Origin of the sequence: Oceaniglobus ichthyenteri (genome assembly GCF_003057885.1) — a bacterium.
Lineage (GTDB): Bacteria > Pseudomonadota > Alphaproteobacteria > Rhodobacterales > Rhodobacteraceae > Oceaniglobus > Oceaniglobus ichthyenteri.
This window is the reverse complement of the sequence record NZ_QAGK01000007.1, coordinates 115,344-171,769: the sequence shown is the minus strand read 5'-3', so window position 1 is coordinate 171,769 and position 56,426 is coordinate 115,344. Positions and strand designations below refer to the sequence as shown.

Below are 56,426 nucleotides of genomic sequence, written 5' to 3'. Positions count from 1 at the left end.
TCTCGATCAACTGCAAACCCGCCAATGGGGCGTGCGCGAAATCGCCTTTACCGGGGGCGAACCGTACATGAACCCCGAAATGAACGCGATGACCCGCGCCGCCCTTGAACGCGGATACGATGTGCTGGTGCTGACCAATGCGATGCGCCCGATGATGCGCAAATCCGTGCGTGACGGTCTGGCCGCGTTGCACGCCGATTTCCCCGGAAAATTGACGTTGCGGATTTCCGTCGATCACCATTCGCAGGAAATGCACGATGTCGAACGCGGCAAGGGCGCCTTTGCCAAAACCATCACCGGCATGGAATGGCTGCGCGATGCGGGCGTTGCGATGGCTGTGGCCGGACGTACCATCTGGGGCGAAACCGAAGAACAGTCGCGCGCCGGATACGCGGCCCTGTTTGCCAGACACGGGTTTGCGATTGATGCAATGAACCCGGCCCAGACGGTGCTGTTTCCCGAAATGGATGACAGCGTGGATGTGCCCGAAATCACCACCGCCTGTTGGAATATCCTGAACATTTCGCCAGATGCGATGATGTGTGCCTCATCGCGCATGGTGGTCAAACGCAAAGGTGCCGACAGACCCGCCGTTCTGGCCTGTACCCTGCTGCCCTATGCGCCCGAATTCGAACTGGGCGAAACCCTGGAACAGGCCGAACGCGATGTGTCGCTGAACCACCCCCATTGCGCGAAATTCTGCGTTCTGGGCGGGGCCAGTTGTTCGGGCTGACCTGCGGGACGGCGGGTGGGGCGATGGCGCAAGCCGAGCGTCACCCACCGTCCAGACATCACGCCGTGGCCACCACCCAATTTGCGATATCGGGCAGCAGCCCATCCAGAACCGTCTGAAACGCCGGGATCAGGACACTGGGAATATCGTCTGTCGCCGTGGCGCGTTGCCGGAACACGCGGGTTGCGATCACCTGTTGATCACGGTCGCGCATCAGGGTCAGACTGATGTCGATCACAACGGAAAAGCCCGGGTTCGTCGCCTCAACCTGAAACGCGTCGACGCGCGACAAAAGCGCGACATCGGGCACCGGCCCGCCCTCGTTCGGGCCGACATATCCAACCCGGCCCGTTCCCGCGATCGACCGCACGATCAGCGATTGCAAGACCGCCGGCAGGTCATCGGCCCACCGGCTTTCGGGCAGGTATGTGACCGCCAGGGCGTTGGGCTTTACCACGATGCGGTCTGTCGCAATCGCCGCTGGTGTGGTGGGGCGCGCCACCAGGATCGTGCGCGCGGTGCGCCGCCCCGTGGTTGCCCCCGGAACCGGCCGCAGATCAAAGGTGTCCAGCGGCGTCGCGGCCGAATTCAGCGATGAAACCGCGCTGCACCCCCCCAAGGATGCAGCCGCCCCGATCAAAGCGGCGCGGCGGGTCAGGATCAGTGTCTGGGTCATGTCATCTCCGGTATTCGGGTACGCGATCATCAAGAAGGAACCTGGCAGGGTCCTGTTCTATCCGTCGCACAAGTTGGGTCAGCGATTGCACCAAACCGCGCGCCTCACTGCTCAGGCCGGTCAGTTCTGCCAATCCCGAACCGGTAAAGGTGCGGATGCCGGGCGCGGCGGCGGCCAGGGTCGACTGTACCTGTTTCACCACATCGTCGGCGCGTACAATCAGCGCGTCAAGATCCGATGTGATCGCGGGCAGATCATCGGCCACCTGATCGGTTGCACTGCGGATGCGGGCCGATGTGGCGCGGATATCCTCCAGTACGGGTCCAAGATCGGTCGACAGAACATCTGTTGCGGCCTCAAACGTTGTATCTGCCGTGGCCAATGTGCTGTTTGCCGACACCAGCGCCCCGTCCAGATACACCAATGTGGTCTGTGCGCGGTCAAACAACTGTGTCGCCGCCGACAGGGCGGCACGCGCATCGGTTGCCATCGGGTCAAGCTGCGCCGTGGCGCCGGTTATGTCCTGCGCCACCTGTTCAACCGCGCGCGCGGCACTGTCCACGGCTGTGCGGATGTCGGCCACCACGGCCGGCACGTCGGTGTCGATCACGCTTTCAATGGTGGCAATGGCCCGGCCCGCATCGCCCAGAACCACCCGCGCTTCGGCCACCAACAGCGCGCCGTCGCCATCCACCAACGCATCGAAACTGTCCGATGCTTCGGTCACGGCGGCAAAGGCGGTTTCCGCCTCGGTCAATGTGGTTTCCAATTCGGTCAGCCGTGCATTCAACAGACCGGCGGTTTCGGTGAATCCGTCCAATGTGGCCCCCGACCGGGTGGACAGATCGCCAATCGCCGTGTTCAGCGTGGTCATTGTTTCAGAGATTTGCGCGACGATCACCGGCACATCCTTTTGCATCAGGGTTTCGGCCTGTGCAAACGCCGCCGCGGCGCTGTCGATGGCACCGGTAGACGATGAAATCGCGCCCTCGGCCGCATCAAACGCCCCCGCCGCCGACCCCAGCGCGGTATCGACATTGGCCAATGTGGTTTCTGCCGCTGTGCTCAGAGCGCCCAAACGATCGGTGAAATCTGCGATTTGCGACGTTGCATCCGCCACGGTTGCGGTGATTTCGGAAAAATCCACCAGTGCCTGTTCCAACCCGCCAGAGGCGGTGTTCAGATTGCTGAGGATGCCGCTTACATTCTCCTGATTTTCCGGCCCGACGATCTTGGTAAATTGCTCCAACAGACGTGTCGCCTCGGCCACCAGGTTGGGCGCGCCGTCGACCAATTGTTGCAGGGTCGAAGGTTTCGAGGTGATGATCGGTACCTCACCCGCGGGCGCGGTCAGGGGCGCGGATACGGCACCCTGATTGGACAGGGCAATATAAGACACCCCCGTCACCGCAGATGAATTCAGCTGTGCAACCGTGTCTTCGCGCACCGGCGTTGTGGCGTCGACTTCGATTTTCACATAAATTTGCGACGGATCGGGCGCGTGAATGCGCAATTCAATCACCTTGCCCACGCTGATCCCGTTGAACAGAACATCACCCGATCCATCCAGCCCCGACACATCCTCAAACAGAATGGCATATTGGGCATATTGCCGGTCAAGCTGAACATTGGCCAGCCAGATCATGAACCCCAGCGCCCCCAGAATGCCCGCCAGGGTAAAGGCGCCGATCAGGATGAAATTCGCCCGGGTTTCCATTATCGCACCTCATCATTGTCGGTGGTTTTCAGGGCGGCGCGCGCACGCGGTCCGTGGAAGTATTCGCGCACCCATGGGTGATCGATTTCCAGCATTTCGGCCATTGTGCCGACCGCCAGCACCTTTTTTTCGGCCAACACCGCAATCCGGTCGCAGATTGCGTGCAAAGAGTCCAGATCGTGGGTGACCATGAACACGGTCAGGCCCAGCGCGGCCTGCAACCGCCCGATCAGCGTGTCGAACGCGGCGGCGCCAATCGGGTCAAGCCCGGCGGTGGGTTCATCCAGAAACACGATTTCCGGGTCCAATGAGATGGCGCGCGCAAATCCGGCCCGTTTGCGCATTCCGCCCGACAGATCCGATGGATATTTGCCTTGGGCATTGTCGGGCAGGCCGACCATGCGCACCTTGATTCCGGCCAGGGTTTCGCGCAGGTCGTCGGGCATATCCAACTGCTCGCGCATTGGCACTTCGACGTTCTGGCGCACGGTCAGCGATGAAAACAGCGCCCCATCCTGAAACATCACGCCCCAGCGGCGGCGAATGGCGCGGTATTCTTCCTCGGATGTGTCCCGCACGCTTTTGCCGAACACCTCGATCTGGCCTGCGTTGGGTTTCAACAGGCCGACAATCTGATGCAACAGCACCGATTTGCCGGTCCCCGATCCGCCGACAATGCCAATGATTTCACCGCGCCGCACGTCAAGATCGACGCCATCATGCACCACATGATCGCCGAATTTCTTGACCAGCCCGCGCACCCGGATAATCGGATCGCTGTCGTCCGCCGCGCTGTTTTGCGAATTGCGCATCACACCCCCACCAGGGCAAAAAAGATCGAAAACATCGCATCGGCCACAATGACCAGAAAAATCGAAACCACGACCGAGGTCGAGGTAAGCCGCCCAAGGGATTCGGCATTGCCGCCCACCTTCAGCCCTTCGTAACACCCGATAACGCCAATGATCAGCGCAAAGAACGGCGCCTTGATGATCCCCACCGAAAACTGCCAGAGGTTGATATTGGCCACGAGGCGCGATTGAAACACGCTGGGCGATACGCCCAGTTCGATCCATGACATCATGGCACCGCCCACCAACCCCGAAACATCGGCAATCAGCCCCAGTATCGGCAAGGTGATGATCAACGCCAACACGCGCGGCACGACCAGTATTTGCACCGGGTCCAACCCCAGGGTGCGCATGGCGTCCACTTCCTCGCGCATTTTCATCGATCCGATCGCGGCGGTAAATGCCGACCCGGATCGCCCTGCAATGATGATCGCGGTCAGCAAAATGCCCAATTCGCGCAGAACCGCAATGGCGATCAGATCAACCACAAACACTTCGGCCCCGAACTGGCGCAACTGCACCGACCCCTGAAACGCCAAAACCACACCGATCAGAAACGCCATCAGCGTCACGATGGGAACGGCCTTTAACCCCACTTCCTGCATGTGATGCACCAGCGACGTCAGGCGCAGCCGCCGGGGGTGAATGACCAGGGTCGCCAGCGCCGCCATCACCTGACCCAGAAAACCGGTGACTTCGATAACCAACCGCCAGGAGCCGTGCACACTTTGCCCGACACCCTCAATCACATCCGCGATGCTTTGGCGTTTTGCCTGCGGCACATCGCCGCCGGGCATATTGGCACTGACCGTATCAAGCAAAAGCTGTTGCACATCGCTGGCACCGGTGATCGGCACGGTGCCCCCCTGCCCGCCAATCCGCCCCGCCAGATCAAGAACAAACCAGGCGCCGGCCGTGTCCATCCGGCCCACCTGTTTGATATCAACGCCTTGCGCGGTATCAACATCACAGCTAAGCGCCGCGACCCCATCGATCAGCAGATCACCCGACAGCACAACACGCCCCTCGTCCACCGCAATGCGCGGTGGGTCGGTTTGGGTATCGTTGCCGCCTTGGGTCACCTGTTTCCTCCGGTGTTCATGCCGTGCCTTTGCCTGTTTATCGCGCCTTTGACACGGTTTTGGTCGGCCTGTGCGGGGCCAGCCATATTCGGGTGCCTTTTGACGTTGAATGCGTATAGTGTCGCCTCATACCGCCATTCCCGTATGAAGGGGAACCACTGATGAGCAAATCGGCACTCCTGGCCCGCCTTCCGGGCGACAGAACCGGGGATTTGGCCCAAACGTTGCAGGTGCAGTGCCGCATTCCGTCGGTTCATGCCAAACAAGGCACGCTGATCGCTGACGAGGGCGATTTTGCCGATCACTCGATTCTTCTGCTGAAGGGCTGGATCGGCCTGTCCAAAACGCTGATTTCGGGCGACAGGCAAATCATTGATGTGATGCTGCCGGGCGATTTCGCCCTGATCGGCACCGAAATCGTGCCCGTCGCGGCCTGTAGCGTCGAAGCGCTGAGCGATGTGGAATATATCGTGGTTCACCCCATGGCCGCCAATGGCCCCGATGCCGCCTTTATCCGTTTGCGCAAACTGATGGCGGCGTCGATCCTGACGGCGCAATCGCGCACGTCGGAATTGTTGCTGCGATTGGGGCGGGGCAACGCCGCCAACCGCATCGCCTATGCGCTGTTGGAGTTTTACGTCCGGCTGGAATATGTGGGCCGCACCCAAGGCACCCGGTTCGAATTTCCGATCACCCAGCAAAAGCTGGGCGAATTTACCGGCCTGACCAATGTTCACGTCTGCCGCACCCTGCGCAGATTCGAACGCGAGGGGCTGATTTCGCACCCCGACAGCGGCACGATCTGTCTGGAAGACGTGGCCACCCTGTGCGCACTGGCCGATATCGACATCGGCCTGTTGAAAGAAGAAATCCTGATGCGCGCCTTGCCCGTGTAGCGGCCAATCATCGGCATTCGACAATCTCACCCAAGGTCTGACCGGCGAGTTCTTCGCTTGCGTCGCGGGCAATATCGCCCAGCGATACAATACCCAACAACCGACCGTCGGGATCGTTTACCAACAGGCGGCGAATGCGCCGATCCCCCATCATTCGCGCCGCATCAACTACGCTGTGATCGGCGTGGCAGATGCTGACATAACGGGTCATGATGGTGCTGACCGGCTGATCCCGGCCCCACCGGGCATTGGGCATCAACCCCAGCACAAGATCGCGGTCCGTCAAAACACCAATGGCAACGCCGCCCTCGACCACCGGTAAAAACCCGATATCGCGGTCCTTCATCAACGCGGCTGCGGCGCGAATCGATGTTCCCGGCCCCACGCAGGACGGTTGCCTTTGCATAATTCTGGACACACGCATATTCACCTCCATCCCGATCAGTCGGGTATCGCGCTGGATTGGGATTCTGACCTGTTCTTGCGTTTCTCACGCGCTTTCAGCGCCTCAAACCCCACGATCACATCCAACAGTTCGGTCGTGATTTCGCTTTGCCGTACGGATCGTGTTTCCGATTTCAGATCTTCCAACCGCTCGTCCACCGATTGTTCGGCCTGCTGCATCCGCGCCAGCCGGGCTGCGTTTTCTGTCACCAATGCCTCGGCGGCGGCGCGGTGGACGGTGGCAAACAACAGGTTGCGCACCAGCGCCGCCAACATATCAGACGCCGACAGTGTAAAGCGCGGCAAACTGCGCGACACCCAGGGGCGCGCCGCCAAGTCCACCATCATATCGCGGTCAAGCGGCAGCAAACGTTGCGAAATGGGGGCATGACGGCCATGATCAATCCGGTGGGTGTAAATCAACGTCACCGGGCCGTGGCCGCGCAATCCCTCAAGCCGCGTCACCAGATCCCCGGCCAGGCGGTTCAACCCATCCACATTGGCCGGGGGCAACAGCGTGACTTCGGGCACCATGCCGACACCGTGCAACGCATCCTCCATCTGTGCGCCCACACACAGAATGCGCAGGGTGCATCCGGGGGCGCGATGACGCGCGGCCTCGGCTGCGATCACCTCGTTGTAATTACCGCACAGGCCGTGATCCGACCCCAGAACAACCAGCACCGCGCGGTCATCGGCCGGTTCATCCTGCACCAAGGGGCCGTTGATATGCAGGAACGCCTGCAGCCCATCCAGCACCGTATCACGCCATTCATCAATGGCGCGGGCGGCCTGTTCATAGGGGGCGGCATTGATCGCCGCCATGGTTTTCATCGTGCGCACGATGCCTCGGATGCTTTGCATCGTGTCGGTGCGCCGGGTGAGGCGTTCAAGGGTTTGTGCCATCGCCGCCCCCTTGCACCGCCGCGCGCGCCAGCGCCACGATCTGGGCGCGCCCGTCTTTGCCCAACCGTTGGCCCGATTGAATAAGGGCGCGGGTTTCGCCCTGTCCGGCACGAATGGCGGCGCGAATGGCAGCGCTGGCCGTGGCCATGTCCGGCTCGCTCAGATCATCCAACAGCCCCTCCATCGCGGCGATCAATACCGCCAGTTGTTCATCGGCAGGCATCGGATCACGCTCGGGCTGGCGCAGGGCGGCGCGCACCGCCGCACCGCGTGACAGCCGGGCGCGGGTTTCATCATCAAGCCGGGTGCCAAAACGGGCGAATTCCTCAAGCTCTTCGAATTGCGACAGAGTCACGCGCAGGTTGCCCGCCACATCGCGCAGCGCGGGCGCTTGCGCCTTGCCGCCCACCCGCGATACCGACACGCCCAGATCAACGGCGGGAAACTGATTGCGCCGCACCAGACGGGGCGACAGATATATCTGCCCATCGGTGATCGAAATCAGGTTGGTGGGAATATAGGCCGACAGGTTTTCCGCCTGGGTTTCAACCACCGGCAGCGCGGTGATCGAGCCACCGCCAACACCGGGGCCAAATTGCCCGGCCCGTTCCAACAGACGCGCATGGACGAAAAAGATATCGCCTGGAAACGCCTCGCGCCCCGGTGGGCGGCGCAACAACAGCGACAATTCGCGGTAGGAATGGGCGTGGTGGGTCAGATCATCGAACACGATCAACACATCGCGTCCCTCGGCGGCCAAGGATTCAGCCATCGACATGGCCCCGTAGGGCGCGACATAGGACTGACCCGGCGTTTCCTCATCACCCGCCGACATGACGATGGTGTTGTCCATCACCCCGCCATCGCGCAAAGCGCCAATCACCTTTGCCACCGCATCGCCGCGTTGACCGATGGCGCAATAAATACAGGCCACGCCGGTATTTTTCTGGTTCAAGATCGCATCGACCGCGATGGATGTTTTACCGGTCTGGCGATCCCCAATAATCAACTCACGTTGACCCAGCCCGACCGGCACAGCGGCATCCACCGCCTTCAGGCCCGTCGCCAGGGGCCGCGCCACGGGGCGGCGATCAAGGATGCCGGGGGGCTGCATTTCAATCGGGCGCATCCGGTCGGTGGCGATTGGCCCGCCACCATCACGGGGCTGTCCCAACCCGTTGACGACCCGCCCCAACAATGCCGCCCCCACCGGCACGCTGATCACCTGACCGGTGCGCCGCACATCAGCCCCCGGCACAACCGACCCGGCCGGCCCCAACATCACCACGCCAAGCCGGTCAAGTTCCAGGTCAAACACGATTCCGGTCAGCCCGCCGCCAAAATCCAACACCTCATCCACCAACGCCCGCGCCAGACCGGTGACAATGGCGATCCCGTCGCCAATTTCGGCAACTGTGCCAATTTCGCTCAGGTGCGGTTTTGGCGGTGGCGCATCCAGAACCGCCTGAAGCAGATCATCGGTGGCATCGCGGGGGGCATCATGCAGCATCAGAGCGCCTCTTTTGTTCCGCATCGCTTAAGATTTCTTGCAATCCGTCGACATAGCCATCGACAGTCCAGCCCAGTTGCGCGCCGCCCAACCGCAAGGACAGGCCCGGCGATTGATCCGGGTCGGTGGCATAACGCACGTTTGTGCCGGGCAATGCATCCGCAATCGCAGTGTCGATCTGCGTGCGCAGATTATCGGGCAACGGCGTGCGCGTGGTCACCACGGCGGCGCGGCTGTCGCCGACTGCGGCCTTCAAATCGTCGGTCATGGCGCCCAGACGCGATATGGCGCGCGCCACGATGCGATCTTCCAAGGTTTCGCCAGACAGATCGTTCAGCGCCTTGCGAGTCAGCGAAACCAAGGCTGCCGCCCCCTTTTGATGCAGCTTTTCGGTGTATTGGCGCGCCTCTTGCGCCCGTTCGGTGGCGCGGGATTCCTGTTCGCGGTTCAGTCGCGCGCGCGCCTGTGACAGCATTTCATCCCGCTCGGCGGCGGCCTCGGCGCGGGCCTGTTCCAGGGCGCCATCGCGCGCCGCTTTCAGGCGCTGGGTTTCGGCATGGTGTTCTGCGGCGGCGGTTTCGGCCGCCTCGCGGATCTGCGCCGCTTCGGCCATACGGTCGGAGATTTCGCGTTCGCGCGCATCGATCCCATCCAGGATCGGGCGGTACAAGAACCGTTTCAACAACCATACCAGCACCAGAAAGTTAACCAGTTGGGCCGCGACGGTGATCCAGTCAATCGACATCGTTAGCCACCCGCGCCCTGACTTGCCGCTTCAACGGCTGCGTTCCAGAACGGGTTGGCAAACAACAGGATCATCGCCACCACGAAACAATAGATCGCGGTGGATTCGATCATCGCAAGGCTGACAAACAGGGTGCGCGACAAGGTCGAGGCGGAATCGGGCTGTTGGGCAATGGCCGACAGCGCACTGGCCGCTGCGCGCCCTTCACCCAAGGCGGGGCCAAGCGCGCCAAACGACACGGTCAGCCCGGCGGTGAAAATCGAAATTGCAGCAATGATGGCGAGATCGGTCATGTCTGGTCCTTTGTAACGGCAGCTTTGGGTTCGGTTTCGGCCACTTCGGTGGCTGACGAAATATAAACGGTGGCAAGGATGGCAAAGATATACGCCTGAATCACGCCGGTCAGCAGGCCCAGCGCATCCATGATCACCGGAAAGAAAAACGGCGCAACGCCCAGCAATATCGCGGCAATCACAGCACCGCTCATCACGTTGCCATACAGGCGAATGGCCAAAGAGACGCCGCGCGAAAATTCACCGATGATGTTGAATGGCAGCATGATGATGTTGGGTTCGATATAGCTGCGCAAATATCCCCCGATGCCGCGGCTTGCGATGCCAAACAGCGGCACCGCAACCAGCACCGCCAGTGCCAGCGCCGCGGTGGTGGAAAGTGATCCGGTGGGCGCATGCCAACCCGGCACAATGGCCAGAAGATTTGATACGAAAATAAACAAAAACAGCGTTCCGGCAAAATACAGCACCCGCCGGTCGGGCCGCGCGCTGATTTCATTGATCTGGCCTTGGATGGTCAGCACCACTGCCTCAAGCGTGGTGCGCCAACGGTTTGGTGGCACATCGGGGCGCAAATTGCGGGTGATCAGGATTGACGTCAGGGTCAGGATCGCCATCACGATCCAGGTAAAAACAATCGTCGCATTTACCGTAAAACCGCCGACGGTAAACACCGTGATCTCATCGGGGGTCATTTCCATGGCGTTGCCTCTTTTTTCGGTTGCAGCGCGGTCAGCAAAATCAGCCGCACCACCATGAAGGCCAGCGCAAAGCCCAGTATCGCCGCCACACCCCATGTGGCCACCCACCACCCCGCGCCCAGCAACAGTGCAATGCGCAAGGCGGCACTGGGCAGCAGCACGGCAACCGGACGCGGCGCGCGCAGCGCCAGCCGCATGCCCCAGGCCAGCCCGGCAAAAAACAACGCCGCCGCCAATGCTCCGGCCAAAAGGCCAAAGCCGAACAGCGGGAAATCAAAACTGGCCAACATCACTCGCCTTTCTCTTTGTCGATCCATCGCCAGGCCAGAAACCCGCCAATCGCCACCCCGCCCAGGATCAGGGCGATGGTCCAGGAAAAGTCCTGTGGCGCGATCCGATCTAACCACAGGCCCAAAAACGCACCCCCCACGGTTGGCACCGCTACGGCCCAGCCGATCATCCCAAACACGCCGATTCCGCGCAATGGGCTGGGGCCGGGATTGTCGCGCGCGGCCTTTTTGCGCGCGGCGTCGCGGCCGATCTGGTTGGCCTTTTTGTGCTCACTCATGGCAGCGGCTCCTTTCGCAATCCGGCGAACCGGCGCACCATATCCGCCTCAAGCTTTGACAGGGCCGAGCGCGCGACGCGCTCTTCATCCTCGACGGTTTCGAAAAACTGATCGACCGTATCATGCAGGCTGGCCAAATCGGCGCTTTCGATGCCGCGCCGCACGGCAATTTCCACCCGGTGGCCGGTTTTCACCAACAGCCCTTCGTCGATGCCGAATATCCGCTCATCCCCGCCCGGCTGGGTGATCAACAACACCGAGGGCACCAGCGCCGCGATAAAATCGGTGTGATTGGGCAGCATCCCAAACGCGCCATTCTGCGCCACGGCGTTCAACCGCGTGGCGGCCCCCTCAAACAGCGTCGCACCGGGCAGCCGCACCATCACCTGCATGTCGTCGGCCATGGTCATGCCGCGACCTCGGGTTCGGGCAAGGCCCCGATCATGTAATAATCGCTTTCGGGGCGATCGAACGTGGTTTGTGCCAGGATGGTTTCACAGCCCTTCAACGTCGCCTCAAGCGGTACCAATTTGCCTCCCGCGCCAGTTGACGCGCTGACAGTGGCGAACGGTTGGGTCAAAAACCGCTCCAACCGCCGCGCGCGCGCAACCACAGCGCGGTCATGGGCCGATAATTCCTCGATCCCAAGCATGGCAATGATATCGCGCAGGTCTTCGTATTCGGCGAGGGTGCGGCGCACGGCGCGGGCAATATCATAATGGCGCTGCCCCACTACATTCGGCGTCAACATGACCGAGGATGAGGCCAAAGGATCAACCGCGGGATACAACCCCTCACTCGCGCGTTTGCGTGACAAAACCACCGAGGCCGACAGGTGCGAAAAGATATGCGCCGCCGCCGGATCGGTGAAATCATCGGCCGGCACATAGACCGCCTGAATCGACGTGATCGCGCCTTTGCGGGTGGATGCGATGCGTTCCTGCAATGTGGCCAGTTCGGTGGCCAGGGTCGGCTGATACCCCACGCGCGATGGCATCCGCCCCATCAACCCCGACACCTCCGATCCGGCCTGAACATAGCGAAACACGTTGTCGATCAACAACAACACATCCTGTTGCCGGTCATCGCGGAACCATTCCGCCATGGTCAGCGCCGATTTGCCAACCAAAAACCGCACACCCGGGCTTTCGTTCATCTGGCCAAACAGCATCACCATGCGGTCGCGCACGCCCGCCTCGCCCATTTCGCGCCACAGCTCTTCGGCCTCGCGCGAGCGTTCGCCAATGCCACAAAACAGGCTGACACCGTGGTGATGTTCAACGGTGTTGTGAATCAACTCGCTCAGCAGCACGGTTTTGCCCACGCCGGCACCACCGAACAGGCCGGTTTTGCCGCCCCTCTCAATCGGGGCCAACAGATCGATTGCCTTGATGCCCGTTTCCAATACTTCGGCGCGCAACACCCGATCGGCCAGGCGCGGCGGCGCGTTGTGGATCGAGCGGTGTTCATCGGCGATGGGCGCCGGTTCCCCGTCAATCGGGGCACCGAACACATCCAGCATCCGGCCCAACACGCCCTCGCCCACCGGCACCATCACCGGCCCGCCGGTGGCGCGCACACCAGTGCCCAAGCCCAGGCCATTGACCGAGGCCAGCGCGATACACCGCGCCGCCCCGCCTTCGACGAAGGACATCACCTGCAGGGCAATATCGCCCGCATACAGCAGATCGTCGATGTCGGGCCTGTCACCGGGAAACGCCACATCGACAATGCCGCCGCGGACCGCCACGATATGCCCCTGGGGGAAATCAGGCATGGTTCAACCCGCCGCCAAACCGCCATCAACCGGATACTGCCCCCCGGTGATAAACGCCGATTCATCCGATGCCAGAAACAGCACCAGATTGGCCACATCAATGGATTCACCATAGCGCGCCAGCGGGATCGACGCGGCCAGTTGTTTTTGCGTCTCATCGCCATGGCCGGGGCTGAACCCTTCTTCCAATGACCGCATCATCCGGGTGTTGATCGGCGATGGATGCACCGAGTTCACGCGCACATTGGCCGCTGCCGCCTCGATTGCGGCGGCCCGGGTCAGCCCGACAATGGCGTGTTTTGACGTGATATAGGGGGCCACATTGGCGCTGCCCTGTAGCCCGGCGATGGATGACATGTTGATGATACTGCCGGATTTGCGTTCGATCATGGCGGGCATGACATGTTGCAAGCCCAGAAAGGCGCCGCGCACGTTGACCGACATGACCCGGTCAAAATCCTCGATCTTCTGATCGACCAATGGCGCGACCTTGCCCTCGATTCCGGCGTTATTGAAAAACACGTCGATCTGGCCAAAACGATCCAGCACCGCCTTGACGTAACGCGCGCTATCCTCGGCCGAAGATACATCGGCGGCCACACACAGCACATCGTCGCCCGCGTTCAACGTATCGGCGGCGGCGCTCAGATCGTCGTCTTTCAGATCGATCAAGGCAACCTTTGCGCCATGTTCCAGAAACAGCCGCGCTGTTTCCAACCCGATCCCGGCCGCACCGCCGGTGATCAACGCAATCTTATCCTGCAAACGTTTCATCTTATGTCCTTTCATAATAGGGCCCCGCAATCACGCCGGGGCCGATCCTGTGGATTTGCGCCGCAGCTTTTCCGCCAGCGCGACAAACAGCGCGCCAACGCCGAGCGCGTGCAGTTCAATCAGCCAGATGACCGCCAGCGCCCCCTCTAACGGGACAACAAACATCACCACACCGGCCAAAAACGATAACAGCCCGCCCAGCACCAGAAACCGCTCGCCGGGAATTTCACGGCGCAAACGGATGGCGATCACCACCCTGAGCAACCCGTCAAGCATGGCCCAGACGGCAATCAGGATGCGCAAGGCAAAGGCCGTGGCATCCGGCGCATACAGCGTCAGCAAAAACACCCCCAGCCCCAGAACCCCCTCAACCGCCCAGACCCACCACATGCCAAGCCAGCGACGATCACGCGTTGCCAGAGCCAGCGCAAGAACCCCGTCCAGCAGAACAAAAGCGCCAAACAGCACCACCAGACCATCCAGAGTCAGACCCGGCCATGCGAAGGTGACAAGGCCAAAACCGATGGCGACAATGCCGCGCAACAGGAACAGCCGCCAGTTTTGTGTCAGATTGGGATGCAACTCACGCATGTGTCGGCGCTCTCCATGTCATGGCGGCGATGCGCGTTCCGGCGCGGCCGGCCAATATTTCGGCGGCATGGTCCAACCGGCCCATTCCTGCCATTCCACCGCCGCGCGCAAAAAGCGCGGCGGCCTTTGGTTCATTGCTCCGGCGGGAATTATCCCTGTCGGCGACGCCACACAGGCGCGCAACAAAACCATGACGTGTGTAAACCTTCCCCAACCCTGACGCCAGCGCCGCTTTGATCTTTTTCGGTTCAGGATCGGCTTGAGATGTCATCGCACCTTCCTTTTCGACGGTTACGGGTACGGGTCGTGAGTGTTGGCCCGACCCGACAGAGTTCATGATATCCGGGTTATGCAGACCGCGCATTAACCTGGATCAATGCCAACGGCGGTGATCGCGGCTATCATCGGGGAAACACCCCGTTAATCGCAAGGAAAACAAATTGTTATACGTTGACATGCCAACCGCCAAAGAGCTTGGCACTCTGAACCAGCACCGCGCCGATGCCTGTGTGTCGATTTACCTTGGCACGACACCGCTTTCCGAAAAAGCAGACCAAACCCGCATCACCCTGCAAAACCACGTTAAAACTGCGATGGCGCAGATTGAAACAGCGGGTCTTGATAAACGCCGCGCCGCGCTTTTGACGCAACATTTTGATGTTTTGTTGGAGGATGACGATTTTTGGGCACATCAGGCACACAGCCTTGGCATTCTGGCCACGCCTGACCGGATCATCACCTATCGCCTGGCCAACAAACTGACCGATATGGTGGCAGTGTCGGATCGGTTCCACCTGAAGCCATTGTTGCGCGCCGTCACATTCCCACAGGCCGCGCATGTTCTGGCCGTTTCGGAAAATGCCGTGCGTCTGGTCGATGTGTCGGCCGATCTGCCCGCCCGCGCCGTGCGGGTGTCCGACATGCCGCGCAACGCCGCCAATGCCGTGGGCAAGGCATCAATCAATGATCGTTCGGCCAGTGGCCGTATTCAGGGGTCCGAAGGGCAAAAGGTACGTCTGGGGCAATATATCCGCCAGATCGACGCAGCACTGCGCCCGGTTCTGTCGCAATCGGACATGCCGGTCATTCTGGCCGCAACCCAACCGGTTGCCGCCTTGGTGCGCGCCCATTCTTCGGTGCCTCTTTTGGATCAAACCATCGAAACCAGCCCCGATGATCTGTCAGACGCCGAATTGGCCACTGCGGCGCGTCCGATCCTTGATGCGTATCACGCCACCCAGATCCAGGATTTCCGCGCAGAATTTGACCGGTTGACCGGGCAAAGCCGTGTGACCACGGATATTTCGGATGCCGCCCGCGCCGCCACCTTTGGCGGGATTGAAACGCTTTTGGTTGATTTTGATGCGGTGGTTCCGGGCACGGTTGACGATGAAACCGGCGCGGTCACTTTTGCCGACACCCAAAGCGCGGCAAGTTACGGTGTGGTCGATGAAATTGCCGGGCGCGCAATGCGCACCGGGGCGCGGGTTCTGGCGGTCCGTAAGGATGATCTTCCCGGTGACGGATCATTGGCCGCGCTTTTGCGCTATGAGATATAACACCTGTGATTTGACCACTGAAAACCCGCATCACCGCTTTGGAAAAAGGGGTGATGCACCGGTGCGATTGGCTGACCCAAACCGCCAGCCGGTTCGCCACCTGACAGGTTGCATTCCGGCCAAATCTCTTGATCCTGTGGTGCCCGTGGAGGGACTTGAACCCCCACTCCCGAAGAAACTAGAACCTAAATCTAGCGCGTCTACCAATTCCGCCACACGGGCACAGTCAGACCATTTTTCACACACTCTTACGATCTGTGTAAAAGCCCCGGCGCCAACGACGCCGAACCGAACAATCAGCGGTCATCCTGATTTTTTCCTGTTAGCAGAGCCAAAGCAGCAAGGCGAGAGGCGGGATCTATTTTTTTCACTCCAGCGCGCCGCTTGTTTGCTGAGAACGCCCGGTCCGGGCGCGGCGCGCGCTGCGGCTAGTCTGTCAAAGCGTTCAACGCCGCCGAAACAGGCGCCAAGGCAACGCTGGCCGCGCGATTACCCAAGGCCCATTCGGCCAGGGCGGCAATGGTTTCGGGCTGATTTCGGCCAACCAGAATGACTGCGTTTTCCTGACGCGCGCGAAATGCGGCCTGGTCCAGAAACCGTTTGATCGCGCGCTGATCCTGCCCCGCGCTGTCAATTTCACGAAACACCAATGCCGCCGACACACCACCCCGGTTGGCCACCTGCAAGGCGGTGTTCAACCCTTTGGGAAAGGTCAAGAATCCATGTCCTGTTTCGGCCAGTTCGCTGATCATCTGCGCCAACACGTCGCGGTTTCCTGACAAATCCCCACTGGGGGTATCAATGACCGCTACTGCATCCGGCAACCGGGTGAACGCATCCTGCAGCGAAACGGCCACATCGGTGGGCTGTGCGCCGGCGGGGAAATCCGGGGTCAGCAAAACTTCGATCCCGGCGGCGCGATACCGCGCCATGCGTTCGGCCGCATCCGGGGCGCGGGCGTTGACCGCCACGCTGACCGGGATCGGAAGGGTGATTTCTGGCCCGCCCTCATCCAACAGAACCACGGCAACAATCGGGCTGCTATCGGGGTTTGCAAACGGCTCACCGTTGCGCGTCAAAGCATCGGGCGCCAGCGGCGTTTCGGGCGCGTCCTGCGCGATTTCAGCCTCCGGGACGGCATCTCCGATTCGCGGCAGACGGTTGGTAATCACCACCGGCTCGCGCGGTGCTGGCGCAGCGCCGGCATTGGGCAGTGGGCTTGCCGCGGTGTCGCCGCCCGGCGGTTGTGGACGCGCGGCGACGGTTACCGGCGTTTCGTCCTCTGGCGGTGAGGTGATATCGGGCGCGCCGGGTGCCTCGATATCTGCCGCCCCTGCCGCAACGGACAAAGGTGCAGCCGGAATCGGCTCCGGCAGATCAGCCTCGGCCATGATCGGCGCGGGCCGTGTGGGTACGCTGGGTGAAAATACGGCGTGCTGTGACGCGTCTGGCGCGGTGGGCGATGTATCGGCACCGCCAGATGGTTGTAAATTTGGCACGGCCAATGCCGTTACCACCACCGGACCCGGCCCCATAGGCCCGGCCGGCGCGTCGGGCAAACGGGGCGTATTTTCGGGCGCGGGCGCTTGCGGGGCATCATCCCCGGCCCCGATCATCGCAAACCCATCGGGCGCGCGGCTGTTGGTTTCGGGGGCCACACCGGGGGTGGCGGGGGCGGGCGGTGCAATGGAGGGCGGCGCGTCGGCGTCCGATATCGGCGCCAGGGCGGCGGTCGGATCGGCCAAATCCGGTGCGTTTTCCACCGCCGGAGCGTTCGGCGCGGCCGTTGTTTCGGGCAATGGCGCGCTTTGCGATGGAATATCAATCACATCGGGCGCGGGGGTGGGTTCGGCAGACCCCTGCATTGGTTCATCTGGTGCGATGATATCCGGCGCGGGCTGTTGCGGTGTCACCGGCTCTGACGCTTCGGGTTGCAGCGGTTCGGACAACGGCGCATCGGGCGCATCGCCCTCATCTCCCTGTTCGGGGTTCAGATCGCCGATTGTTTCGGTCTGCGCCTGCGGAACCGGTGCCAACACCCGACGCTCGGCCAGCTGGCTGATAATGACCAGCGCCAGCCCCGAGACAACAACCCCGAACACCCCACCCGAAAGAATTCCGCGAACCACGATCCAAATACTCCGTTCTTCGTGCGCCAACGGCGCTTGACCCTCGGGCGTGCCTGCGGCCATGTATAGCGCGACACACCGGCAGGTTCACCCCCTCTTGCCACCGCCACCGCCTGCGGTCCAGCCGCCTCTTGCCTCATCAAAGGAACCCTGCCTTGCTCCTGTTGATCGATAACTACGACAGCTTTACCTACAACCTTGTGCATTACCTGGGCGAATTAGGCGCAGATGTGCAGGTGCACCGCAATGACGCGTTGAATGTTGAGCAGGCAATGGCCCTGCGCCCTTCGGCAATATTGCTGTCGCCGGGGCCGTGTGATCCGGATCGGGCGGGGATTTGCCTGGGATTGATTGACGCAGCGGCACAAACTCGCACACCTTTGTTGGGGGTCTGTCTGGGCCATCAGGCGATTGGCCAGGCGTTCGGCGGCCAGGTCGTGCCGGCGCGCGAAATTGTGCATGGCAAACTGGCCGCGATTCGCCACCGGGGGCGCGGCGTGTTCGCCGGCCTGCCTTCGCCCTTTGCGGCAACGCGGTATCATTCCCTGACGGTTGCGCGCGACGGTCTGCCCGATTGTCTGGAAATCACTGCCGATATCGAAGACGGCACCATCATGGGCCTGTCCCACCGCGACCTTCCAATTCACGGTGTACAATTTCACCCCGAATCCCTTAAATCAGAACATGGTCACGCCTTGCTTCAGAATTTCCTTGATACAGCCGGGGTGCCTGCATGATGCGCGACCTTAAATCACTGATCGCCGCCGCGGTTGAACGCCCCCTCACCCGCGCCGAGGCGGAAACCGCCTTTGGCATCCTGTTCGCGGGCGATGCCACGCCCAGCCAGATTGGCGGGTTTCTGATGACCCTGCGCACGCGCGGCGAAACGGTCGATGAATATGCCGCCGCTGCCGCCGTGATGCGCGCCAAATGCCGCCCCGTGCGCGCGCCCGAGGGTGCGATTGATATTGTTGGCACCGGGGGCGATGGCAAAGGCACGTTGAACATTTCCACCGCCACTGCCTTTGTTGTGGCGGGGGCCGGCGTGGTTGTGGCCAAACACGGCAACCGCAACCTGTCCAGCAAATCAGGCGCCGCCGATGCCTTGGGCCAAATGGGCATCAACGTGATGGTGGGCGCCGATGTGGTGGAACGGGCACTGCGTGAGATCGGCATCGGGTTCATGATGGCCCCGATGCACCACCCGGCCACGGCCCATGTCATGCCCACCCGGTCTGAATTGGGCACCCGGACGATTTTCAACATCCTTGGCCCGCTGACCAACCCCGCCGGGGTAAAACGGCAACTGACCGGTGCCTTTTCCGCCGATGTGATTCGCCCGATGGCCGAAACCCTGCTGGCGCTTGGCGCAGAAAAGGCATGGTTGGTGCATGGTGGTGATGGCACCGATGAGGTTTCCATCGCGGCCCCGACCCAGATTGCGATGCTTGACGCTGGTCAGGTCAGCGAAACCGAAATCGCCCCCGAAGATGCCGGCCTGCCGGTGCATCCGTTCGAGGCGATCATGGGCGGCAGCCCCGAAGACAACGCCAAAGCCTTCGCCGCCCTGCTTGATGGGGCACAGGGGGCCTACCGCGATGCGGTGCTGCTCAACGCGGCGGCAGCACTTGTGGTGGCTGACAAGGTGAACACCCTGCCCGAAGGCGTTGAAATGGCGCGCGAAAGTATCGACAGCGGCGCGGCGAAACAAAAAATCACCGCGCTGGCCAAACTGACCTCGGCCAAACCCTAGGCCCCGAGATCACGCAGCACTGTGGGCAGGGTTTCAGGCAGGTCTTCGGCGATCAATCCGGGGCCGAAGTTTAACGCGCATTGCACGTGAAGCCAGGCCGCGGAACAGGCCGCCTCAAACGGCGAAAGCCCGCGCGCCAACAGCCCGGCGATCAGTCCGGCCAACACATCGCCCGCCCCTGCGGTGGCCAGCCAAGGGGCCGCACGTTCGTAAACCGCGGCATGGATCGCGGCGCGCCCATCGGGGGCGGCGATCACGGTATCGGGGCCTTTGAACAGGACCACACAGTTCGCGCGACGCGCCGCGCGCCGGGTCACATCAACCTTGGATACAGCCGGGCCAGTTTGCGGCGTGCCCGTAAGCGCATCGGCCAGATCGGGGAACAGCCGGGCAAATTCGCCGGCATGGGGCGTCAGCACACAGGCATCATGCAGTTTGCCGCGCATCCCCTCATCCCGCGCCAGTAGGGTGAGCGCATCGGCGTCAAGCACCGTCGCCCGCGCCCCCTGTAACGCCGCGCCGATCAAATCTGTGGCCCGTGCGTTTAACCCCAATCCCGGCCCCAGGCACAGCGCGTTGATCCGGCGATCGTTCAATATTTCACTGAGCGCCGCGTCATCGCCCACCCGGATCAACATGGCCGATGTGATCTGTGCCGCCACCTCGAATTGCGCGGCGGGGGGAACGCCCAGCGTCACCAACCCGGCACCCACCCGTTGCGTGCCGCGCGCCGCCAAACGAGCGGCACCGGTGCGCCCTGCCCCGCCGGTCAACACAAGGGCGTGACCATGATCAAACTTATGCCCCGCCTGTTTTGCCACGCCTTGGGCGTTGGTGATTTGCCTGATCACCGTGGCGGGTACAGGCGCGGATATTTTGGGCTGTGGCAACCCGATATCAACCACCGACAGGCTCCCACAAATCTCGGGGCCTTCGGCCAAAAAATGCCCCGGTTTGGCGGCATGAAACGTAACCGTAAGGTCATAAAAGCACCGATTTCCCATATTGCGCCCGCTGTCTGCACACAGGCCCGATGGGACATCAATCGCCACCGTTGGTGGCTGTACCATACGGCGGTCTTTATACATTTGAATATCTGAAATTGGCTGCTCGATCTCCCAGGTCAATGGTCGGGTCAAGCCGGTGCCGAAAATCGCATCAATAATCAGATCTGGCGGTTCATCCCAAAACCTGGGGAAAATACGCTCTGCCTTGCCATCCAAAATCGAAACACGGCCCAATATGCCGGTCCACTTTACCCAGTTCGCCCGCGCATCACCCTTTAAATGATGTGGATCACAGATGGACCATACTGCCACTTGCCAACCCAACCGATGCAACAGCCGGGCAACAACATATCCGTCGCCGCCATTGTTACCCGGCCCGCAATACACCGCGACCCGACCAGGAATATCCGCCAAATTGGGCCAGCGCGCAAAAATCGCGTCAACCACGCCCTGCCCGGCGCGCTCCATCAACTCTTCTCCGGTGACGCGCCCTGCTGAAATCTCTTGCGTTTCAAGATTGCGCATCTGTTCAGCGGTGATCAGATCGGCCATGGCGCTGCCATTTTCGTTGCATGAACGACCAGATATTGGGCGTTGTGATTAAAATTTAGGCATATCACCGCGAATCTCCGCTTCTTGGTCTGTTACCAAACCCTAGCGAATTGTCGCCAGAGGTGAGAAGTGGTTTGACCCATGCAACGGACAAAAGGAGTCGGCCCATGAAAAAGATCGAAGCGATCATTAAGCCCTTCAAACTGGACGAAGTGAAAGAGGCGCTGCAGGACATTGGCGTACAAGGTTTGAGCGTGCTTGAGGTGAAAGGCTTTGGCCGGCAAAAAGGCCACACCGAATTGTATCGCGGCGCCGAATATGTGGTCGATTTCCTGCCCAAGGTGAAGATCGAAGTCGTGCTTGACGATGATCAGGTCGACACCGCCATCGAGGCAATCGTCAACGCCGCCAGAACCGACAAGATCGGCGATGGCAAGATCTTTGTATCGCCCGTCGAACAGGCGGTTCGCATTCGCACCGGCGAAACCGGCAGCGACGCTCTTTGATCCTCATGCCGCCACCCCGGCGGCGCACCTCTTAACAAAACGAAATTAAAGGAAATATTACCATGGGCATTTCTGAGATGCTGCAGAAAATCAAGGACGAAGATATCGAATATGTCGATATCCGCTTCACCGATCCGCGCGGCAGATTGCAGCACGTCACCGTGATGTCCGATCAGGTGGACGAAGGGTTCATCGAAGATGGGTTCATGTTTGACGGATCATCGATTGCCGGTTGGAAATCCATTGATCAATCAGACATGAAATTGATGATGGACACCGACAGTGCCTATGTCGATCCGTTTTATGCCGAAAAAACCCTTGCCGTGCATTGCACCGTTTGCGAACCCGACACGCTGGAGCGGTACGACCGCGACCCGCGCGGCACCGCCCAGAACGCCGAAGCGTATCTGAAATCAACCGGCATCGGCGATGTGGCGTATATGGGCCCCGAGGCCGAGTTTTTCCTGTTTGACGATGTCCGGTTTTCCGTCGAAATCAACAAGGTATCGTTTCAGGTGGATGCCAACGATGCATCGTGGAATTCCGACACCGAATACGAAATGGGCAACATGGGCCACCGCCCGGGCCTGAAGGGCGGCTATTTCCCGGTGAATCCGGTGGATGATGGTCAGGATATCCGCTCGGAAATGCTCTCGACGATGAAACGCATCGGCATGAAGGTGGATAAACACCACCACGAGGTGGCATCGTGCCAGCATGAACTGGGCCTCATTTTCGGATCACTGACCAAACAGGCCGATGAGCTGCAAAAGTTCAAATACATCATTCAGAACGTCGCCCATGCCTATGGCAAATCGGCCACGTTCATGCCCAAACCGATCAGCGGCGACAACGGGTCGGGCATGCATGTGAACATGTCGATCTGGAAAGATGGCAAGCCGATTTTTGCCGGCGACAAATACGCCGATCTGTCGGACGAGGCGCTGTTTTTCATCGGTGGCATCCTGAAACATGCCAAGGCCCTGAACGCGTTTACCAACCCCACGACCAACAGCTACAAACGGTTGATCCCCGGGTTCGAGGCGCCAGTTCTGCGCGCCTATTCCGCGCGCAACCGGTCGGGCTGTGTGCGCATTCCGTGGTCGGAATCCCCCAAGGCCAAGCGCGTCGAGGCCCGGTTCCCCGATCCGGCGGCAAACCCCTATCTGTGTTTTGCCGCGCTGTTGATGGCCGGCATTGACGGGATCAAGAACAAAATCCACCCCGGCGAAGCGATGGACAAGGATCTGTATGATCTGCCCCCCGAAGAGCTGGCCGATATTCCGACCATGTGTTCGTCGTTGCGCGAAGCGATGGAAGAGTTGGAAAAGGACATGGATTTCCTGACCGCCGGTGACGTGTTCACCAAGGATCAGATCAAGGGTTACATGGATCTGAAATGGGAAGAAATCTATGCCTATGAACAGACCCCGCACCCGATTGAATACAAGATGTATTATGGCTGCTAAACGGCTGAAATAAATAACAAAGGGCACCCGATCGGGCGCCCTTTTTCTGTTCATGCCGGAATAATTTGCGAAATTCAACCGGGCATTGGCATACGGCGAATCCGTCAATCCGCCAAGGCGCGGCAATCTTCCCACAGGGGCGCGCCATCCCTAAGCTGTAATATCCACTGTAACGGCACACCGTTTTCGGTACACAGGCCAAATGCCGCCCCCGCCAATGCCCCGATGATGATCGCGCGACCGGCACTGTCACCCCCGGCGGCGATGTTGCGTTCAACCGCGTCCTGATAGGATGTCGCATGGGTCAGAATATGCATGGCAAGCGGCATTGCCATGGGCAGATGACAGGCCCGACCGGTGACACCACCATACACGGTTGAATCGGTTTCATCCGTATTCAAGGCATCGCGCAACGCAGGATCGCTGAGTTGAGACAGGGCATCGTTCAACGACATCCCGCCAATTACCGCCGATAACACCTGGGCAAATGTGGCACCATGGGCGCTGGCGACGTCATTAACATTGGTTACGGATATGGCCTGTTCGATCCGCCCCAATAAATCGGATTCGCCGTAATGCGCCACGATCACCGCGGGCAAGGTGGCGATGGCAGGGAGTTGATCATCGTCAATTCCCGATGGATCGGTCTGATCGGCGGCGATGTTGGCCAATGCGCCGCGCGTGGGCCGGTCAATATACCCTTGGTACGCGCCCCCTGCCCCGAAGAACGCGGCAAATTCCGATTGATACGCAGCCCTGTCAAACCCGCCGGCCCGCCGGATCGAAGCGATGGCAAGAGCCAGAACCGCGCCGTATTGTGTTGGCATTCCGGTTTCCCGGCTGGCATGGGCGAAATATCCAACGCCACCTTCGTAATGGGCCGGGTCCACCGGGATGAATGCGGCGCGTCCAAATCGCGCGCGCAGGGTCGCAATACGGTCAGGATCATAAATCCAGTGGGCACCCAAGGCCGCCGCATCGGCCACCAAGGCCCCCATCAGGGCCGCCTGTTTGCGTTGTGTCATATCCATCGGTCCGGCCCCTGTTTTTTGTCAGCCCACACAATCACCTGCTGATGCGTTGGTCAAACCCGCACCCGTTGCAGACAGGTCACCATAGCGTGACAGTGCAGTCACACCCGTTGCTGAACGCGTCCAAACCACACACACTGACCCCAATCACAGACGGAGCGCCAAACATGCCCATGGAACGCATTACATTCACCGGCCACGGCGGCCACAATCTGGCCGCGCGCCTGGATCTGCCCGAGGGGCCACATTTGGGCACAGCGTTGTTTGCGCATTGTTTTACCTGTTCAAAGGATATCGTGGCCGCGCGCCGGATCGCGGCCCGTCTGGCGACCATGGGGTTGGCGGTTTTACGGTTCGATTTCACTGGCCTCGGCCATTCCGAAGGAGAGTTCGAGAACACCACCTTCACAACCAACGTGTCTGATCTGGTGGCAGCGGCGCATTATCTGCGTGATCGCGGCATGGCTCCCGCCCTGTTGATCGGCCACTCGTTGGGCGGTGCGGCGGTATTGAAGGCCGCGGGCGAAATTGCATCGGCCAAGGCGGTAGTAACCATCGGCGCCCCCGCCGATCCGCACCATGTCACCAACAACTTTTCCGGCGCCCTTGATACGATCGCGCAACAGGGCAGCGCCGACGTATCGCTGGGCGGGCGGCCGTTTCGAATTTCACAGACCTTTGTGCAAGATGTATCAGCCGAAAACCTTGCCCCGGCTATTGGCAACCTGAAACGCGCCCTATTGGTGATGCACGCGCCGCGCGATGCGACGGTGGGCATCGAGAACGCCACGCAGATCTTTCAGGCCGCAAGACACCCCAAAAGCTTTGTCACCCTGGATGATGCCGATCACCTGATCACGCGGGCGGGCGATGCCGAATATGCCGCCGAAGTCATTGCCGCATGGTCGGCGCGGTATCTTGATCTGCGCCCGCCCGCACCGCCCCCCGGCGCGCCCGAAGGCATCGTGCGCATTTCCGAGGCTGATGCCGATGGTTTTTTACAAGATGTCACGTCGGGCCAGAATATCCATATCCTCGCTGATGAGCCCGAGGCCTATGGCGGCACCAACAAAGGGCTGTCACCCTATGGGTTGATGGCCGCGGGTCTGGGCGCCTGCACATCGATGACGATTCGCATGTATGCCCGGCGCAAGAAATGGCCGCTTGATCATGTGCGCGTTGATGTCAGCCACAACAAGGTGCACGCACAGGATGCCAGCGCCAAAAGCGATGAAAAGATTGATGAATTTCGCCGCGATATCCGTTTTACCGGCGCGTTGGACGAGACCCAGCGCGCCCGCTTGTTGGAAATCGCCGACCGTTGCCCGGTGCACCGCACATTAGAGCGCAGCGCGCAGGTGGTTACAAAACTGGTCAGTTCCGGGGATTAGATACCCACCGTGACGGGGCATTTCGCGACGGCAATGCCCCAGGGTCAGCGGCCCATCTTCTGGTGCAGCGCGTCGTTGACTGCAGGGGTTACAAATTTTGACACATCGCCGCCCAGACGCGCGATTTCCTTGACCAGTTTGCTGGCAATCGCCTGATGCCGTGCCTCAGCCATCAAAAAGACGGTTTCAACACTATCATCCATCGCCCGGTTCATGCCAACCATCTGATATTCATATTCAAAATCAGCGACCGCGCGCAGGCCCCGCACGATCACACTGGCGCCAACATCGCTGGCGCAGTCAATCAAAAGGTTTTCGAACGGGTGCACGACCAATTCGCAGCCGGTAAGCGCGGTCAGGGTGGCAAATTCCGCTTCGACCATGGCGACGCGTTCTTCCAGGGTGAACATCGGCCCCTTGTCCCGGTTGATTGCAACGCCGATCACCAGACGATCCACCAATCGCGCGGCCCGGCGTATTATATCAATATGCCCCAATGTGATGGGGTCGAATGTGCCGGGATACAGGCCAATGCGCATTTTGATGCCTCGCTTTGTGTTGGTGCAAGCAACAATATTACGCGCACAAGTGCAAGAGGCGGATTAGTGGCCCATCACCATGGATTCCAGCGCGTCACGCTCCATTGCCAATTCGGCAAGGCGGTGATTGACGACGTCCCCGATCGAAATCAACCCGACCAGCACATCATCTTCGATGACAGGCATGTGGCGAAACCGGCCCTGGCTCATCTTTTCCAGCATCAGCATCGGTTTATCTGCCCGTGTGCAGGATATCAGAGCTTTGGTCATCAGGTTGCTGACCAGATCATCCAGACACCCCGATCCGCGCCGCCCCAGTTCGCGCACGATATCGCGTTCCGATAAAATTCCGACAACCTTTTGGCCATCCATCACGATGACGGCACCAATCTTGTTTTCCGACAGCAGCCTTGCCGCCTCGGACACCGATGCATCCGGTGCGATTGAAATGATGTCGCCCTCAGGCTTGCCTTGCAAAATCTTCTGTACAGTCATGTCATGCCCTTTGTTCATCCCTCACCGCTTTGAAATGGTGGCGCGTGGGTGGCCCCTGTGTCAAGCGATCGCTTCGAGTCGGGCAATTTCGGCGCGCAGGCCCGTGCCCAACGCCTGCGCAAACCGGTTCAACCGGCCAACCCGCCGGTCATCTTCGTGCCGGATCAACCAGAAGGTGCGCTTTAACGACAGATCCTCGATCAAAACACGGCGCAGACCGGGCGCATGGGGCAGCGCGAAATCATGCACCACCCCAATGCCCGCCCCTTGGGCAAGCCATTGAAATTGAACGGCAACCGAATTTGACGACAGGGCAACACCGGGCACGCCAATTTCACCAAGGTAATCCAGTTCCTTGTCGAAAATCATGTCGGGGATATAACCGATGATGCGGTGATGTTTCAGATCATCAAGCCCGCTCAACCCTGGCGCATTGGCCAGATAATCGCGGTGCGCCGCCAGATGCAGATGGTAATCGGCGATCTTTTGCACGGTCAGCCGCCCGCCCGTGGGGGGCGATACGCCGATGGCCATGTCCGCCTCGCGGCGCGACAGGTTTATCACCCGGGGCAGCGCGACGATTTGCACCTCAAGCCCGGGATTGTCGGCGATGATCCCGGCACAGACCCGCGGCAACAGGAAATTCGCACAGCCATCCGGCGCGCCCAACCGAATCGGCCCGGTCAGCCTGTCACCCTGTCCGCGCAATTCATCGGCTGCCGCGCTAAGGGCTTGTTCGGCACGTTCGGCATGGGGCAAAAACCGCTGTCCTGCCTCGTTCAATTGATAACCTTGGGGTGATTTGGTGAACAGCACCGCGCCGATGGTGTTTTCCAGCCGGGCAATGCGCCGCCCGACTGTTGCCGCGTCCAGTTTCAACAACCGCGCCGCCCCCGACAGGCTGTCCTGGCGCGCCACGGACAGGAAAATTCGCATATCATCCCACTGCATATTGCAAACCGTACCCCTAAAATTGCAAAGCCCTTTTGGCAAACTGCCGCTTTGCGCAATCGGTTTGCAACCCTAGAGTGGGCACAACCGAATTTAACGGAGGATGTTATGGAAACCCTGTCACACTGGATCAACGGTCAGCACGTCAAAGGCACGGGGCGCACGGCCGATGTGTTCAACCCCGCCACCGGCGAAGTACAGGCCCAGGTGCCCCTGGCCAGCGCCGCCGAATTGGACAGTGCCGTGGCCGATGCCGCAAAGGCACAGGTGGCCTGGGCCGCGACCAACCCACAGCGCCGCGCCCGGGTGATGATGCAGTTCGTTCAACTGCTCAACCGCGACATGGATAAACTGGCCGAGGCGCTGTCGCGCGAACACGGCAAAACCCTGCCCGATGCCAAAGGCGATGTTCAGCGCGGCCTTGAGGTGATCGAATTCTGCATCGGCGCGCCGCACCTGTTGAAGGGTGAATTCACCGACAGCGCCGGTCCGGGAATCGACATGTATTCCATGCGCCAACCCCTTGGTGTTGTGGCGGGAATCACGCCTTTCAACTTTCCCGCAATGATCCCGATGTGGAAAATGGGCCCGGCCCTGACCTGTGGCAACGCCTTTATCCTGAAACCGTCGGAACGTGACCCGTCGGTGCCTTTGATGTTGGCCGAACTGCTGAAAGAGGCCGGATTGCCCGATGGCGTTTTGCAAGTGATCAATGGCGACAAAGAGGCGGTCGACGCCATTCTTGACAACGAAACGATTCAGGCCGTCGGCTTTGTCGGATCCACCCCGATTGCCGAATATATCTATGCGCGCGGCTGTGCCAATGGCAAACGGGTGCAGTGTTTTGGCGGCGCGAAAAACCACATGATCATCATGCCTGACGCCGATCTTGATCAGGCGGCCGATGCGCTGATCGGGGCCGGATATGGCGCGGCCGGTGAACGGTGCATGGCAATTTCGGTGGCCGTACCCGTGGGCGACGCCACCGCCGATGCCCTGATCGAACGGTTGATTCCGCGCATCGAAAAGCTGAAGGTCGGGCCTTATACCGGCGGCAATGATGTGGATTATGGCCCGGTGGTGACCGCCGCCGCCAAGGAAAACATTCACCGTCTGGTGCAAACCGGCATTGATCAGGGCGCGAAACTGGTGGTCGACGGGCGCGATTTCAAATTGCAGGGGTACGAAGACGGCTTTTTCGTCGGGCCACATCTGTTTGATAACGTCACCACGGATATGGATATTTACCGCAAGGAAATCTTTGGCCCGGTCCTGAGCCAAGTGCGCGCCAAGACGTACGAAGAGGCGCTGGGATACGCCATGGATCACGAATATGGCAACGGCACCGCGATCTATACCCGCGATGGCGACACAGCCCGCGATTTCGCGGCGCGCGTCAACGTTGGCATGATCGGCATCAACGTGCCAATTCCGGTGCCTTTGGCCTATCACACCTTTGGCGGTTGGAAAAAATCCGGCTTTGGCGATCTCAATCAGCATGGCCCGGATTCGTTCAAATTTTACACCCGCACCAAAACCGTGACCGCCCGTTGGCCCAGCGGTATCAAGGAAGGTGGCGAATTCAACTTCAAGGCGATGGATTGATCGCAAACACGGGGGCCAGCATCGTTTGGCCCCCGCGGCCCATTTCGGACAAGATGATTTTAAGTCAGGTTCGCGGGGGCGCCCCGGAAACATATACAATCGTATGCCGTCGCATATTGTTCTTTTGCGGTGATTTTCGTACCTTGCGTCAAATAATTCAAAAAAGTGAGATGAACGATGACCCAGCGCGAAACGCTCGATGGTTTGCAAGTGGATGCGACCCTGGCCGCCTTTATCAACGATCAAGCCTTGCCTGGAACGGGAATCAGCCAGGATGCGTTTTGGTCGGCCCTGTCGAAACTGCTGCATGAGTTCGGGCCGGAAAACAAAGAATTCCTGAACAAACGTGAAGAGATCCAGCGCCAGATTGATGAATGGCATCTGGCCCGGCGCAATCAGCCCCATGATCACGTCGCCTATAAATCATTTCTGCAGGAAATCGGGTATCTTTTGCCCGAAGGCGATGATTTTCAGATTGATACCGCCAATGTCGATCCGGAAATCGCCCATGTGCCGGGGCCACAGTTGGTGGTGCCGATCACCAATGCGCGTTATGCGCTGAACGCCGCCAATGCCCGTTGGGGCAGTTTGTATGACAGCTTTTATGGCACCGATGCCATGGGCAGCCTGCCACCCAAGGGTGGATATGACCGGGGCCGTGGGGCGCGGGTTGTGGCACGCGCGCGGGTGTTCCTGGATCAGGCGTTTCCGATTGCCGGGGGCAGCCATGCCGATGCCCGGCGCTATCACGTACATAATGGCGCGCTGTTGGTTGATGATATGCCGCTGGCCGATCCGGCCAAGTTCGTCGGCTATCGCGGTCACCCCAAGGCCCCCGATGCGGTGGTTTTGGTGAACAACGGGTTGCATGTGGAATTGGTGTTTGACCGCACCCATTTCATCGGCAGCCACGATCAGGCCGGTTTGGCCGATGTGCGGTTGGAAAGCGCGGTTTCCGCGATCATGGATTGCGAAGATTCCGTGGCCTGTGTCGATGGCGAAGACAAGACCTTGGCCTATACCAACTGGTTGGGCCTGATGAAGGGCGATTTGACCGAAACCTTTGACAAGGGCGGCAAACCTGTCACCCGCCGCCTGGCCGATGACCGCACCTTTACCGCACCCGGTGGTGGTGAGGTGGTGCTGAAGGGCCGCGCACTGATGTTGGTGCGCAATGTCGGCCATCTGATGACCACCCCCGCCATTCTGGATCGTGACGGGAATGAGGTGTTCGAGGGGCTGATGGATGCCATGATCACCACCCTGATCGCCATGCATGATTTGCAACGCGAAGGCGGCAATACGGTGCATGGATCAATGTATGTGGTCAAACCCAAGATGCATGGCCCCGACGAGGTGGATTTTGCCGTCAGAACCTTTGATTTTGTCGAACAGGCCCTGGGCCTGCCGCAAAACACCGTGAAACTGGGCATCATGGATGAAGAACGGCGCACCTCGGTCAACCTGAAACAATGTATTCGCGCGGCACGTTCGCGGGTGGCGTTCATCAACACCGGTTTTCTGGACCGCACCGGCGACGAGATTCACACCTCGATGGAGGCCGGGCCGTTTTCGCGCAAGGATTTCATCAAGCGCAAGGCGTGGATCGGCGGTTATGAAGATAACAACGTCGATATCGGCCTTGAATGTGGGCTGTCGGGGCGTGCGCAAATCGGCAAGGGCATGTGGGCCATGCCCGATATGATGGCGGCGATGCTGGAACAGAAAATCGCCCACCCCAAATCCGGCGCCAATTGCGCGTGGGTGCCTTCGCCCACCGCCGCCACCCTGCATGCGCTGCATTACCACCAGGTGGATGTGTTTGCGGTGCAGGCGGCACTGTTGAAAGGCGGGCGCCGCACCCATGTGGATACGATTCTGGATATTCCTGTCGCCAGTTTCCAGAAATGGAGCGAAGCGCAGGTGATGCGCGAGGTTGAAAACAACGCCCAAGGCATCCTGGGCTATGTCGTGCGCTGGGTCGATCAGGGGGTCGGTTGTTCGAAAGTGCCCGATCTGAACGATGTCGGCCTGATGGAAGACCGCGCCACCTGCCGGATTTCCGCGCAACATATCGCCAACTGGCTGCACCACGATGTCGTGTCCGAAGACCAGGTGCGCGGCGCGATGGAAAAGATGGCCGCGGTGGTCGATCAGCAAAACGCCGACGATCCGGCCTATCGCCCGATGGCCCCCGATTACAACAGCATCGCCTATCAGGCCGCCTGCGATCTGGTGTTCAAGGGGCGCGAACAGCCCTCGGGATACACCGAGCCGGTTTTGCACGCCCGACGCTTGCAACTGAAGGCAGGGTAACGCGCCGTGGCCGGGGTTTTGAAATTGTGCATGGCGCAAATGACCTCGGCCAACTGCCACGCGCCCAACATCGCATTCATGCGCGATGCGGCGGCCCGGGCGGGTGATGCGGGGTGCGATATACTGGCCCTGCCCGAAATGGCGGGGCTATGTAACCGTGATTTTGCCACAGCAAAAACACAGGTTGTGGCCGCACAGGATGACCCGTTCATCGCCGCCTGTCGTGATGCGGCGGCGCGTCATGGGCTGTGGATCAACACGGGTTCGACGCCAGTTTTGGGGCAGGATGGCAAATTCTTGAACCACGGCTGTCTGATTGATGCGACCGGGGCGATTGCCGCGCGTTATGACAAAATTCATTTGTTCGACGTATTTCTGAAGGGCAAGCGCCCGTCAGGCGAATCGGATCACTTCGCGCCGGGCACCCATGGTACGGTCGCCAACACCCCCTGGGGCGCGATGGGCCTGTCGATTTGTTACGATTTGCGTTTTGCGCATCTGTACCGCGCCTATGGTCAGGTGGGGGCGAACGTGATTTTTGTTCCGTCGTCGTTTATGGTGGCCACGGGTGAGGCCCATTGGCATGTTCTGTTGCGCGCCCGGGCGATTGAAAACGGCTGCTTCATCGTCGCTCCGGCACAGGTGGGGTACCACGCCGATGGGCGGCGCACCTTTGGCCATTCCCTGGTTGTGTCGCCCTGGGGCGAGGTGATGTGCGATATGGGCAATGACGGGCCGGGCACGGCGATTGTCGATCTTGACCTTGAACAAGTCGCCAAGGTGCGCGGGCAAATTCCATCACTGCGCCATGACCGGACTTTTGATATGGTGACGACTGAGAGGGCCGAAAATGATTGAGATTGATCTGCATGAACGTCGGATCACGGCGGGCGCGCCGCTGCCTTCGCGCAATGTCGACGCGCCGCTGGCACTGTTGCGCCGGTGCCCCAAGGCCATGCAGACCCCATTGGTCAACGCCACCAATTTGGCCCAGGCGGCCCGTTGCGCCGAACTTTGGGTGAAAGACGAACGCACCCGCATGGGATTGGGCAGTTTCAAAGCCTTGGGCGCCGCCTATGTCATTGCGCATCTGGCCGAAACGGACGGCGTGAAAGACCGGGTGTTTGTCACCGCCAGCGCGGGAAATCACGGGTTGTCAGTGGCCGCCGGCGCGCAGGCGTTTGGCGCCAAAGCCGTGGTTTATATCGCCGATACGGTGCCCGAGGCGTTCGCCGACCGGCTGCGCCAGTGGGGGGCCAACGTGGTGCGCGAAGGGGCGGTTTACGAAGACAGCATGGCCGCCGCCGCGAAAGCCGCCGATGCGCGGGGCTGGACCCTGCTTTCGGACAGTTCCTGGCCCGGATACACCGACCTGCCCCATCGGTTGATGGAGGGATATCTGGTTATGGCCCATGAGGCGGTGACACAGGCCCCGATCCCGCCCACCCATGTATTTTTACAGGCCGGTGTCGGCGGCATGGCTGCGGCTGTTGCGGCGCATATGCGCGAAATCTGGGGCGATAGTGTGTGTATTGTCGTGGTCGAACCTGACCGCGCACCATCGCTGCGCAATGGGGTGCGCGCGGGCGCTGTGGTGGCGGCACCCGGCCCGGAATCAAACATGGGGCGGCTGGATTGCAAAGAGGCGTCGTTGATCGCCCTCGCCGGGCTGACCGAAGACGCCGACGCATTTCTGACCATCTCGGATCAGGCAGTGGCCGCCGTTTTACCGCACTTGGCCGAGGCCGGTTTGGCCACCTCGCCCTCGGGCGGGGCGGGATTGGCGGCTGTCCTGTCGTTGACGGACGAACATCGGCAGACACTGGGCCTTGGCAGCCAATCGCGGGTGATGTGCATTTTAAGCGAAGGGCCGGCATAAAGGTTTCGCTAGCAGTGTGATGTAGGCCTTTGGTCTAAAGGGCGACGATGGTTTCAAAGCCGCCGAAAATCATTCTTTCGCCATCCAGCGGCATTTTTTGCATCATCTGGTTGGCGGTTTCATCGGCCATCACAAACTCCATACAGGCATCGCGCGTGGCCTTGTCGGGATAGGTGATGAAGCAGACCGCGCAGGTTTCATCCTCGGCCAATTCAACGGAGAGCGGAAAAGATGTGCGCACGCCCTGTGGCACATCGCTTCCCCAGCATTCGGTATAGCCAACCGCGCCATTATCCAGAAACAGCGCCGACATTTCCGTGGATAATTCGATATATGCGGTCTTGCGCGCGGTTTTGACCGGCGCGACCATTACATCAATGAACATGGTTCAAACTCCCTGAGAACGCGTGCGGTTCAGGGTACGGCATAGTGTTGGTCGGTCAAACAATTTGTTTCCAACGTGGTGCTTTTCATAAAAAAACTGCCGACCAACCGGGCATTTCCGGTTGCCCAACGGCGCAATCCTGCATCATCAACCCAACAGTAACATGCGCCAGGACACTGTTTTTATTGGTAAATAAAAATAATGTAAATTAGATTTACATCCACCCTTGAACCATGGTGGCACAATATACATCTTTTCAATGTGAAAGAGATTTACATTAAACCCCCGAAACGGAGACACACCATGAGCACCTTTGCTGACACCCCCCAAACCCGTATGTCGTGGTTTGCACGTTCCGAAAGCTGGCTTGATGAAAAAGGCAAAGGCGCGTGGATTGCCGCGATGATCGTTGGATTTATCGTTTTCTGGCCCGTGGGCCTGGCCCTGTTGGCCTATATGATCTGGAGCAAACGCATGTTTAACAAATCCTGCCGCAGCGTGGCGCGGCGCGGGCCGATGGCCGCCTATCGCAGCAGCGGCAACACCGCATTCGATGCCTACAAGGCCGACACCCTGCGCCGCTTGGAAGACGAACAAGCCGCATTTCAAGAGTTTCTTGAGCGGTTGCGCGAAGCCAAGGACAAGGCCGAGTTTGACCAATTCATGGATGACCGCGCCAGCACCAATGACAAACGCGATGCCACCCCGATCGAGGTTTGATCGCAAATCCCCTTGGCCTGCCCCACCGGGCGGGCCATATACACCTTATACCCAACCGGACAAATTCATGCGCTTTGACGATATTCGCCCCGATACTGCCCCCGTAAACTGGGGTTTGCCTGACCCTGACCGTCAGTCTGGGTTTTACGAGAATGTGCCATCCAAACGGTTGCTGGCCTGGGTGGTGGATGTGGTGATCATTGGCGTGATTACGGCGGTACTGGTGCCGTTCACCCTTTTTATCGGGCTGTTTTTCCTGCCGATGCTGTTTGGCGTGATCAGTTTCATGTACCGTGTCGTATCTTTGGCCAATTGGTCGGGCACGCCGGGCATGCGCCTGATGGCGATCGAACTGCGTACCTCACAGGGCGCACGATTTGATCTGATGGCGGCGTTTTTGCACACATTGGGATATGCCGTGTCGGTCACGTTCTTCCCGGTTCAACTGATTTCCATCGTTTTGATGCTGACCTCGGCCCGTGCACAGGGGTTGACCGATTACGTCATGGGCACGGCCGCGCTGAACCGGGCTGCGTCGTAAAGGCGCAGTATGGGGCTTGGCCAAATTGAAAACGGTTGTTACTTTAAGTACAAGTGCGACCAGACCACCGGGATGCCATGCGCCACACTCTTCCTATCGCCCCACAATTCTATGTGACGGCTCCACAGCCCTGCCCCTATCTTGAGGGCCGGATGGAGCGAAAGCTGTTTACCGCGTTGCAGGGCGAATATGCCGCTACGCTGAACGATAGCCTGTCTCAGCAGGGGTTTCGCCGATCACAAAATGTGCTTTACCGTCCGTCTTGCGCCGAATGTTCGGCCTGTCTGTCGGCGCGGGTGCGGGTGGCCGATTTCAAACCGTCACGCACACAGCGCAAAATCCTGCGCCGCAATACCCATCTGGAGCGGCAGGCAAATTCGCCCTGGGCCACCGAAGATCAATTCGCCTTGTTCCGCCGATATCTGGAAAGCCGCCATGCCACCGGCGGGATGGCGGATATGGATATTTTCGAATTCGCCGCGATGATCGAGGAAACACCGATCCGCAGTCGCGTGATCGAATATTCCCGCCCCGGCCCGACACCGCGCAATCGCGAACTGGCCGCTGTGTGTCTGACCGATGTTCTGGCCGATGGTCTTTCGATGGTTTATTCGTTTTACGACACTGAAACACCGGCCGAAAGTCTGGGCACCCACGTGATATTGGACCACATCGAAATCGCCCGCGAGGCGGATCTGCCTTTTGTTTACCTTGGCTATTGGGTGCCCGGCAGCCCAAAGATGGGATATAAGGCCCGTTTTTCCGGGTTGGAGGTGTACACAGGTGGCCAATGGGAGCCGTTGAAAGAGGAATCCGCCTATTCATCGGCTCTTAATCCACAATCAACCGATCCGATCGCCGAACAGGTGGCGCAGATCAACCTGCCCGACACCCGCCCCACCCGGTGAACAGGGCGCATCCCAACCGGATGCATTTGGCCTCGGGCATGAATATTTTGGCATTCGCGGTGCGTCAGACTGGCAAAATCGCCCGGCCTTTTTGCATTCACCGACAAAACAGCGGATTGGCGCAAGAAAAGTACAATATGCCACACCCCAGGGACACTTTTAATTTCAAGACTGGTTGACGGCCCCCTGCGCCGCTTCTAAGTTGCTAAAATAGCGAAATAGGAGCCAGGCGCATGTCTGTCATCGTCGTCATTGTAAGATACGCGCGCATGGGCCGGTAACGGACACCCAAAAGGTACCCCATGCGCCCCCGATCAAACGGGGGTTTTTTTATGACCGAAAGACAGGCCAATTGGCAAATGCGGAGAGAACGTGATGAAAAAGACGATGACCGGGGCCGCCATGGTGGTAAAGGCGCTCAAGGATCAAGGGGTTGAGGTGGTGTTTGGGTACCCCGGTGGTGCCGTTCTGCCGATTTACGACGAGATATTTCAGCAAAACGAAATCCGCCACGTTCTGGTGCGCCACGAACAGGCCGCCACCCATGCCGCCGAAGGATACGCCCGCGCCACCGGCAAGCCCGGCGTGTGCCTTGTGACATCCGGCCCCGGCGCGACCAATGCGGTCACCGGGTTGACCGATGCGTTGATGGATTCGATCCCGATTGTCGTTCTGACCGGCCAGGTTCCGACCTTCATGATTGGCAACGATGCGTTTCAAGAGGCCGACACCGTTGGCATCACCCGCCCCTGCACCAAACACAACTGGCTGGTGAAAGAGACTGACAAGCTTTCCGGCACGATCCACGAGGCGTTTCACGTTGCCACATCCGGCCGCCCCGGCCCGGTTTTGGTGGATATCCCGAAAGACGTACAATTCGCCAATGGCACCTATGTCCCAAAACAAAAGGTCAAGGTCAGCCATTATCAGCCAAAAACCATGGGCAACCCCGATACAATCGCCGAACTGGCCGAAGCGATGGCAAAATCCGAACGCCCGATCCTGTACACCGGTGGCGGCGTCATCAATTCCGGGCCGCGCGCGTCAGAATTGTTGCGCGAACTGGCCGAACTGACCGGTTTTCCTGTCACCAGTACATTGATGGGTCTGGGGGCCTATCCGGCGTCGGGCAAGCAATGGCTGGGCATGTTGGGCATGCATGGACTTTACGAGGCGAACATGGCCATGCACGGCTGTGACCTGATGGTCAACATCGGCGCGCGGTTTGATGACCGGATCACCGGGCGGGTCGAAGAATTCAGCCCGAATTCACGCAAGGCCCATATCGATATCGACCCCAGTTCGATCAACAAGGTGATCCGCGTTGAAATGCCGATCATCGGGGATGTCACCCAGGTGTTGGAACAACTGATCGCCGTCTGGAAAGAGCGCGGTTTGCAACCCCAGCGCGAAGGCCTGGCAAAGTGGTGGAAAAAAATCGATGCGTGGCGGGCCATTGATTGCCTGAAATTCTCTCAAAAAGGGAAAATCATCAAACCCCAGTATGCGCTTAAGCGGTTGGAAGAGCTGACAAAAAAGTATGATCGCTATATCACCACCGAGGTGGGCCAGCATCAGATGTGGGCGGCGCAATACCTTGATTTTGAAGACCCGAACCGGTGGATGACATCGGGGGGACTGGGCACCATGGGGTATGGTTTCCCGGCGTCGGTTGGCGTGCAGATGGCCCACCCCGATGCTTTGGTGATCAACGTCGCGGGCGAGGCATCGTGGTTGATGAACATGCAGGAAATGGGCACGGTGATGCAATATCGCCTGCCGGTCAAACAGTTCATCATGAACAACGAACGCCTGGGCATGGTGCGCCAATGGCAGGAATTGCTTCATGGTGAGCGGTATTCACATTCCTGGTCAGAATCCCTGCCTGATTTTGTCAAATTGGCTGAAAGCTTTGGCGCCAAAGGAATCCGGTGTGATGACCCTGACACCCTGGACGATGCGATTATCGAGATGATCACCCATGCCGGGCCAGTCGTGTTTGATTGTCTAGTCGAAAAACACGAAAATTGCTTCCCGATGATCCCGTCAGGCGAAGCACACAACAAGATGTTGTTGGGCGAAGCGTCCACCAAAGACGCCATCGGTCGTTCCGGCGCGGTAATGGTTTAAACCCTTTTCCGGTGGCCGGGCGATTACGTTTCGGCCACCAGAAAATTTGCGACACAAGCCAGCATTTGATCCCGGCGCACGGGTTTGGCGAGAAAATCATCCATTCCCGCCTCCATTGCCATCGCGCGATCTTTATCAGATGCGTTGCCGGTGACGGCGATGATCGGGCGGCGCGGCAGGCCGACTTTATCCTCAAATGCGCGAATGGCACGGCTTGCTTCAAACCCGTTCATGCCGGGCATCGCGACATCCATCAATATGACATCGACGTTCACACATTTTGCCGCCTCGAATGCCTCGGTGCCAGATGCGGCAATCGTTACCTGCGCGCCTGCTTTTTCCAACATTTTTCGCAAGACCATCTGATTGGTACGGTTGTCTTCGGCCACCAAAACCCGCAGCCCCGCCAATCCGACAGGCGGCGCATGAGCCATGTCGACTGTTTTGATGCCCTTCGCGCAACATTTCAGCGGCAGCGTTAGACGAAAACAACTGCCCACCCCGACCTGTGATGTGACATGCATTGCCCCACCCATCATTTCGATCAATCGCTGCGTGATTGCGAGGCCCAGTCCCGTGCCTTCGAACTGTCGCTGAAGCCCGGATTGCACTTGGCGAAATGGCTCATAAAGTGTGGCAAGTTCGGGCTCGGGAATGCCGATTCCGGTATCGCGCACTGTCAAAACAATCGGCCCCGGCCCGCTGATTTCCAAGGTCACCGTGCCCAGATCGGTAAATTTCACCGCATTTCCCAATAGATTCAACAGAACCTGACGCAGGCGCAGGGGATCGCCACAGACGGTTTCGGGCACGTCAGCGCCAATCGACAGATCAAGCTTCAGCGCCTTTGCCTGCGCCAACGGCCGCACCAAAGCCAGAACATCGCGCGCCAAGTCTGCCAAAAATACCGGCTCGGACGCCAGCGCGCCATGCCCGGCCTCGATTTTCGAGAAATCCAATATGTCATTGATCAGCCCGGTCAGCGCCGCCGCCGAGCTTTGGATCGTCGACACCAGCTCTTTTTGTTCAGCATTCAGCGGGGTTTCGGCCAACACATCCGTCAATCCGACAATGCCATTCAAAGGCGTGCGAAACTCATGGCTCATCGTCGCCAGAAAATTTGATTTCGCGGCACTGGCTGCCCCGGCCTGTTCCAATGCGCGCCCCAAGGCGGCGCTGCGGGCCTCCAGTTCGGTCACATCCGTGTGCACCATGACGCGCCCACCCGAGGGGCGCGTGGACGCCCGGCAATACAGGCTGCGCCCTGAGCGTTTGAGCCGGATCATCGCCGTGCCTTTGCCGCGCAACTGCCTGATGATCTGGGCCATTTCATCTGCCACAGAGTCCATATCGCCGCGCGCCGCCATGATCGACAACAGGTCTGACTGGGGCATCCCACACCGGATCTGATCAGGTGTCAGATCGAACTGATCCAGGAACGCCTGGTTGGTGAATTCGATACGATCCTGCCCATCATCCGTCGTCTGATCCGAGGTCACCAAAAGGCCCTCACCCATCGCTTCGATGATTTCGGTCAACAGATGGTTGGTTGATTCCAACTCTTTGTTCCGAACCGACAGTTCCTTTTCCAACTGATCCGCACGCGATTTCAACGAATACACCAAACTGGCGGTTTCCTCGGCCTGCTGGATCGTACGGCTCAGTTCAAATGTTATGCCCTCATATCCGGCGAATCGGCCCGCCCCGTCCAGAATCGGTATTGCACTGTCCATCAGGACGCATCGGGTGCCATTCAGCGCAATGCGTTCATAGCACAGATTGCTAAAGCTTTTTTCAGATAGCAGCGTGTCGAAATAGTGGGCCAGCCCGCCTTCGGTCTCGGCAGTGCCGAAATTGACATCCATCACCTGAACACCAATCAGATCGGCGGGATTCAGCCCCATCACCCAGGATATTGCATCGCTTACTTTTGTAATGCGCCAATCGCGATCCATCTGCCAGGTGAACAAGGGCAGCGTATCTATAAGGGCCTGCATCCTGAGATGAGGCGGAAGGCGCGCAAAATCATTGGCATCTGGCAAGGGTGGATGAGCGTTTATCATAGCCTCACAGGATCGTCGTGGCAGCGCCCAGCCTAGTACGTCTTTGGTTAACAAAGCGTGTAGCGCAAAACGAATTGAAGCCTGACCGATCACAGACGCCACCCGCCCCCGATATTGCCATCACATCCCCGTTTTTCGGGCCGGTCAGGCAGCCCTGAAACCCCTGCCATCCATTGGCGATACAGGGCATTCGCGATCAGGGCCTCATCCCGTGCCGATGTGATCTTCACTCTGGCCTGTCTTGATCAAAACATGTTTAAGTGAACCGCGCTAAAGACAGTGCAAAGGCCATTTTTCATTTTACACAAGGAAGTTGCGCGTATGTCCGCCCTCAAGATCAAAAAAGGAACGTCCCGCCATTCAGCTTATGATTTGCGTGACCCCAACTCTGATGTGATCGAAAGCCATACATTGGCCGTGGTGGTGGACAATGAAGCCGGCGTGCTGGCCCGGGTGATCGGCCTGTTTTCGGGGCGCGGATACAATATCGACAGCCTGACAGTGGCCGAAATCGATCACACCGGCCGTCGCTCACGCATTACCATCGTGACCCGCGGCACCCCTTCTGTCATCGAACAGATCAAGGCCCAGTTGGGCCGGATCGTACCGGTTTACGAAGTCCACGATCTGACGGTCGAAGGCCCCACAGTTGAACGCGAACTGGGCCTGTTCAAGGTCGGAGGAAGCGGCAATGAACGTGTCGAGGCATTGCGCCTGGCCGATATTTTTCGGGCTAATGTTGTTGATTCGACGTTGAACAGTTTCGTCTTTGAAATCACCGGAACCCCGGAGAAAATTGATGCCTTCGCCGAATTGATGCGCCCCTTGGGATTGATCGAAGTGGCGCGCACGGGCATCGCGGCGCTGGGCCGTGGCACTGTCGACAACGCATGAAAAAAGCCGCCAGCAAAGCTGGCGGCCTGATTTGACACTGATCTGAACTTAGTATTCGTTCAGCATGGTCCGGGCGTCTGGCGCGTTCAATTCATTGGCGCTCAGGCGGCCGTCATCGTTGGTGTCGATATCATTGAACGTTGCTTCGGGCACTTTCGGAAAGGCAACGGCAAGTTCGTCATAGGTGACAAAGTTGTCGTTGTTTGTGTCCATCGATGCGATGTCCATCGTGGTTGCGGCAGCGGCTTCGCCTTGGATCAGCGACCATGCACCGGGTGCATTCAGCTCATCCGCGCTCAGGCGATTGTCGCTGTTTGTGTCGATCTCATCGAAATCGGACTGTGCGAACATCGGCACCATCGCGTTCAACTCTTCATAGCTTACAAATCCGTCACCATCTGTGTCTGCCTTCAACTGCATTTCCGCAGAGCTTGCGCGGGCCATGATATCTTGGGCTTCGGTGGTGTAAAACTCTTCGCTGCTGATGCGGTTGTCACCGTTGGTATCGATTTCATCAAAGAATGTGGCGTCAAAATTCGGCAAGGCCACCATCAACTCTTCTTTGGAAACAAAGCGGTCACCGTCGGTGTCGAGATCCGCGATTTCCATTGCGGCAAATGCGGCGGTGGTTGAAATGGCGGTTACGGTAGCGGCAATCATCAAACGTTTCATATTGTACTCCTAAATCGTCATTGTGACACTTCATTGTGCCTTCCCAAACACAATGCGCCGATCTGTCCGATCGTTCCCAACAAACGAACGCGCTGCAGTCACATAGTTTTGTTTGATAATCCGGGAACTTATCGCCGGGTTGTGATTCAAAAATACGTTGTAGGGTTGTAGAGGCCATTCCACCGCACCTTGGCCAAGTCGTCCCCACGCCCCATGAAAAAGGGGCGCCACACGGACGCCCCAAGGGTAAAATCATCAGCGTTTTGGTGAACCGCCGGTCAGTTTCGCACCGGCGGCGCACCTTGTTTTCAGCTACACCCGCTTGTGCCGCCGCAGGTGTTACACTTCATGCAGGTGCCGTTGCGCACCAGGGTATAGTTGCCGCATTCGCCGCAGGCCTCGCCCTCATACCCCTGCATCTTGGCCTTGGTGCGTGAATCGAGCACGGGCGCCTTGGCGGTTGTCGGTGTTTTGATTTCCGGCGCCAGGGTGTCGAGGGTTGCGACAGGATCGGACAATTGCCCGCCTTGCAACACCCGCAATTCCGACGGCACGCGGTTGCGCATGAACCCGGTTGAGGCGACTTGGCGCAAAACATCCAAGGGCGATGTGCCGTTTGATCCGGGCACGTTTTCGAAATTTCGCACGCCCTCTTGCGATCCGCGCCCAATATCATCGAACGACGCCCCGGTGGGTTGGACATGGGCCAGATCGGTCCGGTCCAGATACGACACTGCCAATTCGCGGAAGATATAATCAAGGATCGAGGTGGCGTTCTTGATGCTGTCGTTGCCCTGTACAATGCCGGCTGGTTCGAATTTGGTAAAGGTAAAGGCATCGACGAACTCTTCCAGCGGCACGCCGTATTGCAGGCCAACCGACACCGCGATGGCAAAATTGTTCATCATCGCGCGGAAACCGGCCCCCTCTTTATGCATGTCGATAAAGATTTCGCCCAAGGTGCCATCGCGGTATTCACCGGTGCGCAAATACACCTTGTGACCACCAATCAGCGCCTTTTGGGTATATCCCCGGCGGCGTTCGGGCATTTTATCGCGCCCTTTGGCCACTTCCTTGATGATCACCTTTTCCACGATCTTTTCGGCCAGCACGATGGCCTTTTCGCGGTCAGAACCGGTTGCCAGAACCTCTTGCGCCTCATCGTCGTCCTCAACAAGGGCCGCGGCCAGGGGTTGTGACAATTTCGATCCATCGCGATACAGCGCATTGGCCTTCACCGCCAGGGACCACGACAATTCATAGGCCTTCAGGCAATCTTCGATTGTGGCATCGTTGGGCATGTTGATGGTTTTGGAAATCGCGCCGCTGATGAACGACTGTGCCGCCGCCATCATATAGATATGGCTGTCGACCGACAAAAACCGTTTGCCGGTTTTGCCGCAAGGGTTGGCGCAATCGAAGATGTGATAGTGCTCTTTTTTCAGGTGCGGCGCGCCTTCCAGGGTCATGGTGCCACACACATGGTCATTGGCGGCATCGATATCCTGCTTGGTAAAGCCCAGGTGGCGCAGCAAATCAAAGGTTGGATCGATCAGTTTGTCCGCCGGAATACCCAGGGTTTCGCGACAGAAGGATTCGCCCAGCGTCCACTGGTTGAACACAAACCGAATGTCAAAGGCGCTTGGCAGGGCGGCTTCGATCTTTTCGATCTCTTTGGGGCCAAAGCCATGGCCGATCAGCGTGGTCTTGTTGATTCCAGCGGCATTGCCAATGCTGCCATGGCCCACGGCATACGCGATGATTTCTTCAATCTCGGCGCTGCGATAGCCCAGATTCTCCAATGCTGCGGGCACCGAACGGTTGATGATCTTGAAATATCCGCCGCCTGCCAGCTTCTTGAATTTGACCAAGGCGAAGTCAGGCTCGATCCCGGTGGTGTCGCAATCCATGACAAGGCCGATGGTGCCCGTGGGCGCAATGACCGACACCTGCGCGTTGCGGTAACCGTTCTTTTCGCCCAAGGCCAATGCCTTGTCCCAGGCGCCCTTGGCGATGTCCGCCAACCGGTCATCGGGGCAATTGGCATGGTCCAGCGGCACAGGTTTTGTGGCCAGTTTTTCATATCCGTCCGACAGGCCATGGGCCGCAGTGCGGTGATTGCGGATCACGCGCAACATGTGTTCTGCGTTTTTCCCATAGCCCGGAAATGCGCCCAACTCGCCGGCGATTTCGGCGCTGGTGGCATAGGACACACCGGTCATGATCGCGGTCAGGGCACCGCACAGGGCGCGGCCCTCTTTGCTGTCGTATCCATGCCCCATGTTCATCAACAGCCCGCCGATATTGGCATAGCCCAGGCCAAGCGTGCGGAAATCGTAAGAGCGTTGGGCGATTTCCTTTGATGGGAACTGCGCCATGGTCACGGAAATTTCCAGGGTCAGCGTCCACAGACGGGTGGCGTGCATGTACTCTTCGACCTGAAATTTCCCGTTTTTCAGGAAGGTCAACAGGTTCATCGACGCCAGGTTACAGGCGGTATCGTCAAGAAACATGTATTCGCTGCACGGGTTCGATCCACGGATCGCGCCGTCTTCGGGGCAGGTGTGCCAATCATTGACCGTATCGTGAAACTGAATCCCCGGATCGGCACAGGCCCAGGCGGCATGGCCCACCTGATCCCACAAATCGCGGGCTTTGATGGTGCGGGCCACCTGCCCGTCTTTGCGGTTGATCAAATCCCAATCGCTGTCATTCTTGACCGCCTCAAGATAGGCGTCGGTCACGCGGATCGAATTGTTTGAATTCTGGCCCGAAACCGATGAATAGGCCTCGGAATCCCAATCTGTATCGTACGTGGGAAATTCGATGCTGGTATGGCCCTGCTTGGCATAATCCAGAACCCGTTTGATATACGTTTCCGGAATCGCAACCTTTTTGGCGTCTTTCACGGCGGCCTTCAGGGCCTCGTTGACCTTGGGATCATAGGCATCAATGGCCTTGCCATCCCACGCCTTGATTGCGGCGAACAGCGCGTTCAATTTCTGTTCGTGCATCTTGGAACCGGCCACGATCGACGCAACCTTTTGTTCTTCGATCACTTTCCAGTTGATGAAATCTTCCACATCCGGGTGGTCGGCATCGACGATCACCATTTTCGCCGCACGGCGCGTGGTGCCGCCCGATTTGATTGCGCCCGCCGCACGATCACCGATTTTCAGAAACCCCATGAGCCCGCTGGATTTACCGCCGCCCGACAGGTTTTCGCCCTCACCGCGCAGCGAGCTGAAGTTGGTGCCGGTGCCCGAGCCGTATTTGAACAGACGCGCCTCGCGCACCCACAAATCCATGATCCCGCCATCGTTGACCAGATCATCGGCCACCGATTGGATGAAACAGGCGTGGGGCTGGGGGTGCTCATAGCTGGATTTCGATTTGGTCAGCTTGGCGGTTTTGAAATCGACATAGTAATGCCCCTGCGCCGGGCCATCGATGCCATAGGCCCAATGCAACCCGGTGTTAAACCACTGCGGGCTGTTTGGGGCGGCCTTTTGCGTGGCCAGCATGAACCGCATTTCATCAAAATAGGCTTGGGCGTCGGCTTCGCTGCTGAAATAGCCGCCTTTCCAACCCCAATAGGCCCAGGCGCCGGCCAAACGGTCAAATACCTGTTTCGATGAGGTTTCGCCGCCGAAACGATCGGCCTCGGGCAATTTGGCCAAGGCATCGGTGTCGGGAACCGAGCGCCATAAAAATTCCGGCACATCCTTTTCGCGCACTTTTTTCAGAACCGCAGGCACACCGGCCTTGCGGAAATATTTCTGGGCAATGACATCGCTGGCGACCTGGCTCCAGGTGCCGGGCACTTCCACCTGATCGTTGTGAAAAACGATGGTGCCGTTTGGATTGCGAATCTCGCTTGTCACCGTGGTGAATTCAAGCTTTGCATACGGGTCTGAACCGGCGCGGGTGAACGTGCGTTCGATTTTCATATCTGCCCTTTATCCTCAAGATATCGGTCGCCCCTGTCGTTGCAGAAGGCCCCTGGCGGTGGTCGTTCATGGGGGGCGGTCGCGCAAAACGTCTCCGACAGGGGCCATTCTGGCCCCTGGGAAGCACCGGAAACCCGGCGTACCTTGGATATGTCGCTTTGCTCAACCTGCACCATATCTGGTGTTGTCCCCGGCGGCATGTACAAGCTGACGTATTTCGCCATCGGACTCAACCGATAATTTTGCGCTTTGACGGCTTGACCGTTGCCCGAAATTCTGTCGCCGCAGGGGGGCGTTAGATTCCTCCCGAAACTATCCACAGGCTGTGCCACAGCCCTTTGCGGGATTTCCCTTTTAGTCGAGCAGGTTTAGCGGGGTTACGCACATGGCGACGGCAACAGGGATGTGGAGATCATCCGCGCCAGACCCAAGACAACTATTTTTCACAACCCTAGGGGTGCGCAAGCGCGCGGCGCAGTTTCGCCCAAACCGCGGCGAAAACCGCACAATCCGCCGAATCGCATAGGGCGATCAGCGGTTCGTTAAATATAAATGATGGTGGTAAATGGTCGGGGCGATAGGATTCGAACCTACGACCCTCTGTTCCCAAAACAGATGCGCTACCAGGCTGCGCTACGCCCCGACATGGCCCTCATAGCGGGCTGAAACGCGGGCGTAAAGCACTAAGGTGGCGAACAGGGCCACGCCGCGCGATTTTGTGCAACCGAAGGGTGGCGCAGGGTGCTGCCCACGGTGATGCCAAAGACGCGGGACAGCCCGCCGTTGATTTCCAGCACCAATTTAACCGACGTTCCACCAGGGATCGGGGTTTCATCCAAAGGAACCGCGTTTTCATGAATACGGGTGACGGTACCGGTTTCATCCATGAAGATCATATCAAGCGGAATCAGCGTGTTGCGCATCCAGAATGACGCAGCCTGAGGCCGTTCATAAACAAATAACATGCCCCGGCTTTTGGCCATTTGCGGCCGGTTCATCAGCCCGACCGCCCGCTCACTGGCATCATCGGCCAATTCAACGGTGAACCGGGCCTGGCCCCAATCGCCGCGCAAATCCGCCACCGTCGGGGTGCAAGCCGCGCTGACGATCCCCGGAAGGGCCGCGACGAAAAGAACCGCTAGTCCGAATTTTCCGATGCTGATTCCCATGATGTCACCTCTGTTGCCAGTTTGCCGCGCTTGCCATCTGCCACGCGCAGGCCCACCGCTTCGCCCGGTTGCAAATCGGCCAAACCCGAGCGGCGCAATACCTCGACATGGATGAATACGTCGTCCGAATTGCCGAAAACATTGGCAAAGCCAAACCCTTTGCCCCGGTCAAACCATTTGACACGCGCGGGCGCAAGCGGGCCACCGATCAATTCGGTGTCAAATGGCATGTCCTCTGGCAAGCGGTCTGAGGATTGGGAAAGATCCGGTGCGACAATGGACAGTATTTCAACAGCCTGCGCACCGCGGGTGGTGATTTGAACGGTCAGTCGAATCGCCGCCCCATCCAGAACCGAACTCTGGCCAAAATTGCGCAACACATTTGCATGCAACAAGATATCGGTGCTGACCGCCGCAGACACGACAAATCCAAACCCCTTGCCGGGATCGAACCATTTGACGTGGCCTTCCACGGCTATCTGTTCACCGTCGTTTTGCACTTCAGGTCTCGCGTTTGCGACCGGTTCGGCCAATTCACATACCGCCACGCGGGGCAGACTTTCCCGCAAAAACAAGACGCGGCCACACCTTACAAAACTATACCAGACCAAAGTGACCCGGGAAACCAACACAGATCAAGGATAAAGGCGGGTTCTTTGCCACTCCTGATCCAGCGCCGAACGTAGCCAGCGTTCGCGATCATGCAAGCGGAATGCGCCATCGGCCCAAAATTCAACCTCAAGTGGTTTGATCCGAAAGCCGCCCCAGAATGGCGGGCGGGGCGGGGTTGTGCCAAACCGCACACCTGCGGCTGCCACTTCGGCCATCAGCGCGGCACGGTTTTTCAACGGTCTGGATTGTTTCGAGGCCCAGGCGCCCAAACGGCTGTCCAACGCGCGGCTGTTGTAATAGGCGTCGGCGATTGGGCCGTCTTCCTTTTCGACCAGCCCGCGCACCCGCACCTGACGGGCGATTGATTTCCAATGCAGCACGAACGCCGCCTTGCCCGATGCGATCAGTTCCTGACCCTTTTTGCCCTCGTAATTGGTATAAAAAACAAAGGCGTCGTCTTCGATCTCTTTCAACAGCACAACCCGGACGTTGGGCATGCCGTCGGAATCCACCGTTGCCAGGGATATGGCATTTGGATCGGCAAGTTCTTTTGGCGCGGCTTCAGCCATCCAATCGCGCGTCAGGGCAAAGGGATCGTCTTGGCCAAAAATACTGCTCATCGGGTGCTCTCCTGTCGGTCGTGCCGCTTGCTGGTAGGGTAACAATGACCTAAACCAACGGTCAATGTAAGGTCGGCTAAGGGGCAAATTCGATGACAAGTGAATTGATGAAGGGAAAGCGCGGCCTGATCATGGGGTTGGCCAATGATAAATCCATCGCCTGGGGCATTGCCAAGGCGCTGGGCGAGGCGGGCGCCGATATGTGCTTTTCCTATCAAGGGGATGCGTTGAAAAAACGTGTCGGCCCCTTGGCCGAATCCGTAGGTAGCGATTTTCTGGTGCCCTGCGACGTGGGCGATGCGGCATCACTGGATGCGCTGTTTGCAGAAATCAAACAACGCTGGGGTGGATTGGATTTTGTCGTTCACGCCATCGGTTTTTCCGACAAGAACGAATTGCGCGGCCGGTATGTTGACACCAGCCGCGAAAACTTTCGCATGTCGATGGATATTTCGGTCTATTCCTTCACCGCCGTGATGCAACGCGCCGAAAAACTGATGGGCCCGGGCGCCAGTGCGCTCACCCTCACCTATTACGGCGCTGAAAAAGTCATGCCGCATTATAACGTCATGGGCGTCGCCAAGGCCGCGCTTGAGGCATCGGTGAAATACCTGGCCGAGGATCTGGGAAAAGACGGAATTCGCGTCAATGCGATTTCCGCCGGGCCAATCAAAACCCTGGCCGCCAGCGGCATCGGCGATTTCCGCTATATCATGAAGTGGAACGAGTATAATTCGCCGCTGCGCCGCAATGTCACCCAAGAAGAGGTCGGCAAAGCCGCGCTTTACCTGTTGTCTGACCTTGGGTCCGGCACGACCGGCGAAAACCTGCATGTTGATGCAGGCTATCACGTGGTGGGTATGAAAGCGGTTGACGCGCCCGACATGACCAAAGGCTAACGCCAAGCGCGACAGTACTGTGTGAACCGCTTTTTCAACGCGGTTCACACGGTTTAACGCTGTGGCTCGTCGGCAATCGGCACCCGAATGCGCCGTGTCAGGGTTGATGCGAATATCGCACCCCCTGTCGCCACCCCAACAAAGGCCGCCAGTAAAACGCTGTCTAATCCTGAACCGATCATGGCACATCCCTTTTCGCTGTTTGATACACATATAGTGTCGAAAGGGTTAATCTTCCATGTCTGCGGCCAATTCATTGTCTTTGCCGCCCTATTGGCCGACACGCATATTCACCGCCCAGGTCATCGCATACGCCCTTTCCCAATCGGCCATCGCCCGTTACAACCCCATCATTCAGCAGCGTAAGGGCCCCCCATGAGCACCAAAGACGAAAGCCGCCTGCCCCATGAAAAAGGCTTCCACATTTCGTGGGATCAGATCCACCGCGACAGTCGCGCCCTTGCCTGGCGCATTGATGGGCATGGCCCCGATGACGGCGCATGGCGGGCAGTGGTGGCAATTACCCGTGGCGGCATGGCCCCGGCAATGATCGTGGCGCGCGAATTGGACATCCGCACCGTCGATACGATCAGCGTGAAATCATATGATCATCAGTTGCAATCCGAAGCCCGCGTTTTGAAATCGCCGGATCACGAAATGATGGGCGATGGCACCGGCATTCTGATCGTTGACGATCTGGTGGATTCGGGCCGCACCCTGGAATTGGTTCGCGCCCTGTATCCCAAGGCGCATTTTGCAACGGTCTATGCCAAACCCAAAGGCCGCCCCATGGTCGATACGTTCATCACCGAAGTCAGCCAGGACACCTGGATTTTCTTCCCATGGGACATGGCCCTGCAATACGTTGAACCCTACCGCGGCACATGATCGCCCTCGGGTCGGCTGACCACGCCGCCCCCGATTGCCGCCGCCACGCCGGTGGTTGACGGGCCGGATGTGGGCAGCCCCCGCGCCACGCGCACCGCCAGATGGCCAAACGCCTGAGCCTCTAACATATCACCGTTCAGGCCAACCGTTTCCACCGGATCAACGGCGCAATCCACGGCACCCGCGATCATCTGCATCATCACCGGATTGTGCCGCCCGCCGCCGGTCACCAACAAACGCGCCGGGTTTTGGGGCAAATGCTCCATCGCGGCGGCAACACTGACCGCGGCACAGGCGGTCAGTGTTGCCGCCCCGTCGGCATCGCTCAGCCCGCGAACCGCCTCGGCAAGCCAGGCGAAATCGTCGCGGTCAAGTGATTTGGGCGGCATCCGGGCGAAATACCCCTGCCCCAACAGCCGCGACAGGATATCCTCATCCGGGGCTCCCTGGGCCGCGAGCGTGCCGCCCTCGTCAAACGCCACGCCTCGCCGGCGGGACAGGAAATCGTTCAATGGTGCGTTGGCCGGTCCGGTATCAAAGGCAAGGCATGCGCCGGGCGTTTCGGGCTTTTCAAACGCCGGATCAACCCAGGTAATATTGCCCACACCGCCCAGGTTCAAAAACGCCACGGGGGCGGTGGCACCAAACCATTTCGCACAGGCAAAGTGAAAGAATGGCGCCAGCGGCGCGCCCTCGCCGCCCATCTCTACATCGGCACTGCGAAAATCCCACACGACGGGCACGCCAAGATGGCAGGCCAAAGCCGCACCATCACCCACCTGGCGCGTGCCGCGCCCGCGCGGGTCATGGGCCAGGGTCTGACCGTGAAATCCGATCAGTTCGGCACCGCAAAACCGCGCCAGAACCTCGGCATGGGCCGTTTCAATAATTTCGGTGGCCTCTGCCGCGCCCTCCCATGTGCCCAATGCGGCCTGCAAAACGGCGCGTTCCTCGGCTGTGTACGCGCGGTAAGCCGTTTCGCCAAATTCGAATATCTCATGCCCATCGCTAAGTACCATCGCGGCATCAACCCCATCGAGTGATGTGCCCGACATCGCCCCAAGCGCCCAGATCGGCCCTTTGCCCTTCATGGCTTTCCCTTTTTGACTGGCGCGGATATACCCACGCCTAACCGCCAAGATGGACGAACCTGCCATGACCTACCACCCAAAATCCGACTTCCTGAATGTTATGTCCACGCGCGGCTTTCTGGCCGATTGCACCGACTTCCAATCGCTGGATGACGCGTTGCTGAAACCCGGTGTGCCGGCCTATATCGGCTATGATGCAACGGCGAAATCGCTGCATGTGGGGCATTTGTTGAACATCATGATGCTGCGCTGGCTGCAGAAAACCGGGCACAAGCCGATCACGCTGATGGGCGGTGGCACCACCAAAGTGGGCGATCCCAGCTTTCGCGCCGACGAACGCCCCCTGCTTGGGCCAGAGCAAATTCAGGAAAATATCGACGGGATGCAACAGGTATTCGCGAAATACCTGACCTATGGCGACGGCGCGACCGATGCGCTGATGCTGAACAATGCCGAATGGCTGGACGGGTTGAATTACCTAGATTTTCTGCGCGACATCGGGCGGCATTTTTCGGTTAACCGGATGCTGGCCTTTGAATCGGTGAAATCCCGGCTCGACCGCGAACAATCGCTGTCTTTCCTTGAATTCAACTACATGATCCTGCAGGCCTATGATTTTCTTGAACTGAACCGGCGCTATGACTGCGTATTGCAGATGGGTGGCTCGGATCAGTGGGGCAATATCGTCAACGGGATCGACCTGACCCGCCGCGTGCTTGACCATCAGATCTTTGGCCTGACCTCGCCCCTTCTGACCACCAGCGACGGGCGCAAGATGGGCAAATCCCAAGGCGGCGCAATCTGGCTGAACGCCGATATGCTGTCCCCGTATGAGTTCTGGCAATTCTGGCGCAACACCACCGACGCCGATGTGGGCCGCTTTGCCAAACTGTTTACCGAACTGCCAGTCGATGAATGCGATCGTCTGGGCGCGCTGGAAGGGTCGGAAATCAACGCCGCCAAGATCATTCTGGCCAACGAAGTCACAACTCTGTGCCACGGCGCCGACGCTGCAAAAGCCGCCGAAGCAACGGCGCGCGAAGTGTTTGAAAAGGGCGGCGTGGGCGATGATCTGCCCACCCTTGCGCTGACGCGGGCCGACATCAGCGATGGCATTTCAATCGTTCAGGTCATCGTGCGCGCGGGTCTTGCCAAAACCGGCAAAGAGGCGAAACGCCTGATCGCAGAAAACGGCGCACGGATTGACGATGCGCCGCTTACCGATGCGGGCCTGATGCTGGATGCCAAGGCCTTGGAAAACCCGATAAAACTCAGCGCCGGAAAAAAACGCCACGCCCTTGTCACTCTGGCGTCCTGATTTTTCTTGCCTCAAATATCCTGGGGGGAGGCGCAGCCGGGGGGCAACGCCCCCCGCCCCGGCCCCAACGAAAGCAAACCGATGACCGTTCTTGACCGCATCAAAGCCTATAAGTTGGAAGAGATCGCCGCGCGCAAAACCGCGCGCCCCCTGGCCGAGATTGAGGCCGCCGCGCGCAGCGCCAGCCCACCGCGCGGCTTTGCCACTGCTCTGCAGAACGCCGCGCGCGAAGGATACGGCCTGATCGCCGAGATCAAAAAGGCCAGCCCCTCCAAAGGGTTGATCCGCGCCGATTTTGACCCCGAGGCTTTGGCCAAAGCGTATGAGGCGGGTGGTGCGACATGCCTTTCAGTTCTGACCGACACGCCATCCTTCCAAGGGGCCGATGAATTTTTGACCGCCGCGCGCGAGGCAACCGCCCTTCCCGCCCTGCGCAAGGATTTCATGTACGACACCTATCAGGTGGCCGAAGCGCGGGCCTTGGGCGCGGATTGCATCCTGATCATCATGGCCAGCGTTTCAGACGATCAGGCCCTTGAATTGGAAGCAGCGGCATTTGATTGGGGCATGGATGTTTTGATCGAGGTTCACGACGAACCCGAATTGGAACGCGCGAGCGCCCTCAAATCGCCGCTGATGGGTATAAACAATCGCAATCTCAAGACATTCGATGTCACCCTCGACACGACCCGCCATTTGGCCCGCCTCGTCGAACCCGAACGCACCATCGTGGCCGAATCAGGGCTTAGCACCGCCGATGATCTGGCCGATCTGGCCCGCTATGGCGCGCGCTGTTTTCTGATCGGTGAATCCCTGATGCGGCAGGATGATGTCACCGCCGCCACCCGCACCATTTTGGCCAAACCGCTGACTGGAATGCAATAAATGCCCCTGACTCATTTTAATGAACAGGGCGATGCCCATATGGTCGATGTGTCAGACAAAGCCGCGACCGCGCGCATTGCCACTGCCACCGGTTATCTGAAAATGACGGCAGAAACCCTTGCCCTGATCACCGAGGGGCGCGCGAAAAAAGGCGATGTTTTGGGGGTTGCGCGGCTCGCCGGCATCATGGGCGCGAAAAAAACTGCCGATCTGATCCCGCTTTGCCATCCGCTGCCGATCACCTCGGTCACTCTTGATCTGACGCCCGATGCTGATTTGCCGGGCGTCCGCGTCAGTGCAAGCGTGAAAACAACCGGGCAAACCGGCGTCGAAATGGAGGCGTTGACTGCCGTTTCTGTCGCCTGCCTGACCGTGTATGACATGGTGAAAGCGGTGGAAAAAACCATGGTGATTGGCGATGTCAAGGTCACGCTGAAGGATGGCGGCAAATCCGGGCGGTTTGAGGCATGATCACGGTTGATCAGGCCCTCGCACTGGTCTTTGATCTGGTGCGCCCGCTGCCCAGCGAACCGATCGCCCTTCGTGTTGCCGCTGGCCGGGTCTTGGCCGAACCCGCCATTGCAGCACGCGATCAGCCACCCTTTGCCGCCTCGGCAATGGATGGTTACGCCGTTCAAAACCGTGATGTTACACCCGGCGCGGCCTTTCAGGTGATCGGAGAATCCGCCGCAGGACACGGCAGCGCGCTTACGGTTGGTCCAAAACAGGCCGTTCGCATTTTCACCGGCGCCCCCGTGCCCGACGGCGCAGATCGCATTGTCATTCAAGAGGATGCCATCCGGCAGGGCGATACCATTACGTTGAGTGCTACACTTGATCAGGCCGCCTATATTCGCCCTGCCGGGGCGGATTTTTCAAAAGGCGATACCTGGTTCCCCCGCCGCCCGCTTGCCGCGTCCGACCTGGTTTTATTGGCCGCGATGAATTGCGCCACACCCATTGTGGTGCGCAAACCGATGGTGGCATTGATCGCCACGGGCGACGAGTTGGTAATGCCGGGTGAGGCCCCGCGCGACGATCAGATCATCGCATCCAACACCTTTGGCCTTGCCGCGATGATCGAGGCAATTGGCGCAACCGCCCGCATTCTGCCAATCGCGCGCGACAACCGCGCGGCCTTGACCACCGCGTTTGCCATGGCCTGCGATGCCGATCTGGTGGTGACCATTGGCGGCGCATCGGTAGGCGATCACGATCTGGTTGGGCAGGTCGCCGAAGATCTGGGTATGAAACGCGCGTTCTATAAAATCGCGATGCGTCCCGGCAAACCCTTAATGGCCGGAAAAATCAACGACATCCCGATGCTGGGCCTGCCAGGAAATCCTGTTTCGGCAATGGTTTGCGCGCATATCTTTTTGTTGCCTGCCCTGCGCGCGATGATGGGGTTAGCCCCCCAACCGGCCCCGCGCAGCACAGCAGCCCTGGCCAGCGATCTGCCCGCGAACGGGGCGCGCGAACACTACATGCGCGCAACGCTGAAAGACGGTTTGTTATATCCCGCATCGCGCCAGGACAGCGCGCTGACCGGTGTGTTGGCCCAGGCCAACGTCTTGATCCTGCGCCCGGTCAACGCCGCGCCCTGCACCGCAGGGGATGTCGTGACTTACCTTCCATTGTAGGCAATAATTCTTGACACAAAGCGGGAACACCCATAGAACATGGGGTGAACGCTCTTGAGTTTATAGAATGGGATGGGCACTATGCTGACACGTAAACAATTGGAATTGCTGGATTTCATTAACAAACGTGTTCAACGTGACGGTGTTCCCCCCTCTTTCGATGAAATGAAAGAAGCGCTCGATCTGCGCTCCAAGTCGGGCATTCATCGATTGATTACAGCCCTTGAAGAACGTGGTTTCATCCGCCGTCTGGCCCATCGTGCCCGCGCGCTTGAGATCGTAAAATTGCCTGACGCATTGGATAAGGCCGGGTTCAAGCCCCGCATCATTGAAGGCGATAAAACCAGCCGCGTTTCCGGCGCGATTGATGTAACAGCCGCCGCTGTTGAGCTTCCGGTCATGGGTAAAATTGCCGCCGGTGTCCCGATTGAGGCGTTGCAACACGAATCCCACCGCGTTGCCGTACCCGGCGCAATGCTGTCGGGTAAGGAAAACCATTACGCGCTTGAGGTCAAAGGCGACTCGATGATTGATGCGGGGATCAACGATGGCGATGTCGTGGTCATTCGGGAAGGGCAAGCCGCCGATAACGGCGATATCGTTGTTGCCTTGGTCGAAGGGCATGAGGCAACATTGAAACGGTTTCGCCGACATGGCCGGTCCATTGCACTGGAAGCAGCGAACGCAGCTTATGAAACGCGTGTATTCAGTGAAGATCAGGTAAAGGTTCAAGGTCGGCTGGTTGGCTTGATCCGCACTTACTGATCTCTGTTCCAGGGCCGCACGCCGGCAACAGTGCGCGCGCTGACCGAATGAAAGCCACCAGCGCCGGGGGTAAGCGAAATACCCCCCGCGGTGTTCAGTTTTTCACGGTCCCATAGCGTGCAACCAGTGGGCGTGGGCCTTTCCGAAACGGCAGCCAGAATCACTGTATCGGCAATCGCGCAGCCTTCGGCGATCCGGTCGGCCGCCCCTCGCCCCGCAAGATATGCGATCTTTTGTTCGCCGACAGTGAAGGTCAGAATTGGTTTGTTTGTCCCTGACCGCGCCGCAGCTTTGGCTTGATCCGGGGTATCGCCGTCATTTTCCAACCAACTGACTGCGGCAAATCCTTCGCCTTTTGGTTTGTTCAGCACCCGCACGCCATTTTGCATGACCCCAATCAATCCACCTGACGGAGAAATCAAAACAGCGGGCCGTTGCGCAACAGACCAAAGGGCAAATGCGCAGATAGCGGGCAAAACCCCCGCAAACCGCACCCGCCCACGCCATAGCACAAGCCATAACATCCCCATGGCGAACATGGGAATTACCCACGGCCCCGGAGAGACGACCCGGCCCACGGCACCATCTTGCGCCGCAGTCCAATGGGCAACGGCCATGATCCATCTGATTGGCGGTTCCATGATCGCCAAACCGATCCCGTGCAGGCCAAAGGGCGCCAGACAGGCCGCCAACACCGCGCCGGGCATCACGATCAGGCCCATCAACGGCACCGACAACAGATTGGCCAACAGCCCGTAATGCGCCAGCATGTTGAAATGTGCAGCCGCAACCGGGGCTGTGGCGGCACCGGCGACAGCCGATGAAATTAC

General features: G+C 59.2%; 58 protein-coding genes and 2 tRNA genes (2 of these 60 cut by a window edge). 24 read left to right on the top strand and 36 right to left on the bottom strand.

The annotated features are described in order from the left end of the window. Positions 1-733: the 3' portion of a radical SAM protein gene (locus C8265_RS12465; protein ID WP_108484335.1), read on the top strand. Its footprint begins 218 nt before the window's first position; 733 of the gene's 951 nt are visible here — the last part of the coding sequence; its start codon lies beyond the left edge, outside the window; its stop codon occupies positions 731-733. Positions 734-791: 58 nt separating this feature from the next. Here the strand turns inward: C8265_RS12465 and C8265_RS12460 are convergent, their stop codons facing one another. Genes C8265_RS12460 through C8265_RS12445 form a run of 4 tightly spaced genes read right to left on the bottom strand, consistent with a single transcriptional unit; the run spans position 792 to position 5,059 of the window. Next, positions 792-1,409 (bottom strand): ABC-type transport auxiliary lipoprotein family protein, encoded by a 618-nt coding sequence (locus tag C8265_RS12460; protein WP_108484334.1) that lies wholly within the window; start codon positions 1,407-1,409, stop codon positions 792-794. A gap of 1 nt (position 1,410) precedes the next feature. Continuing rightward, positions 1,411-3,126 carry an MlaD family protein gene (locus C8265_RS12455; protein WP_108484333.1) on the bottom strand — a complete coding sequence of 572 codons (1,716 nt, stop codon included), beginning with the start codon at positions 3,124-3,126 and terminating at the stop codon, positions 1,411-1,413. After that, positions 3,126-3,938: an ABC transporter ATP-binding protein gene (locus tag C8265_RS12450; RefSeq protein ID WP_108484332.1), complete on the bottom strand. Its 813-nt coding sequence runs from the start codon at positions 3,936-3,938 to the stop codon at positions 3,126-3,128. Before C8265_RS12450 ends, C8265_RS12455 begins: the two co-directional genes overlap by 1 nt. Beyond that, positions 3,938-5,059 carry an ABC transporter permease gene (locus tag C8265_RS12445; protein WP_240611069.1) on the bottom strand — a complete coding sequence of 374 codons (1,122 nt, stop codon included), beginning with the start codon at positions 5,057-5,059 and terminating at the stop codon, positions 3,938-3,940. Before C8265_RS12445 ends, C8265_RS12450 begins: the two co-directional genes overlap by 1 nt. Positions 5,060-5,220: 161 nt before the next feature. Between C8265_RS12445 and C8265_RS12440 the strand changes: the two genes are divergently transcribed. Beyond that, positions 5,221-5,955 (top strand): Crp/Fnr family transcriptional regulator, encoded by a 735-nt coding sequence (locus C8265_RS12440; protein WP_108484331.1) that lies wholly within the window; start codon positions 5,221-5,223, stop codon positions 5,953-5,955. A 7-nt stretch (positions 5,956-5,962) separates the two neighbouring features. Here C8265_RS12440 and C8265_RS12435 read toward each other — a convergent pair whose 3' ends face one another. From C8265_RS12435 to C8265_RS12375, 13 genes are read right to left on the bottom strand one after another with little or no spacing between them, the layout of a single operon-like run. Then, complete coding sequence (locus C8265_RS12435; RefSeq protein ID WP_108484369.1) at positions 5,963-6,379, bottom strand: CBS domain-containing protein; 417 nt, start codon at positions 6,377-6,379, stop codon at positions 5,963-5,965. A gap of 17 nt (positions 6,380-6,396) precedes the next feature. Further along, complete coding sequence (locus tag C8265_RS12430) at positions 6,397-7,305, bottom strand: F0F1 ATP synthase subunit gamma (protein ID WP_108484330.1); 909 nt, start codon at positions 7,303-7,305, stop codon at positions 6,397-6,399. Beyond that, positions 7,289-8,815 carry a F0F1 ATP synthase subunit alpha gene (locus tag C8265_RS12425; RefSeq protein WP_108484329.1) on the bottom strand — a complete coding sequence of 509 codons (1,527 nt, stop codon included), beginning with the start codon at positions 8,813-8,815 and terminating at the stop codon, positions 7,289-7,291. Before C8265_RS12425 ends, C8265_RS12430 begins: the two co-directional genes overlap by 17 nt. Then, positions 8,805-9,560, bottom strand: coding sequence for a F0F1 ATP synthase subunit B family protein (locus C8265_RS12420; RefSeq protein ID WP_108484328.1), 756 nt, complete (start codon positions 9,558-9,560; stop codon positions 8,805-8,807). Before C8265_RS12420 ends, C8265_RS12425 begins: the two co-directional genes overlap by 11 nt. Positions 9,561-9,562: 2 nt before the next feature. Next, positions 9,563-9,853: a F0F1 ATP synthase subunit C gene (locus C8265_RS12415; protein ID WP_108484327.1), complete on the bottom strand. Its 291-nt coding sequence runs from the start codon at positions 9,851-9,853 to the stop codon at positions 9,563-9,565. Then, a complete protein-coding gene (locus tag C8265_RS12410; RefSeq protein WP_108484326.1) occupies positions 9,850-10,554 on the bottom strand; it encodes a F0F1 ATP synthase subunit A in 705 nt (234 codons plus the stop codon). Before C8265_RS12410 ends, C8265_RS12415 begins: the two co-directional genes overlap by 4 nt. Continuing rightward, positions 10,545-10,844: an N-ATPase subunit AtpR gene (locus C8265_RS12405; protein WP_108484325.1), complete on the bottom strand. Its 300-nt coding sequence runs from the start codon at positions 10,842-10,844 to the stop codon at positions 10,545-10,547. The genes C8265_RS12410 and C8265_RS12405 overlap by 10 nt, the downstream gene beginning before the upstream one ends. Next, entirely contained in the window at positions 10,844-11,122 is a 279-nt protein-coding gene (locus C8265_RS12400) for an AtpZ/AtpI family protein (RefSeq protein ID WP_108484324.1), read from the bottom strand. Before C8265_RS12400 ends, C8265_RS12405 begins: the two co-directional genes overlap by 1 nt. Then, positions 11,119-11,532, bottom strand: coding sequence for an ATPase (locus tag C8265_RS12395; RefSeq protein WP_108484323.1), 414 nt, complete (start codon positions 11,530-11,532; stop codon positions 11,119-11,121). The genes C8265_RS12400 and C8265_RS12395 overlap by 4 nt, the downstream gene beginning before the upstream one ends. Then, positions 11,529-12,899 (bottom strand): F0F1 ATP synthase subunit beta, encoded by a 1,371-nt coding sequence (gene atpD / locus C8265_RS12390; RefSeq protein ID WP_108484322.1) that lies wholly within the window; start codon positions 12,897-12,899, stop codon positions 11,529-11,531. Before atpD ends, C8265_RS12395 begins: the two co-directional genes overlap by 4 nt. Before the next feature lie 3 nt (positions 12,900-12,902). After that, on the bottom strand, positions 12,903-13,673 hold the full coding sequence (locus tag C8265_RS12385) for an SDR family NAD(P)-dependent oxidoreductase (RefSeq protein WP_108484321.1): 771 nt from the start codon (positions 13,671-13,673) through the stop codon (positions 12,903-12,905). Between the two features lie 30 nt (positions 13,674-13,703). Continuing rightward, a complete protein-coding gene (locus tag C8265_RS12380; RefSeq protein WP_108484320.1) occupies positions 13,704-14,264 on the bottom strand; it encodes an HdeD family acid-resistance protein in 561 nt (186 codons plus the stop codon). Continuing rightward, positions 14,257-14,535, bottom strand: a complete 279-nt coding sequence (locus tag C8265_RS12375) for a hypothetical protein (RefSeq protein ID WP_108484319.1) — start codon at positions 14,533-14,535, stop codon at positions 14,257-14,259. Before C8265_RS12375 ends, C8265_RS12380 begins: the two co-directional genes overlap by 8 nt. A 169-nt stretch (positions 14,536-14,704) precedes the next feature. On the opposite strand from C8265_RS12375, the gene C8265_RS12370 reads away from it, so the two are divergent. Further along, on the top strand, positions 14,705-15,823 hold the full coding sequence (locus C8265_RS12370) for a baeRF11 domain-containing protein (RefSeq protein WP_108484318.1): 1,119 nt from the start codon (positions 14,705-14,707) through the stop codon (positions 15,821-15,823). Positions 15,824-15,960: 137 nt separating this feature from the next. Here C8265_RS12370 and C8265_RS12365 read toward each other — a convergent pair. Together C8265_RS12365 and C8265_RS12360 are read right to left on the bottom strand one after the other, a co-directional pair. Next, a tRNA-Leu gene (locus C8265_RS12365) sits at positions 15,961-16,045 on the bottom strand. Positions 16,046-16,251: 206 nt separating this feature from the next. Continuing rightward, positions 16,252-17,952, bottom strand: a complete 1,701-nt coding sequence (locus C8265_RS12360) for a divergent polysaccharide deacetylase family protein (protein ID WP_164512325.1) — start codon at positions 17,950-17,952, stop codon at positions 16,252-16,254. Positions 17,953-18,107: 155 nt separating this feature from the next. Between C8265_RS12360 and C8265_RS12355 the strand changes: the two genes are divergently transcribed. Beyond that, a complete protein-coding gene (locus tag C8265_RS12355) occupies positions 18,108-18,689 on the top strand; it encodes an anthranilate synthase component II (protein ID WP_108484316.1) in 582 nt (193 codons plus the stop codon). After that, positions 18,686-19,705 carry an anthranilate phosphoribosyltransferase gene (gene trpD, locus C8265_RS12350; RefSeq protein WP_108484315.1) on the top strand — a complete coding sequence of 340 codons (1,020 nt, stop codon included), beginning with the start codon at positions 18,686-18,688 and terminating at the stop codon, positions 19,703-19,705. Before C8265_RS12355 ends, trpD begins: the two co-directional genes overlap by 4 nt. Here the strand turns inward: trpD and C8265_RS12345 are convergent. Further along, positions 19,702-21,264, bottom strand: a complete 1,563-nt coding sequence (locus C8265_RS12345) for an NAD(P)H-hydrate dehydratase (protein ID WP_108484314.1) — start codon at positions 21,262-21,264, stop codon at positions 19,702-19,704. The genes trpD and C8265_RS12345 overlap by 4 nt on opposite strands. 167 nt (positions 21,265-21,431) lie before the next feature. On the opposite strand from C8265_RS12345, the gene C8265_RS12340 reads away from it, so the two are divergent. Together C8265_RS12340 and glnA are read left to right on the top strand one after the other, a co-directional pair. Further along, entirely contained in the window at positions 21,432-21,770 is a 339-nt protein-coding gene (locus C8265_RS12340) for a P-II family nitrogen regulator (RefSeq protein WP_108484313.1), read from the top strand. Between the two features lie 62 nt (positions 21,771-21,832). Further along, positions 21,833-23,239 (top strand): type I glutamate--ammonia ligase, encoded by a 1,407-nt coding sequence (glnA, locus tag C8265_RS12335; protein ID WP_108484312.1) that lies wholly within the window; start codon positions 21,833-21,835, stop codon positions 23,237-23,239. 104 nt (positions 23,240-23,343) lie between these two features. On the opposite strand, the gene C8265_RS12330 is transcribed toward glnA, so the two are convergent. Beyond that, entirely contained in the window at positions 23,344-24,270 is a 927-nt protein-coding gene (locus C8265_RS12330) for an ADP-ribosylglycohydrolase family protein (RefSeq protein ID WP_108484311.1), read from the bottom strand. Positions 24,271-24,437: 167 nt separating this feature from the next. On the opposite strand from C8265_RS12330, the gene C8265_RS12325 reads away from it, so the two are divergent. Further along, positions 24,438-25,661 (top strand): bifunctional alpha/beta hydrolase/OsmC family protein, encoded by a 1,224-nt coding sequence (locus tag C8265_RS12325; protein ID WP_108484310.1) that lies wholly within the window; start codon positions 24,438-24,440, stop codon positions 25,659-25,661. A gap of 44 nt (positions 25,662-25,705) precedes the next feature. On the opposite strand, the gene coaD is transcribed toward C8265_RS12325, so the two are convergent. From coaD to C8265_RS12310, 3 genes are all read right to left on the bottom strand, one after another. Next, complete coding sequence (gene coaD / locus C8265_RS12320) at positions 25,706-26,200, bottom strand: pantetheine-phosphate adenylyltransferase (protein ID WP_108484309.1); 495 nt, start codon at positions 26,198-26,200, stop codon at positions 25,706-25,708. Between the two features lie 63 nt (positions 26,201-26,263). Further along, positions 26,264-26,695, bottom strand: a complete 432-nt coding sequence (locus tag C8265_RS12315) for a CBS domain-containing protein (RefSeq protein WP_108484368.1) — start codon at positions 26,693-26,695, stop codon at positions 26,264-26,266. Positions 26,696-26,755: 60 nt separating this feature from the next. Continuing rightward, positions 26,756-27,646 carry a LysR family transcriptional regulator gene (locus C8265_RS12310; RefSeq protein WP_108484308.1) on the bottom strand — a complete coding sequence of 297 codons (891 nt, stop codon included), beginning with the start codon at positions 27,644-27,646 and terminating at the stop codon, positions 26,756-26,758. Positions 27,647-27,754: 108 nt separating this feature from the next. Between C8265_RS12310 and C8265_RS12305 the strand changes: the two genes are divergently transcribed. The 4 genes from C8265_RS12305 to C8265_RS12290 all read left to right on the top strand — a co-directional run bounded on the left by C8265_RS12305 (position 27,755) and on the right by C8265_RS12290 (position 33,446). After that, positions 27,755-29,251 carry a CoA-acylating methylmalonate-semialdehyde dehydrogenase gene (locus C8265_RS12305; protein ID WP_108484307.1) on the top strand — a complete coding sequence of 499 codons (1,497 nt, stop codon included), beginning with the start codon at positions 27,755-27,757 and terminating at the stop codon, positions 29,249-29,251. A 177-nt stretch (positions 29,252-29,428) separates the two neighbouring features. After that, on the top strand, positions 29,429-31,567 hold the full coding sequence (locus tag C8265_RS12300) for a malate synthase G (RefSeq protein ID WP_108484306.1): 2,139 nt from the start codon (positions 29,429-29,431) through the stop codon (positions 31,565-31,567). Between the two features lie 6 nt (positions 31,568-31,573). Continuing rightward, positions 31,574-32,425: a carbon-nitrogen hydrolase family protein gene (locus C8265_RS12295; protein WP_240611068.1), complete on the top strand. Its 852-nt coding sequence runs from the start codon at positions 31,574-31,576 to the stop codon at positions 32,423-32,425. Continuing rightward, positions 32,418-33,446: a pyridoxal-phosphate dependent enzyme gene (locus tag C8265_RS12290; protein WP_108484305.1), complete on the top strand. Its 1,029-nt coding sequence runs from the start codon at positions 32,418-32,420 to the stop codon at positions 33,444-33,446. Before C8265_RS12295 ends, C8265_RS12290 begins: the two co-directional genes overlap by 8 nt. 34 nt (positions 33,447-33,480) lie before the next feature. Here C8265_RS12290 and C8265_RS12285 read toward each other — a convergent pair whose 3' ends face one another. Then, a complete protein-coding gene (locus C8265_RS12285) occupies positions 33,481-33,831 on the bottom strand; it encodes a DUF1428 domain-containing protein (protein ID WP_108484304.1) in 351 nt (116 codons plus the stop codon). A gap of 303 nt (positions 33,832-34,134) precedes the next feature. On the opposite strand from C8265_RS12285, the gene C8265_RS12280 reads away from it, so the two are divergent. The 4 genes from C8265_RS12280 to C8265_RS12265 all read left to right on the top strand — a co-directional run bounded on the left by C8265_RS12280 (position 34,135) and on the right by C8265_RS12265 (position 38,130). Continuing rightward, entirely contained in the window at positions 34,135-34,551 is a 417-nt protein-coding gene (locus tag C8265_RS12280) for a DUF2852 domain-containing protein (protein WP_108484303.1), read from the top strand. A gap of 67 nt (positions 34,552-34,618) precedes the next feature. Further along, entirely contained in the window at positions 34,619-35,092 is a 474-nt protein-coding gene (locus C8265_RS12275) for an RDD family protein (RefSeq protein ID WP_108484302.1), read from the top strand. Positions 35,093-35,169: 77 nt separating this feature from the next. Beyond that, positions 35,170-36,000, top strand: coding sequence for an arginyltransferase (locus C8265_RS12270; protein WP_108484301.1), 831 nt, complete (start codon positions 35,170-35,172; stop codon positions 35,998-36,000). A gap of 375 nt (positions 36,001-36,375) precedes the next feature. Continuing rightward, complete coding sequence (locus C8265_RS12265; RefSeq protein ID WP_108484300.1) at positions 36,376-38,130, top strand: acetolactate synthase 3 large subunit; 1,755 nt, start codon at positions 36,376-36,378, stop codon at positions 38,128-38,130. 23 nt (positions 38,131-38,153) lie between these two features. On the opposite strand, the gene C8265_RS12260 is transcribed toward C8265_RS12265, so the two are convergent. Both C8265_RS12260 and C8265_RS19505 read right to left on the bottom strand, forming a co-directional pair. After that, positions 38,154-40,127 carry an ATP-binding protein gene (locus tag C8265_RS12260; protein ID WP_164512324.1) on the bottom strand — a complete coding sequence of 658 codons (1,974 nt, stop codon included), beginning with the start codon at positions 40,125-40,127 and terminating at the stop codon, positions 38,154-38,156. Positions 40,128-40,282: 155 nt separating this feature from the next. Continuing rightward, the gene (locus tag C8265_RS19505) at positions 40,283-40,423 is read right to left on the bottom strand and encodes a hypothetical protein (RefSeq protein WP_164512323.1); all 141 of its coding nucleotides are present in this window, start codon (positions 40,421-40,423) and stop codon (positions 40,283-40,285) included. Between the two features lie 91 nt (positions 40,424-40,514). Between C8265_RS19505 and ilvN the strand changes: the two genes are divergently transcribed. Further along, positions 40,515-41,087, top strand: a complete 573-nt coding sequence (gene ilvN / locus C8265_RS12255) for an acetolactate synthase small subunit (protein WP_108484298.1) — start codon at positions 40,515-40,517, stop codon at positions 41,085-41,087. Positions 41,088-41,135: 48 nt separating this feature from the next. On the opposite strand, the gene C8265_RS12250 is transcribed toward ilvN, so the two are convergent. From C8265_RS12250 to pdxH, 6 genes are all read right to left on the bottom strand, one after another. Continuing rightward, on the bottom strand, positions 41,136-41,759 hold the full coding sequence (locus C8265_RS12250) for an EF-hand domain-containing protein (RefSeq protein WP_108484297.1): 624 nt from the start codon (positions 41,757-41,759) through the stop codon (positions 41,136-41,138). A gap of 308 nt (positions 41,760-42,067) precedes the next feature. Next, positions 42,068-45,709 carry a vitamin B12-dependent ribonucleotide reductase gene (locus tag C8265_RS12245; protein ID WP_108484296.1) on the bottom strand — a complete coding sequence of 1,214 codons (3,642 nt, stop codon included), beginning with the start codon at positions 45,707-45,709 and terminating at the stop codon, positions 42,068-42,070. Positions 45,710-46,275: 566 nt separating this feature from the next. After that, positions 46,276-46,352: transfer RNA gene (locus C8265_RS12235), tRNA-Pro, on the bottom strand. 40 nt (positions 46,353-46,392) lie between these two features. Further along, positions 46,393-46,878: a DUF192 domain-containing protein gene (locus tag C8265_RS12230; protein ID WP_108484294.1), complete on the bottom strand. Its 486-nt coding sequence runs from the start codon at positions 46,876-46,878 to the stop codon at positions 46,393-46,395. Further along, on the bottom strand, positions 46,848-47,378 hold the full coding sequence (locus C8265_RS12225) for a cold-shock protein (protein WP_240611067.1): 531 nt from the start codon (positions 47,376-47,378) through the stop codon (positions 46,848-46,850). Before C8265_RS12225 ends, C8265_RS12230 begins: the two co-directional genes overlap by 31 nt. Before the next feature lie 135 nt (positions 47,379-47,513). Then, positions 47,514-48,110, bottom strand: a complete 597-nt coding sequence (pdxH, locus tag C8265_RS12220) for a pyridoxamine 5'-phosphate oxidase (protein WP_108484293.1) — start codon at positions 48,108-48,110, stop codon at positions 47,514-47,516. A gap of 92 nt (positions 48,111-48,202) precedes the next feature. Here pdxH and fabI point away from each other — a divergent pair, with 92 nt between their 5' ends. Beyond that, on the top strand, positions 48,203-49,009 hold the full coding sequence (gene fabI, locus C8265_RS12215) for an enoyl-ACP reductase FabI (protein WP_108484292.1): 807 nt from the start codon (positions 48,203-48,205) through the stop codon (positions 49,007-49,009). Between the two features lie 53 nt (positions 49,010-49,062). Here fabI and C8265_RS19915 read toward each other — a convergent pair whose 3' ends face one another. Beyond that, positions 49,063-49,191: a hypothetical protein gene (locus tag C8265_RS19915; protein WP_276308502.1), complete on the bottom strand. Its 129-nt coding sequence runs from the start codon at positions 49,189-49,191 to the stop codon at positions 49,063-49,065. Positions 49,192-49,384: 193 nt separating this feature from the next. Between C8265_RS19915 and gpt the strand changes: the two genes are divergently transcribed. Further along, on the top strand, positions 49,385-49,897 hold the full coding sequence (gene gpt / locus C8265_RS12210; RefSeq protein ID WP_108484291.1) for a xanthine phosphoribosyltransferase: 513 nt from the start codon (positions 49,385-49,387) through the stop codon (positions 49,895-49,897). Here gpt and C8265_RS12205 read toward each other — a convergent pair. Continuing rightward, on the bottom strand, positions 49,882-50,988 hold the full coding sequence (locus C8265_RS12205; protein ID WP_108484290.1) for an anhydro-N-acetylmuramic acid kinase: 1,107 nt from the start codon (positions 50,986-50,988) through the stop codon (positions 49,882-49,884). The two genes, gpt and C8265_RS12205, sit on opposite strands and share 16 nt — an antisense overlap. Positions 50,989-51,052: 64 nt before the next feature. On the opposite strand from C8265_RS12205, the gene tyrS reads away from it, so the two are divergent. The 5 genes from tyrS to lexA all read left to right on the top strand — a co-directional run bounded on the left by tyrS (position 51,053) and on the right by lexA (position 55,596). Beyond that, a complete protein-coding gene (gene tyrS, locus C8265_RS12200; RefSeq protein WP_108484365.1) occupies positions 51,053-52,306 on the top strand; it encodes a tyrosine--tRNA ligase in 1,254 nt (417 codons plus the stop codon). Between the two features lie 81 nt (positions 52,307-52,387). Beyond that, positions 52,388-53,191 carry an indole-3-glycerol phosphate synthase TrpC gene (gene trpC / locus C8265_RS12195; protein WP_108484289.1) on the top strand — a complete coding sequence of 268 codons (804 nt, stop codon included), beginning with the start codon at positions 52,388-52,390 and terminating at the stop codon, positions 53,189-53,191. Continuing rightward, the gene (gene moaC, locus C8265_RS12190; protein ID WP_108484288.1) at positions 53,192-53,662 is read left to right on the top strand and encodes a cyclic pyranopterin monophosphate synthase MoaC; all 471 of its coding nucleotides are present in this window, start codon (positions 53,192-53,194) and stop codon (positions 53,660-53,662) included. It abuts the gene before it with no gap. Next, entirely contained in the window at positions 53,659-54,831 is a 1,173-nt protein-coding gene (locus tag C8265_RS12185) for a molybdopterin molybdotransferase MoeA (protein WP_108484287.1), read from the top strand. Before moaC ends, C8265_RS12185 begins: the two co-directional genes overlap by 4 nt. An 81-nt stretch (positions 54,832-54,912) precedes the next feature. Beyond that, the gene (lexA, locus tag C8265_RS12180; RefSeq protein ID WP_108484286.1) at positions 54,913-55,596 is read left to right on the top strand and encodes a transcriptional repressor LexA; all 684 of its coding nucleotides are present in this window, start codon (positions 54,913-54,915) and stop codon (positions 55,594-55,596) included. Here lexA and C8265_RS12175 read toward each other — a convergent pair. After that, positions 55,590-56,426, bottom strand: partial view of a ComEC/Rec2 family competence protein gene (locus C8265_RS12175; RefSeq protein WP_240611066.1) — the 3' portion only. The gene runs 1,203 nt beyond the window's last position; 837 of the gene's 2,040 nt are visible here — the last part of the coding sequence; the start codon falls outside the window, past its right edge — the gene reads right to left on this strand; its stop codon occupies positions 55,590-55,592. The two genes, lexA and C8265_RS12175, sit on opposite strands and share 7 nt — an antisense overlap.

Bases quoted from the DNA above. Each gene is read 5' to 3' on its own strand.
- pdxH (WP_108484293.1), bottom strand. From the start codon at position 48,110: ATGAGCAGTATTTTTGGCCAAGACGATCCCTTTGCCCTGACGCGCGAT.
- C8265_RS12395 (WP_108484323.1), bottom strand. From the start codon at position 11,532: ATGACCATGGCCGACGACATGCAGGTGATGGTGCGGCTGCCCGGTGCG.
- C8265_RS12185 (WP_108484287.1), top strand. From the start codon at position 53,659: ATGATCACGGTTGATCAGGCCCTCGCACTGGTCTTTGATCTGGTGCGC.
- C8265_RS12330 (WP_108484311.1), bottom strand. From the start codon at position 24,270: ATGGATATGACACAACGCAAACAGGCGGCCCTGATGGGGGCCTTGGTG.
- C8265_RS12405 (WP_108484325.1), bottom strand. From the start codon at position 10,844: ATGTTGGCCAGTTTTGATTTCCCGCTGTTCGGCTTTGGCCTTTTGGCC.
- C8265_RS12290 (WP_108484305.1), top strand. From the start codon at position 32,418: ATGATTGAGATTGATCTGCATGAACGTCGGATCACGGCGGGCGCGCCG.
- C8265_RS12345 (WP_108484314.1), bottom strand. From the start codon at position 21,264: ATGGCCGATCTGATCACCGCTGAACAGATGCGCAATCTTGAAACGCAA.
- C8265_RS12460 (WP_108484334.1), bottom strand. From the start codon at position 1,409: ATGACCCAGACACTGATCCTGACCCGCCGCGCCGCTTTGATCGGGGCG.
- C8265_RS12275 (WP_108484302.1), top strand. From the start codon at position 34,619: ATGCGCTTTGACGATATTCGCCCCGATACTGCCCCCGTAAACTGGGGT.
- C8265_RS12265 (WP_108484300.1), top strand. From the start codon at position 36,376: ATGAAAAAGACGATGACCGGGGCCGCCATGGTGGTAAAGGCGCTCAAG.
- C8265_RS19915 (WP_276308502.1), bottom strand. From the start codon at position 49,191: ATGATCGGTTCAGGATTAGACAGCGTTTTACTGGCGGCCTTTGTTGGG.
- C8265_RS12250 (WP_108484297.1), bottom strand. From the start codon at position 41,759: ATGAAACGTTTGATGATTGCCGCTACCGTAACCGCCATTTCAACCACC.
- C8265_RS12375 (WP_108484319.1), bottom strand. From the start codon at position 14,535: ATGACATCTCAAGCCGATCCTGAACCGAAAAAGATCAAAGCGGCGCTG.
- trpC (WP_108484289.1), top strand. From the start codon at position 52,388: ATGACCGTTCTTGACCGCATCAAAGCCTATAAGTTGGAAGAGATCGCC.
- C8265_RS12435 (WP_108484369.1), bottom strand. From the start codon at position 6,379: ATGCGTGTGTCCAGAATTATGCAAAGGCAACCGTCCTGCGTGGGGCCG.
- C8265_RS12410 (WP_108484326.1), bottom strand. From the start codon at position 10,554: ATGGAAATGACCCCCGATGAGATCACGGTGTTTACCGTCGGCGGTTTT.
- C8265_RS12425 (WP_108484329.1), bottom strand. From the start codon at position 8,815: ATGCTGCATGATGCCCCCCGCGATGCCACCGATGATCTGCTTCAGGCG.
- fabI (WP_108484292.1), top strand. From the start codon at position 48,203: ATGACAAGTGAATTGATGAAGGGAAAGCGCGGCCTGATCATGGGGTTG.
- trpD (WP_108484315.1), top strand. From the start codon at position 18,686: ATGATGCGCGACCTTAAATCACTGATCGCCGCCGCGGTTGAACGCCCC.
- glnA (WP_108484312.1), top strand. From the start codon at position 21,833: ATGGGCATTTCTGAGATGCTGCAGAAAATCAAGGACGAAGATATCGAA.
- C8265_RS12285 (WP_108484304.1), bottom strand. From the start codon at position 33,831: ATGTTCATTGATGTAATGGTCGCGCCGGTCAAAACCGCGCGCAAGACC.
- gpt (WP_108484291.1), top strand. From the start codon at position 49,385: ATGAGCACCAAAGACGAAAGCCGCCTGCCCCATGAAAAAGGCTTCCAC.
- C8265_RS12415 (WP_108484327.1), bottom strand. From the start codon at position 9,853: ATGACCGATCTCGCCATCATTGCTGCAATTTCGATTTTCACCGCCGGG.
- tyrS (WP_108484365.1), top strand. From the start codon at position 51,053: ATGACCTACCACCCAAAATCCGACTTCCTGAATGTTATGTCCACGCGC.
- C8265_RS12230 (WP_108484294.1), bottom strand. From the start codon at position 46,878: ATGGGAATCAGCATCGGAAAATTCGGACTAGCGGTTCTTTTCGTCGCG.
- C8265_RS12245 (WP_108484296.1), bottom strand. From the start codon at position 45,709: ATGAAAATCGAACGCACGTTCACCCGCGCCGGTTCAGACCCGTATGCA.
- C8265_RS12300 (WP_108484306.1), top strand. From the start codon at position 29,429: ATGACCCAGCGCGAAACGCTCGATGGTTTGCAAGTGGATGCGACCCTG.
- C8265_RS12280 (WP_108484303.1), top strand. From the start codon at position 34,135: ATGAGCACCTTTGCTGACACCCCCCAAACCCGTATGTCGTGGTTTGCA.
- C8265_RS12205 (WP_108484290.1), bottom strand. From the start codon at position 50,988: ATGAAGGGCAAAGGGCCGATCTGGGCGCTTGGGGCGATGTCGGGCACA.
- C8265_RS12310 (WP_108484308.1), bottom strand. From the start codon at position 27,646: ATGCAGTGGGATGATATGCGAATTTTCCTGTCCGTGGCGCGCCAGGAC.
- C8265_RS12315 (WP_108484368.1), bottom strand. From the start codon at position 26,695: ATGACTGTACAGAAGATTTTGCAAGGCAAGCCTGAGGGCGACATCATT.
- C8265_RS12455 (WP_108484333.1), bottom strand. From the start codon at position 3,126: ATGGAAACCCGGGCGAATTTCATCCTGATCGGCGCCTTTACCCTGGCG.
- C8265_RS12305 (WP_108484307.1), top strand. From the start codon at position 27,755: ATGGAAACCCTGTCACACTGGATCAACGGTCAGCACGTCAAAGGCACG.
- C8265_RS12380 (WP_108484320.1), bottom strand. From the start codon at position 14,264: ATGCGTGAGTTGCATCCCAATCTGACACAAAACTGGCGGCTGTTCCTG.
- moaC (WP_108484288.1), top strand. From the start codon at position 53,192: ATGCCCCTGACTCATTTTAATGAACAGGGCGATGCCCATATGGTCGAT.
- C8265_RS12430 (WP_108484330.1), bottom strand. From the start codon at position 7,305: ATGGCACAAACCCTTGAACGCCTCACCCGGCGCACCGACACGATGCAA.
- coaD (WP_108484309.1), bottom strand. From the start codon at position 26,200: ATGCGCATTGGCCTGTATCCCGGCACATTCGACCCCATCACATTGGGG.
- C8265_RS12325 (WP_108484310.1), top strand. From the start codon at position 24,438: ATGCCCATGGAACGCATTACATTCACCGGCCACGGCGGCCACAATCTG.
- lexA (WP_108484286.1), top strand. From the start codon at position 54,913: ATGCTGACACGTAAACAATTGGAATTGCTGGATTTCATTAACAAACGT.
- ilvN (WP_108484298.1), top strand. From the start codon at position 40,515: ATGTCCGCCCTCAAGATCAAAAAAGGAACGTCCCGCCATTCAGCTTAT.
- atpD (WP_108484322.1), bottom strand. From the start codon at position 12,899: ATGCCTGATTTCCCCCAGGGGCATATCGTGGCGGTCCGCGGCGGCATT.
- C8265_RS12260 (WP_164512324.1), bottom strand. From the start codon at position 40,127: ATGCAGGCCCTTATAGATACGCTGCCCTTGTTCACCTGGCAGATGGAT.
- C8265_RS12340 (WP_108484313.1), top strand. From the start codon at position 21,432: ATGAAAAAGATCGAAGCGATCATTAAGCCCTTCAAACTGGACGAAGTG.
- C8265_RS12450 (WP_108484332.1), bottom strand. From the start codon at position 3,938: ATGCGCAATTCGCAAAACAGCGCGGCGGACGACAGCGATCCGATTATC.
- C8265_RS12440 (WP_108484331.1), top strand. From the start codon at position 5,221: ATGAGCAAATCGGCACTCCTGGCCCGCCTTCCGGGCGACAGAACCGGG.
- C8265_RS12420 (WP_108484328.1), bottom strand. From the start codon at position 9,560: ATGTCGATTGACTGGATCACCGTCGCGGCCCAACTGGTTAACTTTCTG.
- C8265_RS12400 (WP_108484324.1), bottom strand. From the start codon at position 11,122: ATGAGTGAGCACAAAAAGGCCAACCAGATCGGCCGCGACGCCGCGCGC.
- C8265_RS12270 (WP_108484301.1), top strand. From the start codon at position 35,170: ATGCGCCACACTCTTCCTATCGCCCCACAATTCTATGTGACGGCTCCA.
- C8265_RS12385 (WP_108484321.1), bottom strand. From the start codon at position 13,673: ATGAAACGTTTGCAGGATAAGATTGCGTTGATCACCGGCGGTGCGGCC.